The organism is Pseudomonas sp. SAR267 (genome assembly GCF_052077595.1).
Taxonomy (GTDB): domain Bacteria; phylum Pseudomonadota; class Gammaproteobacteria; order Pseudomonadales; family Pseudomonadaceae; genus Aquipseudomonas; species Aquipseudomonas vlassakiae.
Genome location: NZ_JBQIHU010000001.1, coordinates 1056798 through 1112916, shown reverse-complemented (window position 1 = coordinate 1112916; position 56119 = coordinate 1056798). Strand labels below are relative to the sequence as shown.

50 protein-coding genes and 3 pseudogenes (2 of these 53 only partly in view) are annotated in these 56119 nt (G+C 63.3%); 31 read left to right on the top strand and 22 right to left on the bottom strand.

Features of this window, described 5'->3' with window-relative positions:
* From topA to ACTORR_RS05540, 3 genes are all read left to right on the top strand, one after another.
* A protein-coding gene (gene topA / locus ACTORR_RS05550) for a type I DNA topoisomerase (protein WP_054883487.1) crosses the window boundary here: on the top strand, window positions 1-2561 show its 3' portion. Its footprint begins 52 nt before the window's first position; the window shows 2561 of its 2613 coding nt (coding positions 53-2613); its start codon lies beyond the left edge, outside the window; it ends in the stop codon at window positions 2559-2561.
* A 188-nt stretch (window positions 2562-2749) separates the two neighbouring features.
* Entirely contained in the window at window positions 2750-3265 is a 516-nt protein-coding gene (locus ACTORR_RS05545; protein WP_054883488.1) for a DUF6586 family protein, read from the top strand.
* A 50-nt stretch (window positions 3266-3315) separates the two neighbouring features.
* A complete protein-coding gene (locus ACTORR_RS05540) occupies window positions 3316-3549 on the top strand; it encodes a hypothetical protein (protein WP_054883489.1) in 234 nt (77 codons plus the stop codon).
* 39 nt (window positions 3550-3588) lie between these two features.
* On the opposite strand, the gene sulA is transcribed toward ACTORR_RS05540, so the two are convergent.
* Window positions 3589-4065 (bottom strand): SOS-induced cell division inhibitor SulA, encoded by a 477-nt coding sequence (gene sulA / locus ACTORR_RS05535; protein ID WP_099815448.1) that lies wholly within the window; start codon window positions 4063-4065, stop codon window positions 3589-3591.
* Between the two features lie 13 nt (window positions 4066-4078).
* Complete coding sequence (gene lexA / locus ACTORR_RS05530) at window positions 4079-4687, bottom strand: transcriptional repressor LexA (RefSeq protein ID WP_099815449.1); 609 nt, start codon at window positions 4685-4687, stop codon at window positions 4079-4081.
* A 211-nt stretch (window positions 4688-4898) separates the two neighbouring features.
* Here lexA and ACTORR_RS05525 point away from each other — a divergent pair, with 211 nt between their 5' ends.
* From ACTORR_RS05525 to nagZ, 3 genes are read left to right on the top strand one after another with little or no spacing between them, the layout of a single operon-like run.
* The gene (locus ACTORR_RS05525; RefSeq protein WP_054883492.1) at window positions 4899-5606 is read left to right on the top strand and encodes a TetR/AcrR family transcriptional regulator; all 708 of its coding nucleotides are present in this window, start codon (window positions 4899-4901) and stop codon (window positions 5604-5606) included.
* Window positions 5607-5646: 40 nt separating this feature from the next.
* Window positions 5647-6171, top strand: a complete 525-nt coding sequence (locus ACTORR_RS05520) for a L,D-transpeptidase (protein WP_054883493.1) — start codon at window positions 5647-5649, stop codon at window positions 6169-6171.
* A 19-nt stretch (window positions 6172-6190) separates the two neighbouring features.
* Entirely contained in the window at window positions 6191-7189 is a 999-nt protein-coding gene (gene nagZ / locus ACTORR_RS05515; RefSeq protein ID WP_186601147.1) for a beta-N-acetylhexosaminidase, read from the top strand.
* Window positions 7190-7299: 110 nt separating this feature from the next.
* On the opposite strand, the gene ACTORR_RS05510 is transcribed toward nagZ, so the two are convergent.
* From ACTORR_RS05510 to mfd, 3 genes are read right to left on the bottom strand one after another with little or no spacing between them, the layout of a single operon-like run.
* Entirely contained in the window at window positions 7300-10608 is a 3309-nt protein-coding gene (locus ACTORR_RS05510; RefSeq protein ID WP_313365290.1) for a DEAD/DEAH box helicase, read from the bottom strand.
* Window positions 10609-10612: 4 nt separating this feature from the next.
* Window positions 10613-11185 (bottom strand): CsiV family protein, encoded by a 573-nt coding sequence (locus ACTORR_RS05505; RefSeq protein WP_054883495.1) that lies wholly within the window; start codon window positions 11183-11185, stop codon window positions 10613-10615.
* Window positions 11186-11194: 9 nt separating this feature from the next.
* Window positions 11195-14644, bottom strand: coding sequence for a transcription-repair coupling factor (gene mfd, locus ACTORR_RS05500; protein ID WP_313365291.1), 3450 nt, complete (start codon window positions 14642-14644; stop codon window positions 11195-11197).
* Window positions 14645-14812: 168 nt separating this feature from the next.
* Here mfd and ACTORR_RS05495 point away from each other — a divergent pair, with 168 nt between their 5' ends.
* From ACTORR_RS05495 to sthA, 3 genes are all read left to right on the top strand, one after another.
* Window positions 14813-16276 (top strand): glyceraldehyde-3-phosphate dehydrogenase, encoded by a 1464-nt coding sequence (locus ACTORR_RS05495; RefSeq protein ID WP_099815453.1) that lies wholly within the window; start codon window positions 14813-14815, stop codon window positions 16274-16276.
* Window positions 16277-16500: 224 nt separating this feature from the next.
* Window positions 16501-17472: an FAD:protein FMN transferase gene (locus ACTORR_RS05490; RefSeq protein ID WP_441343576.1), complete on the top strand. Its 972-nt coding sequence runs from the start codon at window positions 16501-16503 to the stop codon at window positions 17470-17472.
* A 202-nt stretch (window positions 17473-17674) separates the two neighbouring features.
* Window positions 17675-19069: a Si-specific NAD(P)(+) transhydrogenase gene (sthA, locus tag ACTORR_RS05485; protein WP_054883499.1), complete on the top strand. Its 1395-nt coding sequence runs from the start codon at window positions 17675-17677 to the stop codon at window positions 19067-19069.
* Between the two features lie 48 nt (window positions 19070-19117).
* On the opposite strand, the gene ACTORR_RS05480 is transcribed toward sthA, so the two are convergent.
* Complete coding sequence (locus ACTORR_RS05480; RefSeq protein WP_099815455.1) at window positions 19118-19834, bottom strand: glycerophosphodiester phosphodiesterase; 717 nt, start codon at window positions 19832-19834, stop codon at window positions 19118-19120.
* A 30-nt stretch (window positions 19835-19864) separates the two neighbouring features.
* A complete protein-coding gene (locus tag ACTORR_RS05475; protein WP_099815456.1) occupies window positions 19865-20449 on the bottom strand; it encodes a PilZ domain-containing protein in 585 nt (194 codons plus the stop codon).
* Window positions 20450-20542: 93 nt separating this feature from the next.
* On the opposite strand from ACTORR_RS05475, the gene ACTORR_RS05470 reads away from it, so the two are divergent.
* From ACTORR_RS05470 to ACTORR_RS05460, 3 genes are read left to right on the top strand one after another with little or no spacing between them, the layout of a single operon-like run.
* Window positions 20543-21793, top strand: a complete 1251-nt coding sequence (locus ACTORR_RS05470) for a lipoprotein-releasing ABC transporter permease subunit (RefSeq protein ID WP_054883502.1) — start codon at window positions 20543-20545, stop codon at window positions 21791-21793.
* 7 nt (window positions 21794-21800) lie between these two features.
* Complete coding sequence (gene lolD, locus ACTORR_RS05465; RefSeq protein WP_176506135.1) at window positions 21801-22484, top strand: lipoprotein-releasing ABC transporter ATP-binding protein LolD; 684 nt, start codon at window positions 21801-21803, stop codon at window positions 22482-22484.
* A gap of 59 nt (window positions 22485-22543) precedes the next feature.
* Window positions 22544-23785, top strand: a complete 1242-nt coding sequence (locus ACTORR_RS05460) for a lipoprotein-releasing ABC transporter permease subunit (protein ID WP_054883504.1) — start codon at window positions 22544-22546, stop codon at window positions 23783-23785.
* A 39-nt stretch (window positions 23786-23824) separates the two neighbouring features.
* On the opposite strand, the gene ACTORR_RS05455 is transcribed toward ACTORR_RS05460, so the two are convergent.
* Both ACTORR_RS05455 and cinR read right to left on the bottom strand, forming a co-directional pair.
* On the bottom strand, window positions 23825-25168 hold the full coding sequence (locus ACTORR_RS05455; protein WP_177332329.1) for a heavy metal sensor histidine kinase: 1344 nt from the start codon (window positions 25166-25168) through the stop codon (window positions 23825-23827).
* Window positions 25168-25848, bottom strand: coding sequence for a two-component system response regulator CinR (gene cinR, locus ACTORR_RS05450; protein ID WP_054883505.1), 681 nt, complete (start codon window positions 25846-25848; stop codon window positions 25168-25170). The genes ACTORR_RS05455 and cinR overlap by 1 nt, the downstream gene beginning before the upstream one ends.
* Window positions 25849-26096: 248 nt before the next feature.
* On the opposite strand from cinR, the gene ACTORR_RS05445 reads away from it, so the two are divergent.
* Window positions 26097-26624 carry a cupredoxin domain-containing protein gene (locus tag ACTORR_RS05445; RefSeq protein WP_313365564.1) on the top strand — a complete coding sequence of 176 codons (528 nt, stop codon included), beginning with the start codon at window positions 26097-26099 and terminating at the stop codon, window positions 26622-26624.
* 68 nt (window positions 26625-26692) lie between these two features.
* On the top strand, window positions 26693-27523 hold the full coding sequence (queF, locus tag ACTORR_RS05440; RefSeq protein ID WP_262108514.1) for an NADPH-dependent 7-cyano-7-deazaguanine reductase QueF: 831 nt from the start codon (window positions 26693-26695) through the stop codon (window positions 27521-27523).
* A 39-nt stretch (window positions 27524-27562) separates the two neighbouring features.
* Here queF and ACTORR_RS05435 read toward each other — a convergent pair whose 3' ends face one another.
* Window positions 27563-27826 (bottom strand): DUF4404 family protein, encoded by a 264-nt coding sequence (locus ACTORR_RS05435; protein ID WP_054883508.1) that lies wholly within the window; start codon window positions 27824-27826, stop codon window positions 27563-27565.
* A gap of 123 nt (window positions 27827-27949) precedes the next feature.
* A complete protein-coding gene (locus tag ACTORR_RS05430; protein ID WP_313365565.1) occupies window positions 27950-28513 on the bottom strand; it encodes a phosphonoacetaldehyde phosphonohydrolase-related protein in 564 nt (187 codons plus the stop codon).
* 189 nt (window positions 28514-28702) lie between these two features.
* On the opposite strand from ACTORR_RS05430, the gene ACTORR_RS05425 reads away from it, so the two are divergent.
* Entirely contained in the window at window positions 28703-29410 is a 708-nt protein-coding gene (locus ACTORR_RS05425; protein ID WP_054883510.1) for an MlaA family lipoprotein, read from the top strand.
* A gap of 51 nt (window positions 29411-29461) precedes the next feature.
* Here ACTORR_RS05425 and ACTORR_RS05420 read toward each other — a convergent pair whose 3' ends face one another.
* Entirely contained in the window at window positions 29462-29761 is a 300-nt protein-coding gene (locus ACTORR_RS05420) for a PilZ domain-containing protein (protein WP_262108512.1), read from the bottom strand.
* A gap of 270 nt (window positions 29762-30031) precedes the next feature.
* Here ACTORR_RS05420 and rssB point away from each other — a divergent pair, with 270 nt between their 5' ends.
* Window positions 30032-31216, top strand: a complete 1185-nt coding sequence (gene rssB, locus ACTORR_RS05415; RefSeq protein ID WP_313365566.1) for a two-component system response regulator RssB — start codon at window positions 30032-30034, stop codon at window positions 31214-31216.
* Window positions 31213-31695, top strand: coding sequence for an anti-sigma factor antagonist RssC (rssC, locus tag ACTORR_RS05410; RefSeq protein ID WP_027919583.1), 483 nt, complete (start codon window positions 31213-31215; stop codon window positions 31693-31695). The genes rssB and rssC overlap by 4 nt, the downstream gene beginning before the upstream one ends.
* A 139-nt stretch (window positions 31696-31834) precedes the next feature.
* On the opposite strand, the gene ACTORR_RS05405 is transcribed toward rssC, so the two are convergent.
* The 3 genes from ACTORR_RS05405 to dusA all read right to left on the bottom strand — a co-directional run bounded on the left by ACTORR_RS05405 (window position 31835) and on the right by dusA (window position 35879).
* Window positions 31835-33676 carry an alkaline phosphatase D family protein gene (locus tag ACTORR_RS05405; protein WP_441343574.1) on the bottom strand — a complete coding sequence of 614 codons (1842 nt, stop codon included), beginning with the start codon at window positions 33674-33676 and terminating at the stop codon, window positions 31835-31837.
* A 96-nt stretch (window positions 33677-33772) separates the two neighbouring features.
* Window positions 33773-34699: a transaldolase gene (tal, locus tag ACTORR_RS05400; protein ID WP_313365966.1), complete on the bottom strand. Its 927-nt coding sequence runs from the start codon at window positions 34697-34699 to the stop codon at window positions 33773-33775.
* A 169-nt stretch (window positions 34700-34868) separates the two neighbouring features.
* Window positions 34869-35879 carry a tRNA dihydrouridine(20/20a) synthase DusA gene (dusA, locus tag ACTORR_RS05395; RefSeq protein WP_441344118.1) on the bottom strand — a complete coding sequence of 337 codons (1011 nt, stop codon included), beginning with the start codon at window positions 35877-35879 and terminating at the stop codon, window positions 34869-34871.
* Between the two features lie 101 nt (window positions 35880-35980).
* On the opposite strand from dusA, the pseudogene ACTORR_RS05390 reads away from it, so the two are divergent.
* Window positions 35981-37096: pseudogene (locus ACTORR_RS05390) on the top strand (site-specific integrase).
* Between the two features lie 128 nt (window positions 37097-37224).
* Here the strand turns inward: ACTORR_RS05390 and ACTORR_RS05385 are convergent.
* The 3 genes from ACTORR_RS05385 to ACTORR_RS05375 all read right to left on the bottom strand — a co-directional run bounded on the left by ACTORR_RS05385 (window position 37225) and on the right by ACTORR_RS05375 (window position 39099).
* On the bottom strand, window positions 37225-37923 hold the full coding sequence (locus tag ACTORR_RS05385; RefSeq protein WP_313365887.1) for an anti-sigma factor: 699 nt from the start codon (window positions 37921-37923) through the stop codon (window positions 37225-37227).
* Window positions 37920-38468: a sigma-70 family RNA polymerase sigma factor gene (locus ACTORR_RS05380; RefSeq protein ID WP_103449850.1), complete on the bottom strand. Its 549-nt coding sequence runs from the start codon at window positions 38466-38468 to the stop codon at window positions 37920-37922. The genes ACTORR_RS05385 and ACTORR_RS05380 overlap by 4 nt, the downstream gene beginning before the upstream one ends.
* A 103-nt stretch (window positions 38469-38571) precedes the next feature.
* Window positions 38572-39099, bottom strand: a complete 528-nt coding sequence (locus tag ACTORR_RS05375; protein WP_312662099.1) for a DUF3455 domain-containing protein — start codon at window positions 39097-39099, stop codon at window positions 38572-38574.
* Window positions 39100-39274: 175 nt separating this feature from the next.
* Here ACTORR_RS05375 and ACTORR_RS05370 point away from each other — a divergent pair, with 175 nt between their 5' ends.
* The 3 genes from ACTORR_RS05370 (at window position 39275) to ACTORR_RS05360 (ending at window position 41185) form a co-directional block, all read left to right on the top strand.
* Entirely contained in the window at window positions 39275-39850 is a 576-nt protein-coding gene (locus ACTORR_RS05370; protein WP_312662102.1) for a sigma-70 family RNA polymerase sigma factor, read from the top strand.
* Complete coding sequence (locus ACTORR_RS05365; RefSeq protein ID WP_313365169.1) at window positions 39847-40551, top strand: anti-sigma factor; 705 nt, start codon at window positions 39847-39849, stop codon at window positions 40549-40551. The genes ACTORR_RS05370 and ACTORR_RS05365 overlap by 4 nt, the downstream gene beginning before the upstream one ends.
* Window positions 40552-40624: 73 nt before the next feature.
* On the top strand, window positions 40625-41185 hold the full coding sequence (locus ACTORR_RS05360; protein ID WP_313365170.1) for a fasciclin domain-containing protein: 561 nt from the start codon (window positions 40625-40627) through the stop codon (window positions 41183-41185).
* 134 nt (window positions 41186-41319) lie between these two features.
* On the opposite strand, the pseudogene ACTORR_RS05355 reads toward ACTORR_RS05360, so the two are convergent.
* Window positions 41320-41448, bottom strand: a pseudogene (locus tag ACTORR_RS05355) (pyocin activator PrtN family protein); the annotation flags it as partial.
* A 94-nt stretch (window positions 41449-41542) separates the two neighbouring features.
* Here ACTORR_RS05355 and ACTORR_RS05350 point away from each other — a divergent pair.
* Window positions 41543-42168: pseudogene (locus ACTORR_RS05350) on the top strand (IS5 family transposase).
* Between the two features lie 161 nt (window positions 42169-42329).
* Here the strand turns inward: ACTORR_RS05350 and ACTORR_RS05345 are convergent.
* Together ACTORR_RS05345 and ACTORR_RS05340 are read right to left on the bottom strand one after the other, a co-directional pair.
* Window positions 42330-42932, bottom strand: a complete 603-nt coding sequence (locus ACTORR_RS05345; RefSeq protein ID WP_313365171.1) for a phosphatase PAP2 family protein — start codon at window positions 42930-42932, stop codon at window positions 42330-42332.
* A gap of 151 nt (window positions 42933-43083) precedes the next feature.
* The gene (locus ACTORR_RS05340) at window positions 43084-44838 is read right to left on the bottom strand and encodes a phosphoethanolamine transferase CptA (RefSeq protein WP_313365172.1); all 1755 of its coding nucleotides are present in this window, start codon (window positions 44836-44838) and stop codon (window positions 43084-43086) included.
* Between the two features lie 357 nt (window positions 44839-45195).
* Between ACTORR_RS05340 and ACTORR_RS05335 the strand changes: the two genes are divergently transcribed.
* The 9 genes from ACTORR_RS05335 to ACTORR_RS05295 all read left to right on the top strand — a co-directional run bounded on the left by ACTORR_RS05335 (window position 45196) and on the right by ACTORR_RS05295 (window position 55508).
* A complete protein-coding gene (locus tag ACTORR_RS05335) occupies window positions 45196-45795 on the top strand; it encodes a DUF2491 family protein (RefSeq protein ID WP_313365173.1) in 600 nt (199 codons plus the stop codon).
* 12 nt (window positions 45796-45807) lie between these two features.
* Window positions 45808-46233: a DUF350 domain-containing protein gene (locus ACTORR_RS05330; RefSeq protein ID WP_054883523.1), complete on the top strand. Its 426-nt coding sequence runs from the start codon at window positions 45808-45810 to the stop codon at window positions 46231-46233.
* 16 nt (window positions 46234-46249) lie between these two features.
* The gene (locus tag ACTORR_RS05325; RefSeq protein WP_313365174.1) at window positions 46250-46984 is read left to right on the top strand and encodes a DUF1190 domain-containing protein; all 735 of its coding nucleotides are present in this window, start codon (window positions 46250-46252) and stop codon (window positions 46982-46984) included.
* Between the two features lie 2 nt (window positions 46985-46986).
* Window positions 46987-48144, top strand: a complete 1158-nt coding sequence (locus tag ACTORR_RS05320; RefSeq protein WP_441343573.1) for a glutathionylspermidine synthase family protein — start codon at window positions 46987-46989, stop codon at window positions 48142-48144.
* A gap of 256 nt (window positions 48145-48400) precedes the next feature.
* Window positions 48401-48883 carry a formate dehydrogenase subunit gamma gene (locus ACTORR_RS05315; RefSeq protein WP_313365175.1) on the top strand — a complete coding sequence of 161 codons (483 nt, stop codon included), beginning with the start codon at window positions 48401-48403 and terminating at the stop codon, window positions 48881-48883.
* Window positions 48877-50436 carry a formate dehydrogenase beta subunit gene (locus ACTORR_RS05310; RefSeq protein WP_313365176.1) on the top strand — a complete coding sequence of 520 codons (1560 nt, stop codon included), beginning with the start codon at window positions 48877-48879 and terminating at the stop codon, window positions 50434-50436. Before ACTORR_RS05315 ends, ACTORR_RS05310 begins: the two co-directional genes overlap by 7 nt.
* Entirely contained in the window at window positions 50433-53303 is a 2871-nt protein-coding gene (gene fdhF, locus ACTORR_RS05305) for a formate dehydrogenase subunit alpha (RefSeq protein WP_212632627.1), read from the top strand. Before ACTORR_RS05310 ends, fdhF begins: the two co-directional genes overlap by 4 nt.
* Complete coding sequence (locus ACTORR_RS05300; RefSeq protein WP_313365177.1) at window positions 53300-53503, top strand: formate dehydrogenase subunit delta; 204 nt, start codon at window positions 53300-53302, stop codon at window positions 53501-53503. Before fdhF ends, ACTORR_RS05300 begins: the two co-directional genes overlap by 4 nt.
* A 199-nt stretch (window positions 53504-53702) precedes the next feature.
* Window positions 53703-55508 carry an ABC transporter ATP-binding protein/permease gene (locus ACTORR_RS05295; protein WP_313365178.1) on the top strand — a complete coding sequence of 602 codons (1806 nt, stop codon included), beginning with the start codon at window positions 53703-53705 and terminating at the stop codon, window positions 55506-55508.
* Window positions 55509-55629: 121 nt separating this feature from the next.
* Here ACTORR_RS05295 and ACTORR_RS05290 read toward each other — a convergent pair whose 3' ends face one another.
* A protein-coding gene (locus tag ACTORR_RS05290) for an SOS response-associated peptidase family protein (protein WP_441343572.1) crosses the window boundary here: on the bottom strand, window positions 55630-56119 show its 3' portion. Its footprint extends 215 nt past the window's final position; 490 of the gene's 705 nt are visible here — the last part of the coding sequence; its start codon lies beyond the right edge, outside the window; its stop codon occupies window positions 55630-55632.

Below are 56119 nucleotides of genomic sequence, written 5' to 3'. Positions count from 1 at the left end.
ACAAGTACCTGGGCAACCAGTACGTGGTGAAGTCGAGTATCGGCCATATCCGAGACCTCCCCACCAGCGGTTCGGCCAGCGCAAGCAAAGAGCCGGCCGCCAAGCGTGGCAAGGCTGCTGCGGGTGAGGCTCCGGCGCTGTCGCCAAAAGAGAAGGCCCGTCGCCAGCTGGTGGCGCGCATGGGCGTCGACCCTGAGCACGGCTGGAAAGCCAAGTACGAGATCCTTCCCGGCAAGGAGAAGGTGATCGAAGAGCTCCGCCGCCTGGCCAAGGATGCCGACACCATCTATCTCGCAACCGACTTGGACCGCGAAGGGGAAGCCATTGCCTGGCACCTGCGCGAAGCCATCGGGGGCGACGACACTCGCTACAAGCGCGTGGTGTTCAACGAAATTACCAAGAAGGCGATCCAGGAAGCGTTCTCGCAGCCTGGCGAGCTGGATATCGACCGGGTCAACGCCCAACAGGCGCGGCGCTTCCTCGACCGCGTAGTGGGCTACATGGTCTCGCCACTGCTGTGGGCCAAGATCGCCCGCGGCCTGTCTGCCGGCCGCGTACAGTCGGTGGCGGTGAAGCTGGTGGTCGAGCGTGAACGCGAGATCCGTGCCTTCGTCCCAGAAGAGTACTGGGAAGTGCACGCCGACCTTGGCACCGCCAAGAACGCCAAAGTGCGTTTTGAAGTGGCGCGGGAGAAGGGCGAGGCCTTCAAGCCGCTGAACGAAGCTCAGGCCATGGCCGCGCTGGAGAAGCTCAAGGCCTCCAGCTACAGCGTGATCAAGCGCGAAGACCGGCCGACCAGCAGCAAGCCGTCGGCCCCGTTCATCACCTCGACCTTGCAGCAGGCCGCGAGCAACCGCCTGGGCTTTGGGGTGAAGAAAACCATGATGATGGCCCAGCGTTTGTACGAAGCGGGTTACATCACCTACATGCGTACCGACTCGACCAACCTGTCGGCAGATGCCCTGGACATGGCGCGCAGCTACATCGAGCGCGAGTTCGGCAAGCAGTACCTGCCGGAAGCCCCGCTGGTGTATGGCAGCAAGGAAGGTGCCCAGGAGGCGCACGAGGCGATTCGCCCCTCTGACGTCAATACCCACCCCACCAAGCTCAGCGGCATGGAGCGGGATGCAGAGCGCCTGTACGAGCTGATCTGGCGCCAGTTCCTGGCCTGCCAGATGCCTCCGGCGCAATACCTGTCCACCAGTGTCACTGTGGCCGCAGGTGATTTCGAGCTGCGTGCCAAGGGCCGCATCCTCAAGTTCGACGGTTACACCCGCGTGCTGCCACAGCAGAGCAAGCCGGGCGAAGACGATGTGCTGCCGGAAATGGCCCAGGGCGAAGCGCTCAAGCTGATCCAGCTCGACCCGAGCCAGCACTTCACCAAGCCACCGGCGCGCTTCACTGAAGCGAGCCTGGTCAAGGAAATGGAAAAACGCGGTATTGGTCGCCCGTCGACCTATGCGGCGATCATTTCTACCATCCAGGACCGCGGCTACGTCACTCTGCACAATCGTCGTTTCTACTCCGAGAAAATGGGCGATATCGTCACCGAGCGCCTGTCGGAGAGTTTCTCCAACCTGATGGACTATGGCTTCACTGCCGACATGGAAGAGAACCTCGACGACGTGGCCCAGGGCGAACGTGACTGGAAGAACGTGCTCGACGAGTTCTACGGTGACTTCAGCAAGAAACTGCTGACCGCCGAGTCTGCCGAAAGCGGCATGCGTGCCAACCAGCCGACCATGACCAATATTCCGTGCAAGGAATGTGGCCGGCCAATGATGATCCGCACCGCTTCCACCGGTGTGTTTCTCGGTTGCTCGGGTTACAGCCTGCCGCCGAAAGAGCGTTGCAAGGCCACAGTGAACCTGGTGCCGGGCGATGAGATCGCTGCGGACGATGAGGGTGAATCGGAATCGCGCGTGCTGTTGGGCAAGCACCGCTGCCCGATCTGTGCCACGGCGATGGATGCCTACCTGCTGGACGAGAAGCACAAGCTGCACATCTGCGGTAATAACCCGGACTGCGCCGGCTACGAGATCGAAGAGGGCAGCTACCGCATCAAGGGCTACGAAGGGCCGAGCCTGGAGTGCGACAAGTGCGGCAGCGAGATGCAACTCAAGACGGGCCGATTCGGCAAGTTCTTCGGTTGCACCAACCCGGCGTGCAAGAACACCCGCAAGCTGCTCAAGAGCGGTGAGGCCGCACCACCGAAGATGGACAAGGTGGAAATGCCGGAGCTCAAGTGCGAGAAGGTCGACGACACCTACGTGCTGCGTGACGGCGCTTCGGGCCTGTTCCTGGCGGCCAGCCAGTTCCCGAAAAACCGCGAAACCCGTGCACCGTTGGTGCTGGAGATCGTTCCGCACAAGCACGAGATCGATCCGAAGTACCACTTCCTGTGCGATGCGCCGCAGAAAGACCCGGAAGGGCGCCCGGCGGTGATTCGTTACAGCCGCAAGACCAAGGAGCAGTACGTGCAGTCCGAGGTCGATGGCAAGCCGACTGGCTGGAAGGCTTTCTATGATGGTGGTAGCTGGAAGGTCGAAGACAAGCGCTGATCTATCGGTGCAGTAACTGGGGCCGCTTCGCGCCCCTTCGCGGGCAAGCCCGCTCCCACAGGTACGGCATCGCCCTCAAGGCTGTTGCCATTCCTGTGGGAGCGGGCTTGCCCGCGAAGGGGCGCAAAGCGGCCTCAATCATTTATGATGCAGCTATCCGCCTCGCAGCCTTACGGAGGGCACTGAAAATGGCCCAGGAACTCTACACCCGCACCAACCAGAAACTGTTCTTCGCAGGGCTGGCCCTCGAATCCATGGCCAAGGCCGAGCAAAGCCAGGCCATGAACGCCCAAGGCCTGGTCCAGGCCGAACGTGAATCAGCGCTGTTTCACCTGTACGGCGCACTGTTGGGGCTGTGCCATGAAATCGGTGGATTCTACCGTCTGCCCGTAGTGGCTTCGGTCGAGCAGGCGCTCGCCGATGATGCATTGAACACCATCGCCATCCCTGAAGTGGCCGAAATGCTCGAACTGGTTCGCCAGCGGGAAACCTGGTTGGCGCAATTGGTCAGTGCTTATGCCGATTTGTTCCGACCACCGGTCGCGAAAAAAACAGCAAAAACCGACGTCACCCAGCCGTTGATTCAGGCCGTCAACCTCGATGAGCCCGAGCACCCTGCGTTGTCTAGGGAAGAGTTGGAAAGTTGGCGGAACAATCTCAAAGGCTTGGTGAGACGTTTCCGCGACGCGTTGAGTGAGTGCTGATAGCTGCAACGGCTGGTACACTACCGGCCTTTCGTGGAGAACTGCCCTATATGTCTACGTCGTTTCTGGAAATTGTCGAGTTGCCTGATGGCCGTATCGAGCTGCGTCGCGCCGAGGATGAAGGCTCCCTGGTAACCCTGGATTTCTCGGAAGACGCCAAGGCGTTCCTGCAGGGCCAGCATGTCGAGGTCGCCAAGGCAATGCTGAGTGTTGGCGTGCAGATGGCAGGCCGCTTGGTAGAGGGTGAGCTGGAGCGCGACGAAGGGCCGCGTGTACTGCACTAAAGCGCCCGCTTGCACTGCTTCATAGGCAAAGCCTGAACATCAGCCGAGGCGGATGTTCAGGCTTTGTGCGTTTCCGACACTGGCAGCGCGTAGCAGTTGTTGGCGAGCGGTAGCGTTGACGCTGCCAAGCCAGCTGACCACGGTGTGGCTGCGGCCCAGGCGCAACGCTTCGCAGGCCAGCTGCAGTGCGCTCTGATTGCCACGGGCATGCAACAGCAGGATCCGTTCGCGGTTAAGCCCGGCATCGCGCAGCCAGGCCTGGGTGAGGCTGGCCGGTGGGGCGATCAGCGTCAGCCAGCGCGCTTCCTCCTCCTCGCTAAGCTCGCGCAATACCGGCGCCAACAGGCTCTGGCAGTGTTCGGGGGCGCCACGCAGTGACAGTTCGCTGAACAGCTCCGGATGGCTGCTCTTGCGTGCCTGCTCGCTGGCCTTCAGGCCTGGCAGTACCGGCTGGGCGAGGAACGCTTCGAACAGCGGAAGCTGGACCTGCTGATGTGCTTGGATGGACTGCTGCATGACGCCTCCTGAATCAGCGGCGAATGACGCCGACACTCAAACCCTCGATCACCAGTTCCTGCTCTTTCAGGTCGACTTCGATAGGGGCGAACTCGGGGTTTTCGGCGATGAGCCAGACCTTGCTGCCTTCGCGCTTGAAGCGCTTGACGGTCACTTCGTCGCCGATACGGGCGACGACGATCTGGCCATTACGGGCCTCGCGGCAGGTGTGCACCGCCAGCAGATCGCCGTCGAAGATGCCGATGTCCTTCATGCTCATGCCGTGCACACGCAACAAATAGTCGGCAGGGGGGTGGAAGAAGGTCGGGTTGATGTTGCAGGATTGCTCGATGTGCTGCTCGGCGAGGATAGGAGCGCCAGCAGCGACTCGGCCAATGATCGGCAAGCCGTTTTCTTCGGCCTTGGCTTCAAAGCCCGGTATACGGATGCCACGGGAAGCGCCCGGGGTCATTTCGATTGCGCCTTTGCGGGCGAGGGCCTTGAGGTGCTCCTCGGCGGCATTCGGCGACTTGAAGCCCAGCTCCTGAGCGATTTCCGCACGCGTGGGTGGGAAGCCGTTATCTTCGAGGCAGCGTTTGATGAAGGCCAGAATCTCGGCTTGGCGTGGCGTCAGTTTCAACATGGCGGGCGCTCTGTCTTTTTATACAGTGCCTGGGATTATATACAGTGCTGGGTTCGCTGCAAGCACAAGCTGCAGGAAATACGCAGGATGACGCTTGCAGCCTGCAGTCTGGCGCCTTTAAATGGCGACCGCCCAGTCACCGAGCCTTGACATCGGCAGGGCTGAAACGTATGTTTCAAACACCTGTTTGTCTCTGTCTGGCGGAGTAGTGATGGCCCAATCTGAAACCGTTGAACGCATCCTCGATGCTGCCGAGCAGCTGTTCGCGGAACGAGGCTTCGCGGAAACCTCATTGCGGCTGATTACCAGCAAGGCCGGGGTCAACCTCGCAGCGGTCAATTATCATTTCGGCTCGAAGAAGGCCCTGATCCAGGCCGTCTTTTCGCGTTTCCTCGGGCCGTTCTGCGCCAGCCTCGAACGTGAGCTGGAGCGGCGACAGGCCAAGCCCGAGCAGAAGCCCAGCCTTGAAGAGCTGCTGGAAATGCTGGTAGAGCAGGCATTGGTCGTGCAGCCACGCAGCAACAACGACCTGTCGATCTTCATGCGCCTGCTGGGCCTGGCGTTCAGTCAGAGCCAGGGCCATTTGCGGCGCTATCTCGAGGACATGTACGGCAAGGTGTTCCGCCGCTACATGCTGTTGGTAAACGAAGCTGCACCGCGCATTCCACCGCTGGAATTGTTCTGGCGCGTACACTTCATGCTCGGTGCCGCGGCGTTCAGCATGTCCGGGATCAAGGCGCTGCGCGCCATTGCCGAGACCGATTTCGGTATCAACACGTCGATCGAGCAAGTCATGCGCCTGATGGTGCCATTCCTGGCCGCTGGCATGCGTGCCGACAGCGGTGTCACCGACAGCGCCATGGCCAGCGCCCAGTTGCGCCCGCGCAGCAAGTCCGGCAGCGCTACTGCCAAGGCTTGAAGGCTGGGCGGGGCAGGGCGCTTCGGCTAAGCTAGCGCCCATGCCTGACCTCGATTTCCTGCACATCGCTCTCGCCGACCAGCGCCTCTACGGCTTTGCCCAAGGCCGGTTGCGCGTGCGCATCGTGGTTTCCACCGCCCGCAATGGGGCAGGTGAGCGCAACGGCTCGGGCTGCACACCACGCGGGCTACACCAGGTGCGTGCACGTATCGGCGCAGGCTTGCCAGTCAATGCCGTGCTGCAAGGCCGGCGCTGGACGGGCGAGGTCTGGTCGCCGACGCTGCACGCGCAGCATCCCGGGCGGGACTGGGTCCTGACCCGCATCTTCTGGCTCAGTGGCTGCGAGCCGGGCGTCAACCGCCTGGGTAGTGTCGACACCTTTCGCCGCCACATCTATCTGCACGGCACGCCAGACACGGAACCCTTGGGCGTGCCGCTGTCCCATGGCTGCATACGCTTGCGCAACATCGACATGCTTGGCCTTTTCGAGCGCGTCCCGGCACATTGCCCGGTGCGCATCGACGAGGCCGCTTGCCCTGAGTGGGCTTCACTGACTCTGCAATGAAGGATTGCCTATGACCAGCCTGCAAGGCTCCCTGATGGTGGATATCGCCGGTAAATGGCTGACTGCCGAAGATCGCCAGCTTCTACGCCAGCCGGAAGTGGCCGGCCTGATCATCTTCGCCCGCAACATCGACAGCCCACGCCAGGTGCGTGAGCTGTGCGCATCGATTCGCGCCATCCGTCCCGACCTGATCCTTGCGGTCGACCAGGAAGGCGGCCGCGTGCAGCGCCTGCGCCAGGGCTTCGTACGCCTGCCGGCGATGCGCGCCATCGCCGACAATGCCAATGCCGAGTACCTGGCCGAGCAGTGCGGCTGGCTGATGGCCACCGAGGTGCTCGCGGTCGGCCTGGACCTCAGCTTCGCTCCGGTGCTCGACCTCGACCACCAGCGCAGCGCGGTGGTTGGCAGCCGTGCCTTCGAAGGCAACCCTGAGCGTGCCACACAGCTGGCTGGCGCATTCATTCGCGGCATGAATGCGGCGGGCATGGCAGCTTGCGGCAAGCATTTCCCGGGGCATGGCTGGGCCGAGGCGGATTCGCATGTAGCGATTCCTACCGACGAGCGCAGCCTCGAACAGCTGCGCCAGGCAGACCTGGTGCCGTTCTCCCGCCTTAGCGGGCAACTGGCGGCGGTGATGCCGGCGCATGTGATCTACCCGCAGGTCGACAACCAGCCTGCCGGGTTCTCGCGCCGCTGGCTGCAGGACATCTTGCGCGGCGAGCTGGGCTTCGACGGGGTGATCTTCAGTGACGACCTTTCGATGGCCGGTGCGCATGTGGTGGGTGATGCCGCCAATCGCATCGAGGCGGCGCTGAGCGCCGGTTGCGACATGGGCCTGGTGTGCAACGACCGGGCGGCGGCGGAGCTGGCGTTGACCGCAGCGCAGCGCTTGAAGGTCAAGCCGTCGCCGCGTATTGCGCAGATGCGCGGGCGTGGCTTTGCCCGTACCGATTATCGCCAGCAGCCGCGTTGGCTGGAGGCCCTGGGGGCCCTGAAAGACGCACAGCTGGTCGATTGACTGTACCGGCCTCTTCGCGGGACAAGCCCGCTCCCACAGGATTTCACCCACCTCAAGAACGGTGCACTACCTAGGGGAGCGGGCGTGTCCCGCGAAGAGGCCGGTACAGGTTATCGGGTTCGCTTGCCAGGTAGCGGGGCAAACAGCGCGTCGATCTCGTCATCGCCAAGTCGCCATTGCCCTACCTGCCCTCCATCGAGCAGGCTCGCCGCCAGCGCTGCCTTCTCCTGCTGCAGCGCCTGGATCTTTTCTTCCACCGTCCCCCGGGTAATCAGCTTGAACACGAACACCGGCTTGTCCTGGCCGATCCGGTAGGCACGGTCGGTCGCCTGGTTCTCGCTGGCCGGGTTCCACCACGGGTCGAAGTGGATTACGGTGTCCGCAGCGGTGAGGTTCAGCCCCACCCCTCCGGCCTTGAGGCTTATCAGGAACACTTCACTGTCGCCCTGCTGGAACTGCTGCACCGGGGTGCGTCGGTCGCGGGTGTCGCCGGTGAGCAGGCTATAGCGGATCTTGCGCTTTTCCAGCTCCTGCTCGATCAGCGCCAGCATCGAGGTGAACTGCGAGAACAGCAGGACACGGCGCCCCTCGCTGAGCAGCTCTTCGAGCATCTCCAGTAGCGCCCCGAGCTTGCCCTTGTCGGCCTGGTTGCCTTTGGTCTCGACCCCTTTGACCAGGCGCAGGTCGCAGCACACCTGGCGCAGCTTGAGCAGGGCGTCGAGGATCACGATCTGGCTGCGCGCCGCGCCATTGCGGGCGATTTCGTCGCGGACCTTCTTGTCCATGGCCACGCGCACCGCCTCGTAGGTGTCGCGCTGGGCGTCACTGAGTTCGACCCAGTGGACCATTTCGGTTTTCGCCGGCAGCTCGGTGGCCACCTGTTCCTTGGTGCGGCGCAGCAGGAACGGGCGCACCCGGCTGACCAGGTGGGCCAGGCGCTCGGCGTCGCCGTGGCGCTCGATAGGGGTGCGGTAATCCTGGTTGAAGCGTTTCACGTCTCCCAGCCAGCCGGGCATGAGGAAGTGGAAGATCGACCACAGCTCGCCCAGGTTGTTCTCCATTGGCGTGCCGGTCAGGCACAGGCGCTGGTTGGCCTGCAGTTCGCCGACGGCCTGGGCGGCTTTGCTGGTGCTGCTCTTGATGTTCTGTGCCTCGTCCAGCACCAGCACATGCCAGGCTTGCGCGCGCAGGTGTTCCAGGTCGCGAGGCAGCAGGGCGTAGGTGCTCAGTACCAGGTCGTATTCGTGCAGCTTGGCGAAATGCTTGCTGCGGCCGGGGCCATGCAGGGCCAGCACGCGCAGGCCGGGAGCGAAGCGTTGCGCTTCATCGAGCCAGTTGGGCACCAGGCTGGTTGGCATCACCGCCAGGGCCGGGGCGGTCAGGCGCCCGGACTGTTTTTCCAGCAGCAGATGAGCCAGGGCCTGCAGGGTCTTGCCCAGGCCCATGTCGTCGCCAAGGATGCCGCCGGTGCCCATTTCGCGCAGGGCCTGCAGCCAGTTCAGGCCTTGCTGCTGGTAAGGCCGCAGGGTGGCGTTGAGCCCGCTCGGCACTTCGACCTGCAGCTCGCGGGCGTGGCGCAGGCGCCGGCCAAGGTCACGCACATGGGCGCCGCCTTCCCAGTGCAGTGGCAGGTGTTCGATGTCATTCAGCCGCGCGGCGTCGGCACGGTCCATGCGCAGGGTAGGGCCGACCGCGTCCTCGTGCAGGTACAGTTCGCCGAGCGTGCCCATCACTGCCTTGATGCGGCCATAGGGAAGGGCAACGCGCAGCGCCGGGCTATCCAGGCGGCCGCGATTGAGGTCGATCAACAAATGCTCATCGTCGCTGCGCCGCGCCAGTTCGCTGGGGCGCAGCAGCTCGGGGTTGCTGCGCAACAGTTGCAGCACGATCGGCAGCAGGCTGTGACGCTGGCCTTCGACCACGATGCCCAGCTCCAGGTCGAACCATTCATGCCCCGGCGCTTCCTCGATAGTGGCGTACCAGTCGTCCACGTCCTGCAGGTTGAAGGCGAAGTCACGGTGGATTTCGATGTCCCAGCCAGCCTCGCGCAAGCGTGGCAGGCCATCGCGGGCAAAGCGCAGCCAGGCCTCGTCGTCGGGCAGCTGGAGCATCTCGCCAGCACTGTCGGGCAGGGCCTTGCTCTGCCGGGTGGCGGGTTTGAAGCCGAAATCGCGCAGCACCTTGCGCTGCGCCTGCTCGGCCTGGGGCTGGCGGCGGATGCGCTGACAGGTGGCGTCGACCAGGCGGGTCAACGGCTTGTCGTCATTGCCACTGGCGCGCAGGCCGTCGTAGTCGAACGCCAGTGCGGCGCGGTGCTGCATCTGCCGTTGCATACGCCCGGTCTTGGGCGTGTAGGCGCTGAATTCGAGGCTGCCGAGGGTCAGGTGGGGCCTGGGCTGCAGGTCATCGATGAGCTGTTCGTCCAGTGTGGTCGGCGTAGGAAGCTGGTGGTTCAAGGCATTGAGCTTGTGGCTGAGAGGCACGACGAGGTGTTCCGGAACGTCAGGAGCGATGGTCAGTTGCAGGGCAATGTGAGGGTCGAGGCTGTGCTCGAGCTTGCCTGCTTCACTGCTCGAAAAATCGAAGTAGTAAAGCGGCAGTAGTGCAATCACGCAGTTCAGCGGTGTTTCGCCGTGATACCAGATGCCGCGATAATGGCCGTTATCCAGTCGCACCCAGCGGAACTCGGCGGCAAGCGCCGGGCCCTCGCGCAGCAGCGGTTTGTTCTCGTCACAGAGCATGCGCCCGGTATCCAGTGCACGCTGGAACAGTTCGCCGCCTTCGCGGCCTGTGAGCTGGTAGCCGCGATCCTGGCTACCGGCCTGGTTCAGTGCCGAGAGCAGGCGCAGGATGCGGATGTCTTCCTCTTTGACGAAACGCGGTGGTTCGTAGAGGAATTCATACAGTGACTGCACGCGGCTGTAACGCAAGCCCTCCTCTTCGCGCATGCCTTTGCGTACCCGCAGGGCGCAGCCAGGTTCCTCGGTCAGCCTGAGCTGGTAGCAAACCATGCGTCCACGTTTATCTTGCGCTTCGGCGGTTTCCGGGGCGGGTTGCTCAAGGCCTTTCAGCCAGCGCTGCAGGTTGGCTGGCAGTGCGTCGCCAGCGTGTTTTGCCGCTGCCTGCGGCTCGCTCAAGGTGAGCAATACGGCGGCGCAGTGCTTGCAGTTCTGCCCCACTGGGCAACTGCACTGGCCGCGTACGTGGCAGCGGCCAGCCAGGGCGGTGAGGGTGATCTTCAGCCGATAGCGGCTGCCTTCGCTGCCACGACAGGTGGCTTCGATGATCGGGCCGCTGCAGTGTTCGACCTCTACCCGGTCTTCCCGGGCGTAACGCTCGCCGCGCTGCAGGACCGGGCCGGTGAACGACTGGGTCCAGTTCGGGTATTCGCGCAGCAGCTGGAGAGCGTCGCGGCTCATTGCATCACTGCTCCATCATCTCCGGGTCCATCACCGGCATCTTCGGCGTGCCCGGGGGCGTGACCTTCAGCAGCAGGGCCAGGTGGCCGCCATCGAGGAACGTCAGTTGGCCGCCTTTCATGTTGCTGTTGCTCTGCTTGAACTGCTCGCTTTGCAGTACGTTGCCGTTGCTGTCCAGCTGGTTGACCCAGAAGTTGGCCTCCACGCCGATGAAGCGGCCGGCGGTGATGCCCAGGTTGCCCTCGATGGGGAAGTGGCCGAACTGCTCGGCGCCGGCGCTCAGGGCGATGCGGCTGGTGTCGCTGCTGACCGGCTGTTGCCAGGCCTTGTGCAGCAACACGGTGTAGTCGGCAGTGGCTTGCAGGCGGGTGGCCTCATCCTGCAGCGCCAGTGGGCGTTCGGCGCCCTTGTCCAGGCGCGGGGCGCCGGCGCTCCAGTCTTCCGGGGCGAACGGGCTGGTGAAGGCGGGCACGCTATTCTGCCGCACCAGAATCATTTCCACCTGATACATCCCTTCGGCAAAGGCGGCCGGCGCGAACAGCGCGAACAGCAGGGTCAGGCAACGGATGGCACGCATGGATCTTCCTTAGGCAGGCTGTGGGGTCAGGCGCTCGAACAGCGCCTCCAAGGTGTTGAAGCGTTCTTCGGGGCGTTCCATCGGTACCAGGAAACGGAACTGCGTCGCGCCTTCGAACTTGTAGCGTTTGGGCTGGCTCTGGATCAGCTTGATCAGGGTCAGCGGGTCGACCGGGGTCTCGGCCTCGAATTCGAGCTTGCCGCCATTGGGGCCGGCGTCGACTTTCTTGATGCCGAGGGTTTCCGCCTGCAGCTTGAGCTGGGTCAGGCGCATGAGGTTCTTGGTCGGCTCGGGCAGCAGGCCGAAGCGGTCGATCATCTCAACCTGCAAGTCCTTCAAGCCCTCTTCGTCGGCCGCCGAGGCGATGCGCTTGTAGAGGATCAGGCGGGCATGCACGTCGGGCAAATAGTCCTCGGGGATCAGCGCCGGCAGGCGCAGGTTGATCTCCGGGCCGCCGCCCAGCGGCTGCTCGAGGTTTGGCTGGGTGCCTTTGCGGATGGCCTTGACCGCACGTTCGAGCATTTCCATGTACAGGGTGAAGCCCACGGCCTGGATCTGCCCGCTCTGGCCTTCACCAAGCAACTCGCCGGCACCGCGGATTTCCAGGTCGTTGGTGGCCAGCACGAAGCCGGCACCGAGGTCCTGGGTGTTGGCGATGGCTTCCAGGCGCTTTTCGGCGTCGGCGCTGATCTTCTGGCGCTGCGGCGTCAGCAGGTAGGCGTAGGCCTGGTGGTGGCTACGGCCAACCCGGCCACGCAGCTGGTGCAGCTGGGCCAGGCCGAACTTGTCGGCGCGCTCGATGACGATGGTGTTGGCACTGGGCACGTCGATACCGGTCTCGATGATGGTCGAGGCGATCAGCACGTTGAAGCGCTTGTGGTAGAAGTCGCTCATCACCTGTTCCAGTTCGCGCTCGCGCATCTGCCCGTGGCCGATGCCGATACGCGCTTCCGGGACCAGCTCGGCCAGTTCGGCGGCGCACTTTTCGATGGTTTTCACATCGTTGTGCAGGTAATACACCTGGCCACCGCGCAGCAGTTCACGCAGCAGCGCCTCTTTGACCGTGCTCTTGTTCTGCTCCATGACGAAGGTACGCACCGACAGGCGCCGCGCCGGCGGGGTGGCGATGATCGACAGGTCGCGCATGCCCGCCACCGCCATGTTCAGCGTACGCGGGATCGGTGTGGCGGTCAGGGTGAGGATGTCCACTTCGCTGCGCAGGGCCTTGAGCTGCTCTTTCTGGCGCACGCCGAAGCGGTGTTCCTCGTCGATGATGGCCAGGCCCAGGTCCTTGAAGCGCACGTCATCCTGCAGCAGCTTGTGGGTGCCGATGAGGATGTCGATCTTGCCTTCGGCGAGGTCGGCGGCCGCTGCGGCCACTTCCTTGGCCGACTTGAAGCGGCTCATCACTTCGACCTTCACCGGCCATTCGGCAAAGCGGTCGCGGAAGCTGTTGTAGTGCTGCTGGGCGAGCAGGGTGGTGGGCACCAGCACCGCCACCTGGCGGCCACTGTGCACGGCAATGAAGGCGGCGCGCATGGCCACTTCGGTCTTGCCGAAGCCGACGTCGCCACACACCAGGCGGTCCATCGGCTTGGGCGCCAGCATGTCGAGCCGCACCGCCTCGATCGCTGCTTGCTGGTCAGGGGTTTCCTCGAACGGGAAGCCTGCGCTGAAAGTGGCGTAGTCAGCGGCGGGGTCAGCGAAGGCATAGCCCTTGCGCGCCGCGCGGCGGGCATAGATGTCGAGCAGCTCGGCCGCCACGTCGCGGACCTGTTCGGCGGCCTTGCGCTTGGCTTTCTGCCAGGCTTCGGAACCCAGCCGGTGCAGCGGCGCCAGGGCGTCATCGCTGCCGGTGTAGCGGGCGATCAGGTGCAGGTTGGCCACCGGCACATACAGCTTGGCGCCCTCGGCGTATTCCAGGGTGAGGAATTCGGCGGCCTGGCCGTCGATCTCCAGGGTGGCCAGGCCCAGGTAGCGGCCCACGCCATGGTCGATATGCACCACCGGCGCGCCTTCGCGCAGTTCGGTGAGGTTCTTGATCACCGCGTCGTTGGCAGCCTCGCCGCGTTTTTCACGGCGCCGACGCTGCATCACGCGCTGGCCGAACAGCGGGCTCTCGGCAACCAGGGCGACGGCCGGGTCGTCCAGCAGCAAGCCGTCGTCGAGCGGGGCGATGGTGATCGCCAGGCGTTCGCCGCCGGTAATGAAGTCGGCCCAGCTGTCGACCGTCTGTGGGCGCAGCTTGAGGCGTTCGAGCAGTTCCAGCAGTACCTCGCGGCGGCCCGCCGATTCGGCGGTAAACAGCACGCGGCCGCTGAACTGATCGAGGAACTCGGCCAGCGCCGCCAGCGGCTGGTTGGCCTTGGCTTCGATGGCAAGGTTGGGCAGGCTGCGCGCAGGGAAGCGCTCGCGGCCGACACCGGTTTCGATGTCGTCGGGGCTGACCACCACCCGTGGCCACTGCTTGAGTTGGGCGAAGCAGTCTTCCACCGGCAGGAACAGCTCGGCTGGCGGCAGCAGCGGGCGGGTCAGGTCGCCGCGGCGTTCTTCATAGCGCCCGCGCACGTCGCTCCAGAAGTGCTCGGCAGCCTGCTCGACGCCTGGCAGCGAGAACACCTGGGTGTCGGCGGGCAGGTAGTCGAACAGGGTCGAGGTTTCTTCGAAGAACAGCGGCAGGTAGTACTCGATGCCGGCGGGGATGATGCCGCTGGCCAGGTCCTGGAAGATCGCGCTGCGGCGGAAGTCGACATCGAAACGCTCACGGAAACGCGCCTTGAAGCGGGTCACCTCTTCCTTCTGCATGGGGAACTCGCGCGCCGGCAGCAGGCGGATCGAGTCGACCTTGTCGATCGAGCGCTGGGTTTCCGGGTCGAAGGTGCGCAGGGTCTCGATCTCGTCATCGAACAGGTCGATGCGATAAGGCAGCTTGCTACCCATCGGGAACAAGTCGATCAGCGCGCCACGCACGGCGAACTCACCATGCTCGTAGACCGTGTCTACGCAGCGGTAGCCGGTGGCCTCAAGGCGCTTGCGCATCTGCTCGACGTCAATGGTCTGGCCCACGTCGAGCACCAGGCTGCTGCCCAACAGGAAGCGCGTGGGGGCCAGGCGGTGCAGGGCGGTGGTGATCGGCACCACCAGAATGCCGTGGCTCAGTTCGGGCAACCGGTAGAGGCTGGCGATACGCTGGGAAATGATGTCCTGGTGCGGCGAGAACAGGTCGTAGGGCAGGGTTTCCCAATCGGGGAACGGCAGCACTGGCAGGTCCGGGGCAAAGAAGCGAAGTTCCTGTTCCAGACGATCGGCTGCCTGGCTGTCGGCGGTCAGCAGCAGGGTGAAGCGACCCGCGCTGCTGGCGGCCTCGGCGATGGCCAGGCTGAGGGCGGCCCCGGGCAGGTTGCCCCAGGTTTGTTTGCCGGCCGTGGCCGACATTTGCGGAAGGCGCAGAACTGACACGGGAGATTGCACTCCAAGCGTTGCGGCAAAGAGATCGATTGTACCGGTGACGGTGCCTGCTGTCAGGCTTCACAGGCCATGAACAGCAGGCTTTACCATCGGCGACAGGCGCTCATTGCCGGTTACGCGCTGGGGCGTCATAATGTAGCCCCTTTTTTCTGTCCCTACATGTGGAAGGTTCCCGTGACTCAGAAGCCCGACCAGTGTCTTGGTGAGTGGATCGATCGTGAAGCGCTGGCTGAAGCGATGATCCCGCTTATCGGTCAGCTCTACCGCAACAACAATGTGGTGAGCTCGATTTATGGCCGCAGCCTGATCAACCGTTCGGTTATCTCGATCCTCAAAGCCCACCGCTTTGCGCGTCACCGTCAGACCGACGAGACCGAACTGTCCGTACACGAGACATTCCCCCTGCTCAAGGCCATGAGCGAGCTGAAACTGGGCGCCGCTTCGGTCGACCTGGGCAAGCTGGCCAACAAGTTCAAGCAGGAGGGCAACGGCCGCACTGCCGAGCAGTTCGTCCGTGAAGAGCTGGCCGACGTGGTTGGCCAACAGAACGCTTCGGCCCGCAAGGGTACCGACGTCGTCCTGTACGGCTTCGGTCGCATCGGCCGCCTGCTGGCGCGCATCCTGATCGAGAAGACCGGTGGCGGCGACGGCCTGCGTCTGCGTGCCATTGTCGTGCGCAAAGGCGCCGAGAACGACCTGGTCAAGCGTGCCAGCCTGCTGCGCCGTGACTCGGTGCATGGCCCGTTCGATGGCACCATCACCATCGATGAAGCCAACAACACCATCACTGCCAACGGCAACCTGATCCAGATCATCTACGCCAAGAGCCCGAGCGAAGTCGACTACACCCAGTACGGCATCAACAATGCGCTGATCGTCGACAACACCGGTGTATGGCGTGACGCCGATGGCCTGGGCCAGCACCTGGCCTGCCCGGGCGCTGCCCGCGTGATCCTCACTGCGCCGGGCAAGGGCGCGCTGAAGAACATCGTGCATGGCATCAACCACGGCGACATCACTGCCGATGACAAGATCATCTCGGCAGCTTCGTGCACCACCAACGCCATCGTGCCGGTGCTCAAGGCCATCAATGACCAGTACGGCATCGTCAACGGCCACGTCGAAACCGTTCACTCGTTCACCAACGACCAGAACCTGATCGACAACTTCCACAAGGGCAGCCGCCGTGGCCGTGCCGCGCCGCTGAACATGGTCATCACCGAAACCGGCGCCGCCACCGCTGCCGCCAAGGCGCTGCCAGTGCTGAAGGGCAAGCTGACCGGCAACGCCATCCGCGTTCCGACGCCGAACGTTTCGATGGCCATTCTCAACCTGAACCTTGAGAAGCCGACCACCCGCGACGAAATCAACGAGTACCTGCGCCAGACCGCCATGCACTCGGAACTGCACAAGCAGATCGACTACGTCAGCTCGCAAGAAGTGGTTTCGACCGACTTCGTCGGATCGCGCCACGCCGGTGTGGTGGATGCCGAGGCGACCATCGCCAACGACAACCGCGTTGTCCTGTACGTCTGGTACGACAACGAATTCGGTTACAGCTGCCAGGTCGTTCGCGTGATGGAAGAGATGTCGGGTGTGAACCCGCCAGCGTTTCCACGCTGATTCGCTTGTAAGCGCATGAAAAAACGGGAACCTTCGGGTTCCCGTTTTTTTTGCCTGGCATTTGTTGTTGCCTGTGCCGGCCTCTTCGCGGGCTTGCCCGCTCCCACAGGGATATCACTGCTTTCAAGGCTTGTGATATCCCTGTGGGAGCGGGCAAGCCCGCGAAGAGGCCGGCACAGACAATCGAGATCTCGATATTGCGTGCACTTCTCTCAATCCTGTTGATGCTCCTCACCGCCTGCAACCAAGGCCCGACCCTGGAACGCCTGGGCGGCCCGACCATGGGCAGCAGCTACAGCATCCAGTACGTCCGCGAACCCGGCGGCCCGGCACCGGCCCAGGTCCAGGCGGCGGTCGAGACCATCCTCAACGACATCGACCAGCATTACTCGACCTACCGCGGCGACTCCACCGTCAGCCAGTTCAACCTGCTGCCCGCCAACCAGTGCATGGCTTTGCCGCCCGACATGCTTGAGCTGGCCGCATTCGGCCAGCACCTGGCCGAACAGAGTGATGGCGCTTTCGACCTCACCGTCGAGCCATTGCTCGACCTCTGGGGGTTCGGCCCGCAAGCCCGCCAGGAGCAGGTGCCCGATCCGCTGGCCCTGGCCCAGGCCCGCCAGCGCGTTGGTTACCACCACCTGCGCATCGACGCCCAGGCACTGTGCAAGGACGCTGCGGTGCAACTGGATTTCAACAGCATCGCTGCTGGCCACGCCGTCGACCTGATCGCCGAGCGCCTGCGCGCCATGGGCGTGGCCAGTTTCATCGCCGAAGCCACCGGTGAGCTCAAGGCCGTGGGCCGCAAGCCCGACGGCAGCCCCTGGCGCATCGCCCTTGAATTGCCGCGCGAAGACCGGCAGATCGCCCGCCAGATCATCCCGGTCAATGGCCTGGGGGTGTCGACCTCGGGTGACTATCGCCACTATTTCGAGGAGAATGGCCGGCGCTATTCACACACGTTCGACGCACGCCTGGGGCGCCCGGTCGACCACGACCTGGCCGCGGTCACCGTGCTCGATGCCTCGGCGCTGCAGGCCGATGGCTATTCGACCCTGTTGCTGATCCTGGGGCCAGAGCGCGGCTGGGATTTTGCCCTGGCCCATGATCTGGCTGCGGTTTTGGTGACTCGGGCAGACGGTGGCTTCGTCTCCCGAGCGACCCCTGCATTCGAGCAGGCGGTGAAAGGCGATTGAAAGCGTTGCCAGGGATGATCGCCGCCAGGGATCGGTGAATGACATGTAGTGCAGGCAAAATTGGCCTACGACGCGACCAAGGGTTAATGTGCGCGGCGTTCACGCTTGATTAGACTGCACCCGAATTTTCTCATGACGCCCCGGCGGCATGATCGAGCCCCGCGGGTAACCGTAACCCCGGGCCAGTTCTGAAGGAGTACGCATGGCTGTCTACAACTACGACGTAGTGGTGCTGGGTTCCGGCCCGGCCGGTGAAGGCGCGGCAATGAACGCCGCCAAAGCGGGGCGCAAGGTGGCAATGGTCGACAGCCGCCGTCAGGTCGGCGGCAACTGCACCCACCTGGGCACCATCCCGTCCAAGGCGCTGCGTCACTCGGTGCGGCAGATCATGCAGTTCAACACCAACCCGATGTTCCGTGCCATCGGTGAGCCGCGCTGGTTCTCGTTCCCGGACGTACTCAAGAGCGCCGAGAAGGTCATTGCCAAGCAGGTTGCGTCGCGTACCGGCTACTATGCCCGTAATCGCGTTGATCTGTTCTTCGGTACTGGCAGCTTCGCCGACGAGCAGACCGTCGAAGTGGTGTGCCCGAATGGCGTGGTCGAGAAGCTCAACGCCAAGCACATCATCATTGCCACCGGCTCGCGCCCGTACCGCCCGGCCGACATCGACTTCCACCACCCGCGTGTCTATGACAGCGACACCATCCTCAGCCTGAGCCACACCCCGCGCAAGCTGATCGTCTACGGCGCCGGCGTGATCGGTTGCGAGTACGCCTCGATCTTCAGCGGCCTGGGCGTGCTGGTCGAGCTCGTCGACAACCGCGGTCAACTGCTGAGCTTCCTCGATTCGGAAATTTCCCAGGCGCTGAGCTACCACTTCAGCAACAACAACATCACCGTGCGCCACAACGAGGAGTACGAGCGGGTCGAGGGCCTGGACAACGGCGTCATCCTGCACCTGAAGTCGGGCAAGAAGATCAAGGCCGACGCCTTGCTGTGGTGCAACGGCCGTACCGGCAACACCGACAAGCTGGGCCTGGAAAACATCGGCATCAAGGTCAACAGCCGTGGCCAGATCGAGGTCGACGAGGCCTACCGCACCAGCGTGCCGAACGTCTATGGCGCCGGTGATGTGATCGGCTGGCCAAGCCTGGCCAGTGCTGCCCATGACCAGGGCCGTTCGGCTTCTGGCAGCATCGTCGATAACGGCAGCTGGCGCTTCGTCAATGACGTGCCGACCGGCATCTACACCATCCCGGAGATCAGCTCGATCGGCAAGAACGAGCAGGAGCTGACCCAGGCCAAGGTGCCATACGAAGTGGGCAAGGCGTTCTTCAAGAGCATGGCGCGCGCGCAGATCGCTGGCGAGCCGCAAGGCATGCTGAAGATCCTGTTCCACCGCGAAACCCTGGAAATCCTCGGCGTGCACTGCTTCGGCTACCAGGCTTCGGAAATCGTTCACATCGGCCAGGCGATCATGAACCAGCCAGGCGAGCAGAACAATCTGAAGTACTTCGTCAACACCACGTTCAACTACCCGACCATGGCCGAAGCCTATCGGGTAGCTGCCTACGACGGCCTGAACCGGCTTTTTTAACCGGCTCCGGCCGGTGGCCTGAGCCGGTCGGGGAGACCGATTTCAGCCCTACCCGAGGGTGGTCTTGGCCAAACCGGGAAAGTCTGTAATCAGGCTGTCCACGCCAAAATCAGCGAGCCGGCGCATCAGTGCCGGTTCGTTGACCGTCCACACCGACACATGCAAGCCCTGACCCTGTGCCTTGAGCAGGCGCTCTGGGGTGCACAGCGTCCAGTTCAACGCCAGCAGCTCGCAGCCATAATTCTGCGCGACCTTCAACGGGTCGAGCCAGGCGTACTCGGCTACCAGCCCGCGTTTCACATCCGGTACCAGCTCCTGGGCCGCGCCCAGTACTTCCCGTGAGCTCGAGGTGATGGTCACCTTGTCCAGCAGGCCGTATTGCTGCGCCAGTTCGCGGATCGCCAGCACGGTTGTGGCGGCGCGGGTGCGCGAGGCGCTCTTGACCTCCAGCTGCCAGTGCTCGAACGGACACTTCTCGAACAGTTCCTCAAGTTTCGGGATGGGGCAGGGCTGCACGTGGCCCGGGCCGCCCTTGCGCGCATCGATCCTGACCAGCTCGGCAGCCGGGTGCTCGACCACCTTGCCGCGCCGGCCGGTGGTGCGCTTGAGGGTAGGGTCGTGGATGACCATCAGTTCGTTGTCGGCCGACAGGTGCAGGTCCAGTTCGCAGCGGGTCACGCCGTGTGACAGGCACTGCTGAAAACTCTTCAGGGTATTTTCGGGGGCTTCGCCCTTGGCGCCGCGGTGGCCATAGATCAGGGTCACGTTCGTTCCTTCAAATCAGGGGGATAGGGCTCAGGAGGCGGGGCCGTCTTGTTCCAGTTGCTGGCGCCGTTGCTGCTGTTGGCGTTGCAGGATGTAGCGGGCCAGCAGTTGCCGTTGGGCATCGGTCATGTCGGTGAATTCCGTGCCCACCTCGAAATCGCCGTCCGGGCGCCGGTCGCAGTGGGTGACCTTGCCGCGCAGCAGCAGGCCGTGGGCGCGTGGCATCAGCACCATCTTCACTTTCACCCGGGTGCCGGGGGCGATCTGCCGCGGTTGCGCGAACTCGATGCCCCCTTCGGAGATGATCACCCGTTGTGGTTGGCCGATTTCGCCGAGCAGGGTTTGCGCGACAACGGCGCTGAGCAGGTCGAGGCGTTTGTTCTGCGCCCGCAGGAATGCTGCGAGGGTGCGGTCCTTCTCGCTCAGCTGGCGCAGCAGGTGCTGCGACTCGAAGTCGGACAGGTGTAATTCGCTGAGCAGGTTGAACAGCGGCGAATCATCCTGCAACAGTTCTGCTTCAAGGGCTTCGGCCGCGCTGAGGGGGCTGATTTCCAGTGCGATCCGATCTTCGATGCGGTAGTATTCGCGGCGATCTTCTTCGTCTAATGTCGTCATGGCGAACCCATGGTTGCGGCGGTGGTCCGAGTGTAAAGCCGCCGTAGGCGCCTCGCCACAAGGACGTTCCCTTTCATCCGAACAAGCCCCGACATGTTCAGACCTCTTTTCGCATTCATCGGTACGCGTTACACCCGTGCCAAGCGCCGTAATCACTTCGTCTCGTTCATTTCCCTGACCTCGATGATCGGCCTCGCCCTGGGCGTGGTGGTGATGATCGTGGTGCTCTCGGTCATGAACGGTTTCGACCACGAGATGCGTACCCGCGTGTTGGGGATGATCCCCCACGCCACGCTGGAGAGTGGCCAGCCGATCAACGACTGGTCTGCCCTTGCCCAACAAGTAAAGCAGAATCCGCACGTGCTGGCGGTTGCTCCGTACACGCAGATGCAGGGCCTGCTGACCCATGATGGCAAGGTGCAGAAGGTGTTGCTCAATGGCATCGACCCGGCGCGCGAGCGCGAGGTGTCGATCATCGACAACTTCATCCAGCAAGGCAGCCTCGACAAGCTGGCGGCCGGGGAGTGGGGCATCATGATCGGCGACAAGGCCGCAGCCAAGCTGGGCGTCGCCATCGGCGACAAGCTGACCTTCGTCGCTCCCGAGGTCAGCGTGACCCCGGCCGGGATGTTCCCGCGCATGAAGCGCTTCACCGTGGTCGGCACCTTCCACGTTGGCGCTGGCGAGATCGACGGCTACCTGGGCCTGACCCACATCACCGACCTGTCCCGCCTGCACCGCTGGAAGCCGGACCAGGTACAGGGCCTGCGCCTGAAGTTCGACGACCTGTTCCAGGCGCCGCGAGAGGCCTGGAGCATCGCCCAGCAGCTCGGTGACCAGGAATACTACAGCCGCGACTGGACCCGCACCCACGGCAACCTGTACCAGGCGATCCGCATGGAAAAGGCCATGATCGGCCTGCTGTTGCTGCTGATCGTCGCGGTGGCGGCGTTCAACATCATTTCCACCCTGGTGATGGTGGTCAACGACAAGCGCGGCGATATTGCCATCTTGCGTACCCTGGGTGCCACGCCCGGGCAAATCATGCTGATCTTCATGGTTCAGGGCACGGTGATCGGGGTGATCGGCACTCTGATCGGCGCCGTGGTCGGGATCGTCGCTGCGCTGAATGTCAGCGCGGTGATCGCCGGCATCGAGAAACTGATCGGGCACAAGTTCCTCAACGCCGACGTCTACTTCATCGATTACCTGCCGTCGCAGATCCAGGCCCAGGACGTTTACATGGTCTGTGGTGCGGCGCTGGTCCTGAGTTTCTTCGCCACCCTGTACCCGGCCTGGCGTGCGGCCCGCACCCAGCCTGCAGAGGCGCTACGTTATGAGTGAGTCGCGCATGAGTGATAAAGCCGTTCTGAGTTGCCGCAACCTGGGCAAGTCCTACGACGAGGGCCCGGAGTCGGTGCAGGTGCTGTCCGGGCTCAACCTGGAGCTGCACGCTGGTGAGCGTGTGGCCATCGTCGGCAGCTCGGGCTCGGGCAAGAGCACCTTGCTCAACCTGCTAGGTGGCCTCGACCGGCCGACCCAGGGCAGCGTATGGCTGGCCGGCGAAGAGCTGTCGGCCCTTGGCGAGCGCGCCCGCGGCCTGCTGCGCAACCGCGAGCTGGGTTTCGTCTACCAGTTCCACCACCTGTTGCCAGAGTTCACCGCCATGGAGAACGTGTGCATGCCGCTGCTGATCGGCCGCACTGCCATCCCGGAAGCCCGTGAGCGTGCCGAGGCGTTGCTCAAGCGGGTCGGCCTGGGCCATCGCCTGCACCACAAGCCGGCCGAGCTGTCCGGTGGCGAGCGCCAGCGCGTGGCGATCGCCCGCGCCCTGGTCAACCGCCCGGGCCTGGTGATGCTCGACGAGCCGACCGGCAACCTCGACCATCACACCGCCCAAGGCATCCAGGAACTGATGCAGGAGCTGTCCAGTGCGTCGCGTACCGCCTTCCTGGTGGTGACTCACGACCTCAACCTGGCGCGCCAGATGGACCGCGTGCTGAAGCTCGACGACGGCCACCTGGTGGCGATCTGACCGAGTGCACGGGGTGGCAGCGCTGCCCCGTTTTCCCGTTTTAATTGGGTGTTTCCTACATGTTCAGACCCTTGCCCATCTTCATCGGCGCACGCTATACCCGGGCCAAGCGCCGCAACCACTTCATCTCGTTCATCTCGATGACCTCGATGATCGGCCTGTCGCTGGGCGTGCTGGCGATGATCGTGGTGCTGTCGGTGATGAACGGCTTCCAGCGTGAAATGAGCTCGCGCATTCTCGGCCTGGTGCCGCATGCCTCGATCCTTGGTGTGCAACCGTTGGACGACTGGCACAAGGCGGCCGATGCTGCGCTGCAGAACCCGGCGGTGATGGCCGCTGCGCCGATCACCGAGATGGAAGGCATGCTCTCCTACAAGGGCGCGATGCAGCCGATCCAGGTCAGCGGCATCGACCCGGCCGAGGAAGGCAAGGTTTCGATCGTCGGCCAGCACATCGTCCAGGGTCGCCTGCAGGACCTGCAGCCGGGTGAGTACGGTGTGGTGATCGGTGAACTGACCGCACGGCGCTTCCGCCTCAATACGGGCGACAAGCTGACCCTGATCGTGCCGGAAATCAGCAAGGAGCCAGGGGGCATCACCCCGCGCATGCAGCGCCTGACCGTGGTCGGCATCTTCAAGGTCGGTGCCGAACTGGACGGCTCGCAGGCCTACATGCACGTGGCCGATGCCGGTGAAATGCAGCGCTGGGCGCCGGGCCAGGTCCAGGGTGTGCGCCTGAAGCTGCATGACCTGTATGCCGCGCCACAGGTGTCCAAGGCGATCGCTGCCAGCTTGGGCGATCGCTACCGTGCCGACGACTGGTCGCACACCCAGGGCAGCCTGTTCAGCGCGATGAAGATGGAAAAGACCATGATCGGCCTGTTGCTGCTGATGATCATCGCGGTGGCGGCATTCAACATCATCGCCACCTTGGTCATGGTGGTGAACGACAAGGGGCCGGACATCGCCATCCTCCGTACCCTGGGCGCCACGCCAGCGCAGATCATGGGCACGTTCATGGTCCAGGGCAGCTTGATCGGCATTGTCGGCACCCTGATCGGCGGTGTGTTCGGGGTACTTGCAGCGCTCAATGTCAGCCAGATCGTCGGCTGGCTGGAGCGGGTGAGCGGGCAGCACATCTTCACCTCGGATGTTTACTTCGTCAGCAGCTTGCCGTCCGAGCTGCAGGGCGGGGATGTGCTGATGATCTGTGCTGCCGGGTTGGTAATGAGCTTCCTGGCGACCATCTATCCTGCTTACCGGGCGTCGCAGGTACAGCCGGCGATAGGCCTGGCAGTTTGATGTCTGCCTGAGCTGCGGGGCTGCAAAGCAGCCCCGCTTTCACCTGGTTTCAGGTAATTCGATCACAAAGCGTGTCCAGCCCCCCTGGCTCTGCACCGAAATGCTGCCGCCATGGGCCTGCACGATCGAACGGGTGATCGCCAACCCCAACCCCGCATGTTCGCTGCTGCCTTCCCGCCGCGCCGGGTCCACCCGGTAAAACCGATCAAACAGGCGCGGCAACGCCGCCGCTTCGATTGCTACCCCGGTATTGGCCACGCAGATTCGCAAACCCGGCCCCAAGGTTACCCGTACCTGCCCGCCCCTGGGTGTGAAGCGCAAGGCATTGTCGAGGAGGTTCGACAGCGCCCGGCGCAGCATGGGCCGGTCCCCCTGCAGTACCGCCTCGCCTTCGCGCAGCAGCTGCACGTCATTGTCCTCGGCCAGCGGTGCGTAGTACTCCAGCAATGCGTCCACGTCATCGTGCAGGGCCAGGGCTGTTTGCCCAGGCACCAACAAGCCGTGGTCGGCCTTGGCGAGGAACAGCATGTCGTTGATCATCTGCGCCATCCACTGCAGTTCCTCGAGGTTGCCATGCAGTGCCTCGCGGTACTCCTCCAGGCTGCGCGGGCGGGTGAGGGTGACCTGGGTGTGGGTCAGCAGGTTGGACAGCGGCGTGCGCAACTCGTGGGCGATGTCGGCGGAGAACGCCGACAGGCGCTGGAAGGCGTCGTCCAGGCGCTGGAGCATGGCGTTGACGGTCGTGGCCAGTTCCGCGAGCTCCTCGGGCATCTGCGCCACCGGCAGGCGCGTGGTCAATGAGCGCGCCGACACGCTGGCGGCTACCCGGCCCATCTGGCGCAAGGGGCGCAAGCCACTGCGTGCGGCCCAGGCACCGAGCAGGGCGGTGGCCAGCGCCGACAGCCCGACGGTGAGCCAGATCAGGCGCTGCATGCCCTGCAAGAAGTGCTGGTGATGGGTGATGTCGAGAAACAGCGTCAGTTGCGCAGGCGTCTGAGCGTCCGGCGGCACAGACAGGCTTCGATAATCGATGCCGTCGGCGTGAAGGGTCGTAAGCCCCGGCGTTGACGGCGTGCTGGGCAGGCTGTCACGGCTGGCGAACCAGGTCGCACCGTCGCGGCCAGCGATGCGCAGCGCCAGGTCTGCCTGATGGCTCAGCTCGTTGCGCAGGGCAGGCAGGCGGCCTTGCAATTCACCAGGCCCCTGCAGGCCAGCGAGCTGGCTGCGAAACAGAGAAAGGCGCGACTCCAGCAGTTGCTGGTCCAGTTCGATGAAATGCTGCTCGCTGGCGCGGTTGAACAGCAGCCCAGCGCCCAGCGACACGGCGGCGGTACAGGCGGCAAACAGCAGCGCCAGGCGCGTGCCGAGGGAAAGCCTGCGCATCAGTCGTGACGCTCTTCGAGCACGTAGCCCATGCCGCGCACGGTATGGATCAGCTTGTTCGGGTGCGGGTCGTCGATCTTCAGGCGCAGGCGGCGGACCGCCACTTCGATCACGTTGGTGTCGCTGTCGAAATTCATGTCCCACACTTGCGAGGCAATCAGCGATTTGGGCAGCACCTCACCCTGGCGGCGCAGCAGCAGTTCGAGCAAGGCGAACTCCTTGGCGGTCAGGTCGATGCGTGTGCCCGCCCGTTCGGCGCGGCGGCGGATCAGGTCCAGGCGCAGGTCGGCCAGGCCCAGGGTAGTGTCCTGGCTGGGGCTGGCGCCCCGGCGCAGCAGGCTGCGTACCCGGGCCAGCAGCTCAGAGAAGGCGAAGGGCTTGACCAGATAGTCATCGGCGCCCAATTCAAGGCCGTGCACGCGATCTTCGACGGCGTCGCGGGCGGTAAGGAACAGCACCGGAGTGTCCAGCCCGGCAGAGCGCACCGCTTGCAGAATCTGCCAGCCGTCACGCCCGGGCAGCATCACGTCGAGAATCAGCAGGTCGTGGTCGCCTGTCAGGGCCAGGTACTGGCCGGTTTCGCCGTCGGTGGCCAGTTCGGTGGCAAACCCGGCTTCGCTCAAGCCCTGGCTCAGGTACTGGCCGGTGCGGGCCTGGTCTTCGACGATCAGCAGTTTCATGCTCAATCCACAATCAGAGGGTTGACGCGGTTCCTTGTGGGAGCGGTTTTACCCGCGAATGCGTCGGTGCGTTCACTAGAGCATTCGCGGGTAAACCCGCTCCCACAGGGGGAGATGTAATGGCAGAAATGATACGTGACTAACTTGTGCCTCGGCCAAGCTGACAAAGTTGTAATCTCCCCGTCAGCTAACCGCCAGCCGTGCCTTTCTAGAGTGGTCTCATCCCGCCGTGATCTTTCGGAGTCATCATGAAGCACCTGTTCGTCGCCGCTGCGTTGGCCCTGGCCAGCCTGTCCACCCTGGCTGGCGAGGCGAAAGCCTTCGCTTTCGGCGAGCCCGCTCCGGCGGCCAAGGCCACCCGCACCGTCGAAGTGGTGCTCAAGGACATCGCCTTCGAGCCCAAGAACCTGCACGTCAAAGTCGGTGAGACCGTGCGCTTCGTGCTGATCAACGAAGGCAAGCTGCCCCATGAGTTCAACCTCGGTGACAAGGCCATGCATGCCGAACACCAGAAGGAAATGATCGCCATGCAGGGCAACATGTACAACGCTGCCATGCAGCATGAGGGCATGGACCATTCGCAGATGGGCCACGCACCCGCCAAGCCGATGGACCACGGTGCCCACGGCCACGACGGCGGCAATACCGTGCTGCTGCAGCCTGGCCAGCGCGCCGAGCTGACCTGGACGTTCCGCAAGTCGGCGCCGATCGAATTCGCCTGCAACGTGCCGGGGCATTACCAGGCCGGTATGGTCGGTGAGCTGACCATCGAGTGACTGGCACTCCAAGGCGGGGTGCAAAACCGGTAGACTAGGGGCAATTTCGAACCTCCAGGTCAGTTTCCATGCATCCCGCCGCCGAACACTCTCCGCTGGGCAAGTCCAGCGAATACATCGCCACCTACACGCCCTCGCTGCTGTTCCCGATCCCGCGCACGGCCAAGTGGGCTGAGCTGGGTGTGACTGCCCAGACTTTGCCGTGGCAGGGCGTGGACTACTGGAACTGCTTCGAGCTGTCGTGGCTGCTGCCCTCGGGCAAACCGGTGGTGGCCATCGGCGAGTTCGCCATTCCGGCCGATTCGCCGAACATCATCGAGTCGAAGTCGTTCAAGCTCTACCTCAACTCGTTGAATCAGACCGTGTTTGCCTCGATCGGCGAGCTCCAGGCGTGCCTGGTCAAGGACCTGTCGGCGGTCGCTGGCAAACCCGTCGATGTGCAGGTGCGGACCTTGGCAGAAGTGGAGGCCCAAGGCGTGGTCGCGTTGCCTGGGCAGTGCATCGATGCGCTGGATGTGGCGATCGACAACTACGAGCAGCCGCAACCGGAGCTGTTGAGCTGCCACCCGGAGCGCATTGTCGAAGAGACCGTGCACAGCCACCTGCTCAAATCCAATTGCCCGGTGACCGGCCAGCCGGACTGGGGTAGCGTGGTGGTCGAGTACAAGGGCAGGGCGCTTGACCATGCCAGCCTGCTGACCTACCTGATCAGCTTTCGCCAGCATGCCGACTTCCATGAGCAGTGCGTGGAGCGGATTTACCTGGACTTGAAGAACCTGCTGCAGCCTGAGCACCTGACGGTGTATGCGCGGTACGTACGCCGCGGCGGGCTGGATATCAACCCGTACCGCAGCACCGGAGCGATCAGCCCGGCGAACCGGCGGCTGGTTCGGCAGTAATTTGCATGTAATCGGGGCCGCAAAGCGGCCCCAGATGTTTCAGATCCCCATACTGTGCAGCGAGTTGGCGATGCTGCGCAGTGTCGCGGTCAAGTCCGGGTGATCGGCCTCGAAACGTTCGATCGCCAGGTTCACCCCGTCAACCACGTTGTTGTCCGGCGTGGCTTCCTCGAGCTTCAACTGCGCTTCGATCTGCCTGGCCTCTTCGTGCAAGGCGGCCAGTTCTTCATCCGTAAGCGGTATGTTGCGGTCCAGTTGCTCGCGCAGGCTGTTCAAGCGCTCTTGCAATTCGCGGGCAGGCATTGGCTGTTCTCCATCAATGGCTTGGCAAGGCATGGACCTCAGCGAAGCGGCAAAGGTTCTCGCCTGTCTCCTAGCGTAATCCACTCGCTGGCGCTTTGCATGATCGACATCAATGGCGCTGTGTCAGGGTTTTTCGCCCTTGCTGCAACGCAGGGCGATGTCGGCAAGGCAGGCGTCCAGTTCATCGAGGTGGTCGATCACCGAATGTACCCCCAGGCTGAACAACCCCAGGGTGGCCTTGCCACGCGCCAGGTCCTGCTCTTGCTGGGTCATGGCCTGCCATTGCCTGGTGGAGGCGTCGCACGAGGGGCTGCAGGCCGCCAGGCCCACCGTCCACAAGCCGGCGGTGAGGCCAGATTGCAGCAGCTTTGGCTCACCGCTGACCAGCACGCAACCTTCCAGGCGTTCGCTGCCCAGGCTCATCAAGGCCTGCCAGCAGGCGTTTGGCGCCGGCCAGTGCACACCATTGACCGAGTGGCCCGGCAGCCAGGCGGGGAGAACGCTGGCAAGGCGCCTGCTTTGCAGGCTGCCGAGATCGTCCAGCCAGATGCACGGCACCTGGGCGTGGCGCAGGCCGGCCAGGGCTTCGAGGGCGCCAGGGGCGGGCAGGGGGTTGCCGTCGGTGGCCTGGACCAGGCAACCGCGCAGGCCGAACAGCACAGCGGTAATGGCGGGTGCAGCGAGCATGGTAACGTCCCTGAAATAGTCCGCAGGCTATTGGACGATTGTTACCGTGCCGTGACGGGCAACAGTTGTTCACAAATTATTGAGCAAAAATGTGTAAGGCTGTTTATCAGCGTACAAGGCTCTATACTGCCGCCGTACAGCAGCGCTCACGTGGCGTTTGCGACCGAGAATTTCGATGGAGAAACATCTATGCGTAGGATCGGTGCCGGTGTGATCGAACGAGTCACCCAGGCCTGTGTCTGCGCCAGCTTGTTGCTGGCGCCCGTGGCAGCCACCCATGCCGCCACCGAGGAAGATCCCTGGGAAGCGGTCAACCGCCCGATCTTCCGTTTCAACGATGCGATCGATACCTATGGCCTCAAGCCGTTGGCCAAGGGCTACCAGTGGGTCACCCCGCAGTTCTTGCAGGATGGCATCCACAACATGTTCAACAACGTTGGTGATGTCACCAACCTGGCCAACGACGTGCTGCAATTCAAGCCCCATGCGGCAGGCGTCGACACGGCGCGGCTGATCGTCAATACGGTGTTCGGCATCGGTGGCTTCTTCGATGTCGGCAGCAAGATGGGCTTGCAGCGCAACGACGAAGACTTCGGCCAGACCCTCGGTCACTGGGGCGTGCCCAGCGGTCCATACGTCGTGATCCCGCTACTCGGCCCGAGCACCGTGCGTGACGGCCTGGCCAAGTACCCGGACTCCTATACCGAACCCTACCGATACATCAACGATGTGCCGGTGCGTAATTCGATCTTCGCCCTCAACGTAGTCGACACGCGCGCCAGCCTGCTGTCGGCCGAGAAGCTGATCCAGGGAGACAAGTACATCTTCATCCGCAATGCCTACCTGCAGAACCGCGAGTTCAAGGTCAAGGATGGCGAAGTCGAAGACGACTTCTGATCCTGGCATGTATGAAAACGGCGACTTTCGGGTCGCCGTTTTCATTTCAGCTCAATGCATGGCCAGGATGCGCAGGCCAAATTTCTGCTGCCCGCCGGGTTGATTGGCGATCCACACCACTTCGGTGGTGGCATGCAAGCCCTTGAGTGCGGGGTGATCGGATTCGATGCGCACCTCCAAGGGGTCACCCACCTTGAATTGCTGCGGCGCCTGCACCTGCATGCCGCCGCTGGAAAGGTCCAGGCAGATCGCCGCGATGACCTGCCCCTCATGCAGCAGGCTGACCTCGGTGTCGATGCGCATGCGGATGAAATCGCGTTTTTCGCTGTGGCTGGTGGGCGTGTGAGGCATGCTGCATCCTTCCCAATAGGTAGTACTGGTTGGCGTTTTTATAACTCTCGGTGATTTACCCTGTAAAGAGCAGCGAACTCGACCGACGTATGCTTGAAACGCCTGGCGGATGGGAGTACCGTCTGCGCCTTACGAGGTAGCTCGACTGGTTGCCTGGGCCGCGTTCTTGGCCTACAACTCAAGTAGAGTGATACTACAGAGTATTCCAGCAGTTGGATGTCAGCCTTGCAGACGCCCCTGCACCACCCCAAATCGGCGCCGTTCGCCCACATGCAGAAAATCAGTGCAACGCTGCTGATCATCGATGATGACGACGTGGTCCGTGCGAGCCTCGCCGCCTATCTGGAAGACAGTGGCTTCAGCGTCCTCCAGGCCGGAAATGGCCAGCAGGGGCTTCAGGTCTTTGAAGAACACCAGCCCAACCTCGTGATCTGCGATCTGCGCATGCCGCAGATGGGCGGCCTCGAACTGATCCGCCAGATCAGCGAGCGTGCGCCGCAGTTGCCGGTGATCGTGGTCTCGGGTGCCGGCGTGATGAGCGACGCGGTCGAGGCCTTGCGCCTGGGGGCCGCCGACTACCTGATCAAGCCGCTGGAAGACTTGGCCGTGCTCGAGCACTCGGTACGCCGGGCGCTTGACCGTTCGCGCCTGGTGCTGGAAAACCAGCGCTACCGCGACAAGCTGGAAGCGGCCAACCGCGAACTGGAGGCCAGCCTGCACCTGTTGCAGGAGGACCAGACCGCTGGTCGCCAAGTGCAGATGAACATGCTGCCAGAAAGCCCCTGGAAGCTCGGCGAGTTCTCTTTCGAGCACCAGATCATTCCATCGCTGTACCTGTCGGGCGATTTCGTCGACTACTTCCGCGTGGATGAGCGGCGCATTGCCTTCTACCTGGCCGATGTCTCCGGGCACGGCGCGTCGTCGGCGTTCGTCACGGTGCTGCTGAAGTTCATGACCACACGGCTGTTGTTCGAATTCAAGCGCAACAGCAAGCTACGCGAGTTCAAGCCTTCGGAAGTGCTCAGCCACATCAACCGTGGTTTGATCAACTGCAAGCTGGGCAAGCACGTGACCATGGTCGGTGGCGTGATCGACGAAGAAACCGGCCTGCTGACCTATGCCGTGGGCGGCCACCTGCCGCTGCCGGTGCTGTTTACCCCCGGCGGAGCCCGCTACCTGGAAGGCCGAGGCCTGCCGGTAGGGTTGTTCGACGAAGCGAGCTACCAGGACTTGGTGATCGAGCTGCCGCCGCAGTTCAGCCTGAGCCTGATGTCCGACGGCATTCTGGACCTTTTGCCGGGGCATACGCTCAAAGATAAAGAAGCTGCCTTGCCGGATATCGTCAAGGCGGCGGGGGGTAGCCTGGATGGGCTGCGCCAACGATTCGGATTGGCTACGCTTGGGGAGATGCCGGATGATATCGCCCTATTGGTGTTGAGCAGGAACCTTCAATGAGTACCGGTAGAATCCAGTTCGCCGAGCAGAGCGGTACCTTTGTGCTGAAATTCGTCGGTGAAGTGCGCCTGACCCTGTGTTCGGCGCTGGATGCGACGATCGAGAAGATTTTCACCGCACTGAACTTCTCGACCATTGTCATCGACCTGACCGAAACCGAAAGCATCGACAGCACCACCCTGGGCCTGCTGGCCAAGCTGTCGATCCTGTCGCGGCAGAAGGTGGGCCTGTTGCCGACCGTGGTTACCACCAACCCGGATATTTCGCGGCTGCTGCAATCGATGGGCTTCGACCAGGTGTTCAACATCGTCGACCGCCCGGTGCCGCGCCCTGAGTGCCTGACCGACCTGCCGTCGCAGGATCAGAACGAAGATGTAGTACGCTCCAAGGTGCTGGAGGCGCACAAGATTCTCATGGGGCTCAATGACTCCAACCGCGAAGCGTTCCATGACCTGGTGAATGCGCTGGAGCGCACCTGATCTGCAGCCTGCGCTGGCCCCTTCGCGGCTAAAGCCGCTCCCACAGTTCCTCCACAGACCTCAAGGCAGGTGAGATCCCTGTACGAGCGGCTTTAGCCGCGAAGAGGCCAGCAAGGCCTCCACAACCTCACCAGGCAAGTCACTCTCGCTGTGCGAACTCGGTCGCCTCACTGCCATCCGCGCTCAGTTGCAGCACCCGCGCCGGTCGCCCCTGCTCATCGAAGAACACCTGCCCCAACCCCGCCCCATTCCACAACCGCTCCCCGGCCTTGCTGCGGCTGGGTGGGCGGGGCACAACCTCCATCTGCCGGCGCTTGGTAAACCAGTTCAATGGTGAACGTGGCGAGTACAACCAGCGGTTGAGCCTGTCGAGCACGTTCAGCAAGCGCCGCGGGAACTCGTTCTTGATCCCGCTGCTGGTCACCTGCCAGAGGTGCGGGCTGCGTTGGCGATGGCGGATCAGCACCTCATAGACGAATGAATAATGCACATCGCCCGAGAGGATCACGTAGTGCCCCGGCGTGCGCGAATGGCGGAAGATGTTGAGGATCACCTGCGCTGCGCCGCGGTGGGCCATCCAGTTCTCGGCATCCACCAGCAACGGGTAGCCCAGCCAGCTGAACACCTTCTGCACGGTCTCGATCAGCTTGACGCCAAAGACCGGAGCCGGTGACACGATGATTGCCGAAGGATGGTCCAGCAGCGCCTGCTGCAGCTCGCACAGCGCTTCCCAGTCGAGCAGGCCGGACGGCTTGCCCAGGTCGCTCTCGCTGCGCCAACGGCGGGTGCGGGTGTCCAGCACCAGCAGCGGCGGCTCGCTGGGCAGGCTGTATTGCCAGCCCTGGAAGCGCAGGAGCTCACTGATCAGCTCGTCCTGCTGCTGGCTCAGCGCCTGGCACCGCCCGATCAGCGTGTTGCAGCCATCCGGGTCGTTACCCCAGGCCTGGCACAGCAGATAGCCCAATAACGCGTTGCCGATGATTCGTCGCGAGAAGGGGTGGCCATAGGCGGTTTCTTCCCATTGCGCGGAGAGGTTCCAGTCGTCGGTGATGTCGTGATCATCGAAGATCATCAGGCAGGGCAGGTGCGCCATCACCCGTGCCACGTCACCCAGGTTGGCGGCGAAAGCTTCGATCAGCGGCAGTTCCGTATGGTAGCGCGCCTGGTCATGCTGGCTCAGGCCGGCAGGCATGCCCAGGTCCACCAGGTGCCAGGGCGCGGGCGCCCATACCAGCAAGTACATGGCCATGACCTCGGCTAAGGTCACCAGGTGGTTGTCGGCATTGCTGGAAGAGAATATCGGTTTGCGCTTGCCGCCGAAGAAGCGTTCGCGCAGGGTTTCGTTGCGGGCCTGGGCCGGCAGCAGGTCGGCACGATGGTAGTAACTGGCAGCATGCCGGTAGAGCGCCTGGCTGTCGGTCACGACTGCGCCATCCAGCGCTTCGTCGAACAACCCCAGGCGTTCGATCAGCGAGTGAATGGCCCGCAGCATCGGGCCGGCGACGTCGTCGGCATACACCTGATCGCCGCTCATCAAGAGCACGGCGGGGCGGTCCTCCGGGCGTTGGCAGGCCTGCAGCAGGCGGTCGGCGCAGAGCAGGCCGTCGGCGGCAGGGTAATGCGGTTTGCGACAGGACCCGTGCAGCAGCTGATCGAGGCGGTCACGCAGCACCAGGCTGGGGCGTTGGCTGCCGGGGTAGAGCAGGTGCGGGGCCCAGCCGGCAACGCCCTGGCCGTCGATCAGCAGGTCATAGGCGATGGCGACGTTGCGCGGCAGGGGCTCGGCGAAGTGGACGTCCAACAGGTGAACGAAGGCGTGCTGGCCAACGGCGACGACCTGGCAATCGACCTGGGCGGTGCCGTCGAAGATGAATTCAGGTTGCAGGGGTTGGCTGCCGACCAGCCAGATGGCCAGCCTTTGCGGTTCAAGGCGGCGCAGTACCGGGCCGGAGAGTACGAGGGGCAAGGGGGATGAGGTCATTTTGCCTTTGGGTTCGGAACGCGTTCACAGCCCGCTGAAACGAAACGGGCGGAAAATGCTGAACATTTCCCGCCCGCCTGGCAAACCTTAGATGTATCAGGCTTTTTCACCCATCAACTTCTCGAGTTTTTCCTGATCCCGGGCGAACTGGCGAATACCTTCAGCCAGCTTCTCGGTGCCCATGGCATCTTCGTTCATCGCCCAGCGGAACTGGCTTTCGTTCAGCACCTGTCTGGCTTCACCGGCATTGCCCGGCTTGAGAACCCGCGGCAGTTCGCCTTGGTCGCTGCTCAGCTTGTCCAGCAGGTCCGGGCTGATGGTCAGGCGATCACACCCGGCCAGCTGTTCGATCTGGCCGAGGTTGCGGAAGCTGGCGCCCATGACCACGGTGTCGTAGCCATTGGCCTTGTAGTAGTTGTAGATGCGCGTGACCGACTGCACGCCCGGGTCTTCGGCGCCGACGTATTCCTGGCCGGTATTCTTCTTGTACCAGTCGTAGATGCGGCCCACGAATGGCGAAATCAGAAACACCCCGGCGTCGGCGCAGGCCTGGGCCTGGGCGAAGGAAAAAAGCAGGGTCAGGTTGGTCTGGATGCCTTCTTTTTCCAGCTTCTCGGCGGCGCGGATGCCTTCCCAGGTGGAGGCGAGCTTGATCAGTACGCGGTCTTTCGACACCCCTGCGGCTTCGTACAGGCCGATCAGCTGGCGTGCCTTGTTCAGCAGTGCCGGCTCATCGAACGACAGGCGCGCATCCACTTCGGTGGAGATACGCCCGGGAATCACCTTGAGAATGCCCGCGCCCACAGCCACGGCGAACTTGTCGCAGGCCAGGTCTACATCGCCCTTGGCATCGGCCTTCACTTGCTTGAGCAGCTCGGCGTAGCCCGGGATGGCCGCGGCCTTGAGCAGCAGGGAGGGGTTGGTGGTGGCATCGACCGGCTTGAGGCGGGTGATGGCATCCAGGTCCCCGGTGTCGGCAACCACGGTGGTGAACTGCTTGAGTTGTTCCAGCTTGGAGGTCATGGGCGTGCTCTGTCCTGTGCATTTACTCGACATTACCCGAGGCCCGACGGGCGCTCAAGAGGCCAGTGGGGCGGGGCAGAAGTGCCGACGGTGATGATTCGAGTCAGGAGGTGGCGTGAGGTTCCCTGGGGGTTCGCCTTGAGTGTTGCAGCGCCTGTCAGCCCCAGCCTCACCGCCCCTGCATTAACTCCGCCGCCTGATCAAACACCTTCAGCGGCTCCGCCGCCTTGTGAATATCCGCCGACAACAGCTGCCGGAACCGCCGCGCACCCGGGAACCCCTGGCCAAGCCCCAGGATATGCCGGGTGATGTGATGCATAGCGCCGCCACTCTCCATATGCGCCACGATATAAGGCCGCAGTTGCTCCAGTGCCTCGCTGCGGCTCACCACCGGCGCTTCGCTGGCAAACAGCTGCTGATCCACCTCGGCCAGCAGGTAAGGGTTGTGGTACGCCTCGCGCCCCAGCATCACGCCATCGAAGGTCTGAAGATGCGCCTGGCATTGCGCCAGGGTCTTGATCCCGCCATTGAGCACGATCTCCAGGTCCGGGAAGTCAGCCTTGAGCTGCGCGGCCACGTCGTAGCGCAGCGGCGGGATCTCGCGGTTTTCCTTCGGCGACAGCCCTTCGAGAATCGCGATCCGCGCATGCACGGTAAAACTGCGGCAACCGGCCTCTCGCACCTGGCCAACGAAATCGCGCAGCTCGGCATAGCTGTCGCGGCCATTGATGCCAATGCGGTGCTTCACCGTCACGGGCGTGGATACCGCGTCCTGCATGGCCTTCACGCAATCGGCGACCAGCGCCGGGTGGGCCATCAGGCAGGCGCCGATCATGTTGTTCTGCACCCGGTCGCTCGGGCAGCCAACGTTGAGGTTGACCTCGTCGTAGCCAGCTTCCTCGGCCAACTTGGCACAAGCGGCCAGCTCGGCCGGCACGCTGCCGCCCAACTGCAGAGCCAGCGGGTGCTCAGAGACGTCGTGACGCAGGAAACGGTGGGCGTCGTTGTGCAGCAAGGCGCCGGTGGTGACCATTTCGGTGTAGAGCAGGGTTTGCTTGGAGAGCAGGCGCAGGAAGAACCTGCAGTGGCGGTCAGTCCAATCCATCATGGGGGCAACGCTGAAGCGTCTGGACGGCTCAGGGCGCGTGGTATCTGGCTTAGCACCTGATTTTGCAGTGATTTCGTTCAACGTGTTTCGTACCGATTTTCGGGGGTTTTGGGGCGTTTTTACCAAGCGCTTTGTACAATGTACCAATCGAATCAGGACGTGTACCAATTCTCATGGCAACGATCAGGCCCCGCAAGAAGGCCGACGGCTCCATCAGCTACACAGCTCAGATCCGCATCAACCGCGACAAGGTGACAGTCTACCAAGAGAGCCAGACGTTCGCCCGCAAACAGGCGGCGGTGGCCTGGGCGAAGCGACGGGAAACCGAGTTGGCGGAACCTGGTGCAATCGGGCGGGCGAGCGGGGTAGGGCACACGGTCAAGCAGATGATCGACCGCTACCTGGTCGAGGCCGAGAAAGCCCGGCCGCTGGGCGAGACGAAGCGGCGCACGTTGAATGCCATCAAGAACAGCTACCTGGGTGAGAAGGTGGATTCTGACCTCACCCAGCAGGTGCTGGTGGACTATGCGCTTTGGCGCATGAGTGCTGAAGGTGGAGGCATTAAGCCGCAGACGGCCGGCAATGATTTGGCCTGGGGTCGGTGCTGTCCCTGGCCAGGGCGGCGTGGGGGTATGAGATTGACGCGCAAGCAATGCCAGATGCGCGCCTCGTGCTGAAGAAGTTCGGCTACAACCTGAAGAGCCGAGAGCGGGATCGGCGTCCTTCGCTCGATGAGATCGATAAGGTGATGGAGCACTTCTTCGAGATGTTGCAGCGGCGTCCGAGCGTCATCCACATGCCCAAGGTAGTAGCGTTCGCGATCTTTTCGACCCGCCGAATGGACGAGATCACACGCTTACGGTGGGAAGATCTCGATGAGCACCGACAGGCAGTGAAGGTGCCGGACATGAAAAACCCTGGTCAGAAGATCGGCAACGATGTCTGGTGTTACTTGCCGGATGAGGCGTGGATCATCGTGCAGAGCATGCCCAGAGCGTGTCGCGAGATATTCCCTTACAACACGGATTCAATCGGAACAGCCTGGTCGAAAGCATGCAAGATGAAAGGGATAGAGGATCTGCACTTCCACGACTTGCGTCACGAAGGGGTGAGTCGGTTGTTTGAAATGGACTGGGACATACCGAGGGTCTCATGCGTATCCGGTCACCGTGATTGGAACTCGCTGCGGCGGTATACCCATTTGCGTGGGCGAGGGGATGGGTAAAGGCTGGAAGTGGCTGGATCAGATCATTCAGGCACCGGTTAAACTCGGCGCCCGGGCTGATTAGGCGGGTGGGTAACGATGCTACCTCTATATGCGCTTTCTGGTGGTAGGCATCGGCTGTGGGTCGATTGGAATCAGTCGCGAACGGCTGCTCTCGATCCAAAGCAGTCAGTGATTCTAGACCTTTTTTCCTCAAATCACTTTTACCGCGCGGCCAATGAACTTAACCGGCCCCGTCGGCAGCCCGGTAGGTGAACCGCTGGATTTCTCCAATGTAAGCTCGAACAACTGGTTGGCCTCCAGCGGTGGTAGGCTCTGTAGCGGAACACGATAGGGCTCTCCGGGCTTGACCAGGCCCAGTGAAACTGGGGCACGCCACTGTTCACCCTTGGTCCAGAACTGAAGGGCCATGCCTTCGGGGACAACATCCTGGCCAAGCGGGATCAGCTCGATCATGCGGCTGTCGCTGGTCTGCACCACCCAGCCGGCGGTCTGGCTGCTCGGCGCCACCAATACCACCACGAATTGAGTGGTGGGCGGGGGTGCAGTCAGCAAGGTAAACGCCAGGACCGCGCTTGCAGCCAGCCCCGCAGCACTCAGCCCTTGCCACAGGCCGAGGCGTCGCCACCATTTGACTCGCTGTTGTACGGCGGGTGCGGCCAGCTCACTCAGGCTGCGCTGGATACGGCCCCATAGGCGAGCGCTTGCTGGTTGCGGCGCAGCCAGCGCGGTCAGCTCCAGCAAACGAGCCTCCCAGGCATCCACGGCGGCGCGCAAAGCCGGATCGCTGCCCAGGCGCTCAATCACTGTGGCATGTTGCTGTGGCGACAGGGTTCCCAGCACAAACTCGCCAGCGAGGCTGTCCAGTTCCTCGGCAGTATCCGGCTTCATTCCAGGCACTCCCGTAATGCCTTGAGGCTGCGCTTGATCCAGGCTTTGACGGTGCCCAAGGGCGCCCCCAGAAGCCCAGCGATTTCGGCGTGGCTGCAGCCGTCCACATAGGCGTGCAGGATGCAACGCTGCGGTGCAGGCTGCAGTTTTTCGAGGCAACGGTAGATCTTCGCCGACCCTGACCAGAGGTCAATGTCATCGAATCCCCCGTGCAATGTGGGCGTCGTATCCATATCGGCTTCGTCCAGCACCGTTTCGCGGCGGGAATCGCGGATCGAATTCAATGCCAGGTGGCGGGTGATGCTGTAGATCCAGCCGCGTGCCGAGCCGCGCGCCGGGTCGAAGCTAGCGGCGCGGGTCCAGATGCGGATAAACGCGTCGTGGACGATATCTTCTGCGCTGGCGTCGTCACGCGCGATGCGCCGAGCAACGCCCAGCAGGCGTGCGCCTTCGTGGTCGTAAAGTGCTTGCAGGGCGCGCCGGTCGCCCTGTGCGCAGGCCTCCAGGCAGCGGTGGAAGTCGAAGGGGGCGACAGGCGAATTCAATGTGTGCAGCTTCCTTGTGTCATGCAAGGTACCCCGGCCATCCAGCCGGGGGCTTGCCAACGAGCGTAGATGAACGATTGCAAGGTGTCTGCTCAAGTGCATCTTACTTGGCTGTCCAGAACACATAGTCGGCCTGGTACTGGACGACTTGCTTGGTACCTTTGTTCTGCGCTGTGCAGTCGCTTGTCGGCGCCACGCCGCCGCGGGTGGCCAGGCGCTGGATATAGCTGACCCCTTGCATGGCGCCTTTGCCTTCGGCCGGGTTGGCCTTGACCAGTTGGTAGGGTATGGCGCCTTTGTCCGCCGGTGCCACCGCCAGCTGGGTGCCCGTGACTTTCGAGCCATCCTTGGCCTGCCAGGTAGCGGGCGGGCCGAAGTAATCGCCCACCTGTTTACCGGCGCGATCATTGAGCACTGCCTTGGGGCCGACGAAGGTCCATTCGGTCTGGCCGGGCGTGTTGGCCTTGTCGCGGCATTCGTAGGTGATTTCGCCGACGCCGACGGTCTCGAGCAAGACGCGATGGCCATCGGGGACCTTGACCGCATCTGGCACCGCGGATTGGGCGTGAGCGGGTTGCAGCGCCAGGGCGAGGCAGCAGGCGAGCAGACAGGCGGAGGGTTTGAGGCTCATGTGTAGTGCTCCTACAGGTTATTTGGCTGGGCAGTCACAGGCCGCCCATTCAGCAATACCCGCCAACGGTAGAACTGGATGCACCGGATGGAAAAAAAAGCTGCGCCATGGCCACCCGAGCAGCGCCTGCAAAGCAGGCTAGAGTAGTTGAATGCGCCGCAGGAGACCGCCCCCTTTGCCTATCAGACCGAACACTGCGGAGTCCGCCCCACGGGAAACCGAAGCCCAGGCACAGGATGTGCTACTGCAGGCTTGCGGCAGCGGTAACCGCCTGGCCTTCGAAACTTTGTACCGCGCCACTTCGGCCCGACTGTTCGGGATCTGCCTGTGCTACCTGGGCAATCGCGCCGAGGCAGAAGAGGTGCTGCAGGAGGCCTACACCAGTATCTGGCTCAAGGCTTCCAGTTTTGACCCCGGGCTCGCCAGTGCCTACACATGGCTGGCGACCATCACTCGGCACAAGGCCATCGACCGGCGACGCGCCCGGCGTGTACACGAGCCACTCGAAGCCGCCACGCAATGGGCTGCCAAGGACACGGTCATCGACAGCATCGAGCGCGAACGCCAGGGCAATGCGATCGATCGCTGCCTGGCAACGCTGGCGGAGGATCAGCAACGCTATATCCGCGTGGCATTCTTCGAGGGCTGCTCGTATGCCGAACTGGCCGAACGCCACAGTATCCCGCTGGGCACCATGAAAAGCTGGATCCGTCGGGGGCTGCTGGTCTTGCGTGGGTGCCTGGGCCTATGAACGAGCAAGGTGTGCCATCCGACGAACGCGATCAGTTGATCGCCGAATACGTGCTGGGCGTGCTCAGCGCCGAGGACCGCGCCCAGGTCGAGGCCATTGCTGCACGGGACCCCAATGCTCAGGCGGCAATTGCAGCATGGCAGTCTCACTTTGCGTGCTGGCTTGATCGAATGCCTGAGGTCAGCCCGCCAGCGCATGTCTGGCAGGCGATCGAGGCGAAACTGTTCCCAGTAATCGGCCAGCCGCAGCGCGAACGACCGGTTTGGTGGCGCAGCCTCAGGTTCTGGCGCTGGACCTCGGCGGCTCTGGCGGCCTGCCTGCTCGCAAGCGTTATCACGCTCGTACAACCGCCACATCCAACGCAGCCTGCAATGCTTGCCCGCCTTGAGCAGAGCGACGGGGTTACACTGTTCGCCGCGACGGTTCAAACCGGTGGCACCAGCGTGCTGTTCGTCCCCACCCGAACCACCACCTGGAGATACCGTACTGCCCAGGCCTGGGTGATCGGCGGCGATGGCACGCCACGTTCGCTCGGTCTCTTGGCGGCCAATGCAGCCACCGCACTGACCGTGCCTTCGGAGCTTGCTGGAGCACTCACCGACGGTGCGGTGCTGGCGGTGTCTCTGGAGCCTCTGAAAGGCTCGCCGACCGGGCTGCCGACCGGGCCAGTCATCGCTCAAGGAAAAATATCGTCGTTGTGATGCATCCGTCCGGGTTGCTGCTCCGTATATTCCTCACCTTCATCCGAAGGCCAAAGAATCGAGGAGACGCATCATGCTTACCTTTGTTCAACGTATTACCGCGACCTGCCTAGTCGCCCTCTGCCTGACGGCATCCCCTAGCTTCGCCGCCAGCCCGCTTATGGTCGGCGGTGCGCCGATGTACCCCAACAATACCATTGTCGAAAACGCGGTGAACTCCAAAGACCACACCACGCTGGTGGCGGCTGTCAAAGCAGCGGGTCTGGTGGACACCCTCAACAGTAAAGGTCCCTTCACTGTCTTTGCACCGACCAACGAAGCCTTCGCCAAGCTACCTGCTGGTACAGTCGACACCTTGGTGAAACCTGAGCACAAAGCGGATCTGACCAAGATACTGACCTACCACGTTGTGTCCGGCACCCTCACTGCCAAGCAATTGATGACCGAGGCCAAGGCACACGGCGGCAAGATCATGCTGAAAACCGTCCAGGGTGAACCTCTAACCGTCATGCTACATGGCAGCCAGCTTTGGGTGATGGACGCGAAAGGTGGTAAGGCCGCGGTCACCATCGCCGATGTAATGCAGGCCAATGGCGTGATTCATGTGGTCGATACGGTGTTGATGCCGAAGTAGCGTTGTCGACCATGGCGGACATTCTGGCGATGTCCGCCATGGGTCGTTAGCTGCCCTCGCCAAAGGCAGGTCCGGGTTAATCGTCGACGATGTCGACGGCCACCGGCACCTTGCCGGCGAGGTGCAATCCCCGATTATCCGGCCCGAAGCGTCTTGTTCAATTGCGCACATTCCTTGAGGGCAGCCTCTCGCTGTTGATCCACGTATTGCGCCAGATCGGCAATACGAATGCCTCGTGCGCTCTTTTGGCTTGTTTCGAGCCTAGGCTCTGTCTGAAATCCCAAGAAACTCAAATGTGGCCGTGGAACCGTTTGGGTTCTGTACAGTAGCCGACCATCTACGGAAAGGAATTCTGTAATGGCAAAGCGGTACGAACTCTCGGATCAAGCGTGGGCAGTAGTCGCCGATCTCTTCACGGCAGCCCACGTTAGGGGGCAGGCCCCCGCAGCAGTGATCGCTTGATGCTCAATGGTGTGCTCTGGGTGCTCTGCTCAGGAGCAGCCTGGCGAGATATGCCAGAGCGTTTCGGGTCTTGGGCGACGGTCTATCACCGCTTCCGAGTCTGGCGAAATCGCGGAACGTTCGATCAAATGCTCAGACGATTGCACCTCAGGCTCAATGACAAAGGCTTGATCGATCCCCGCACCTGGATGATCGATTCGACTGCTGTTAGAACAACCCGTGCTTCATCTGGAGCGCGGAAAAAAGGGGGGCTGACGAGCCTGCCGATCACGCTCTAGGCCGCAGCCGTGGCGGCCTGACAACCAAAATCCACATGCTCGAAGCCCAAGCCTGGCTTACCCAGACTGTTCGACCGGCCCAAATACCGACAGCGCAACATCATCGAATGCATGTTTGGTTGGCTGAAAGAGAAGCGCCGAATCGTCACGCGCTTCCACAAGCTCGCAAAAAGTTATGCCGCGATGGTCTCGCTAGCTTGTGTCTTGCGGTGTATGCGACGGCTTTTTTCAGGCAGAGCCTAGGACATTGGTTTCTAGGGCAACGATCGAAACAAGGAAAAAGGCCGATGGCGTGGTCAGTGTCCTCGCCGGATCGGCCTTCAGGAAGAGCTGCCCTAGTTTACCAAGAGTGGCAAGCGCGTGCCTGCCGACAGCCAGGATGGCGACGCAATGTCGGTTTTACCTCAGCCCCGCAGCCAACCCGCCCTGATCGGCACCGCCATCAGGCTGCGATAGCACCGTTCCGCCAGTTCGGTGACAGGCCGGCCAATACGCTGCCAGACAGGCGAGAACCCTGTGTAAACCAATAGCGAGACCATCATCGCGCCTAGCATGTCGAGCGGGAAGTGCACCCCAAGGAACACCCGCGCCCAGGCGACGCTGAGCCCGGTCAGCAGGATGATCGCGCCCCAACCCGACAAGCCGTCGAGCAGTAGGGTCAAGCCGATGCAGCCGAACACGGTCATGTGGTCGCTCGGGAACGACGAATCAGGTGCATGCAGCATCCACGTGTGCCCCAACCCGATCATGAATGGCCGTGGATGCGGCCAGACCGCCCAGATCAGCTGGTTGACGACCAACGCAATCACTGTAATCAGCGTCGCCTTGAGCACCAGCCTGCGTTCGCCACGATGCCCCCACAACCAGAACCCCATCATCAGCACGGGAAGCAGAAAGATCAGTCCCTTGGCTATACCGATGGCGAGCAGTATCAGCCAGTGCGGCGTGTCACTGCCGGCGTTGATCAGCAGGAAGAGGGAGCGGTTGAATGCTTCGAGTTCGCCCATGGTGTGTTTTCCCCGCCGTGTGTTCTGCCGCTGTGTTGATATCAAGTAAAGCTGCTGGCATGCGTTGCGCAGCGACTGGACAAAGAAAAGGCCGATGGCATGTCAGAGACCTCGCCATCGGCCTTCAGAGCGGTGGGTAGCCGTCCGCTCGTTACTGCTGGGAATTGGCCGCAGTCTGCTGAGCCTGCCCCGCCGTGTCCTGCGGCAGCTGGTCGAACTCATGCAACCCATCCTTGCGGTACGGGTCGCCAATCCAGCGCGGCATTGGCGTGAACTGCGTGCTCACCAGGCTCTTGGCCGGCTCGTACCGGTCGTAGCTCAACCCTGCCAGGTCCGACAGCGTATGAATCAGGTGCGAGCTGCTGTAGGCACGGTTGGCCATCGACTGCAGGTCACGCGGGTGCTCGGCCTGCCAGCTCGGTGATGTCCACAGCAGGAACGGCACGGTGTACATCGGCCGGGTTGGCGCGCCTTCGTTGCGGCCCAGGCGGTCGTGGTTGCCGGAGCTGTAGACGTCTTCGCCGTGGTCGGACAGGTACAGCAAGAAGCCGTTGGGCGTGGTCGCCGAATACTGTTTGATCAGGCTCGACACCACGAAATCGTTATAGCGCACGGCATTGTCGTAGAAGTTGTAGGTTTCTACCTGGTCATCGGTCAGTGCAGCCGGCGCGCCTTTGCGATCAGTGAAGTGCTGGTAGGCATCCGGGTACCGGTAGCGGTAGTCCATGTGCGTGCCCAGCAGGTGGACGATGATGAACTTCTTCGGCGCCGGGTCTTTGAGGGCCTTATCGAACGGTGGCAGTACCACTTCGTCGTACTGGCTGGCGTTCTGGTTGCGCTGGTTGTTCAGGTACACCTGCTCGTCCGTCTGCTGCGAGAACGTGGTGAGCATGGTGTTGCGCTTGGTCATGGTCTGCTGGTTGGTGATCCAGAAGGTCTTGTAGCCTGCCTGTTTCATCAGGTTGATCAGCGACGGGTCGGTGAGGAAGCGGTCGGGGTGTTCCTCGTCGCCAAAGGTGAGGATTTGCTGCATCACCTCGATGGTGTAGGGGCGCGGGGTCACCACGTTGCGGAATACGGTCAGGCTCTTGTCGGCGGCCAGGGCATCCAGGTTGGGGGTGGTGTCGCGGTTGTAGCCGTACAGGTGCATGTGTTCGCGGGTAGTCGACTCGCCAAGTACCAGCACCAGGGTGCGCGGGGCGTCGCCGCTGCTGTCCTGCAGGTTCTGCAGGGGCGGCAGGGCAGCGTTCTGGGCCAGCAGTTTCTGCATGTTGTTCAGCTGCTGCAGGTACTGACGGTAACCGACCACCAGCTGCCAGGGCACGGCAGGCTCCATGCGTTGCTGCACTTTTTCCACGGCGTCGGCGAAATTGCGTTCCTGGGTGACCATCTGCTTGTAGAACGGCAGCACCAGGTTGACGACCAGCAACAGCACCACCACCGGGATGCGGCTGCGCAGGCGCAGGGTGACCGGGCGCACGCGGGTCCACAGCAGCACGGCGCCCACGGTGTAGGCCAGCAGGCCGAGCATCAGGCCAATGCTGAAGTACTGGCTGAAGTATTCGCCCGCTTCGGCGGTGTTCGACTCGAACATCACGAAGATGACGCTTTGCGAGAATTCCTGGTGGTAGATGCCGAAGTAGCTCAAACCCACCAGCGAGGCGGCCCACAACACCACGCCGATCACGGCGGCGAGGGTGCGGGTGAGGCGTGGCAGCAGCAGGACCGGGACGAACCACAGGGTGCTGAGGAACAGGGCATCGCGGAAGCCAGCGAAACCGGTGGTACCGCTGAACAGCAGCAACGCCTGGGTGACGCCGGAGAAATACCAGAAGAACAGCAGGAGCCAGCCCAGGCCGGCCCAGTCCACGCGCTTGGATGTGGATGGGGATGCGGTGTTTGCCACGTGTGCCTCGTAACCATGGCGGCAGCCAGAAAAGGGGGCTGCCGGAAAGGCAGAGACGCTAGAGGGCGGATCGTGAAAATTACGTTAACGGAGTATGGAAAAAGTCTTAACGAATCGTTGCTCAAGACCTACTCCCACCGGCATCGTGAATGGTCTGAAGCGCTGTGCAAGGCTCAGGGCGCTGTCGCTTGGGCTGCGCAGCACGCTGGGGCATCGCCGGCAAACCGGCGCCCAGGCCAGTAGTTACACCACATTTCCAGCGAAAAGAATGCTCACACCGTCAGTATTGGCCCAGGTATTGAAACCCGTTAAGGTGTCGCCCCCAGCAAGGAACGCCGCGACCCCAGGGAGTAATTGATGTCGCTTTTCAATCGGGCCAGCCCGCCTTTCGACCTGCGTTTTGGCAGTACCTTCACGCCTGCTCCAACGCTTGAGCCGTTGCTCGACGGTTACTCTGAACTTCAGCTCCCCGGCCCGGAAACGGTATGGGCCTGCGGCGAGGTCGACCTTGGCCAGTCCGTACGCCTTTTGCGTTATTACCTGGACGACGAAGATTACTGGCTGCAGGTGCTGATGCACGGCAGCCAGCCGGGCGATACCGTGCTGTTCGGCTACCACAGCGCCATTGCCGTGCGCGACGATGCGCACCGGCAGGCGCTGGTTGGCTGCCTGTCCAAGGTCGGCCTGCCGATCTACACGCACGAAGGCTGCCTCTACTCCCGCCAATGGGGCCAGGCTCAAGGGCAGGCTGAACTGGTCCCGTTCCTTGAGCAGGTGGTCAGCCCGCAGGCGCGCTATGGCGTCCAGCACCTGTCGATGCTTTATGCCCGCGACACGGGCCTGCCCGACCGTCGCGAATTTCTGCTGTTTTCCCTCGAAGAAGATGAGCACGGTGCGCTCACCTTCACCACCTCGCTGGGTGTCACCCTGTTCCCCACGGACTTCAACGTAACCTGACAAGGATTCACCATGCTCGACGCGCTTCGCCTGTCACTCAATGCTTCGGCGGTGACCGGTTTCATTCTCTATATCAGTGTGGCGCTGCTGCTGTTCTGGCTGTTCCAGTTCATCTACACGCGCATTACGCCCCACCGCGAGTTTTCGCTGATCCGCGAAAACAATCCGGCGGCGGCCATCGCCCTCGGGGGCTCGCTGATCGGTTTCTCGCTGCCAGCCAGCAACATCATCGCCTACAGCGTGAGCATCCTTGACTTCGTCGCCTGGGTGGTGATCGCAGCCGTGGTGCAGTTGCTCGCCTTCGGCCTCACCAGCCTGGTGCTGCGCGACCTGTCCAGGCGCATCGCCAAGGGTGAACTGGCTGCGGCCATATACGCGGCCAGCGTGGCAATCAGCGTGGGCTTCCTCAACTCGGCCTGCATGACGCCGGCGGCCTGACATGCAAGGAGCCCCCATGAAGCCCCCTGTTCGACGCAGCTCCGTCAAGCTGGTGCTGGCCGGTTCGCTGCCACTGGCGCTGACCGCTTGCGGCCCGCAGGAAGAGCTGTACACGGTCACCCAGCAAAGCAATTACGACAGCGTTGCCGCCTGCGTCGCCGACCAGGTGCCGGAACCCGCCTGCAACGATGCCTTCAAGCGGGCGCTGGCGGATTACAAGCGCAATGCACCGACATTTTTCACCCAGGCGGAGTGCGAGGCGCAGTTCACCCCGGACGGTTGCCAGATCACCGTTGGTGGGCGCTACATGCCGCGCATGAGTGGCTTCGAGCTGCAGACCAGCGCTGAGGTGACGCAGTCTCAGCTCGACGCGGGCTATGCTCAGGGCGGTGGCTATGGCCATGTGGCCACCGCCGCAGTGGCTGGCATGCTGCTTGCGCAGATGGGCAACAGCGCCAGCCGTCACTACAACGCGCAACCGTTGTATGCCTACCGCGACGGTACAGGCCAGCGGCACGGCTTGCTTGGCCAGCGTTACGGTGCCACGGGTGGCGGTATTCAGCGGGTGAAGCAGGACGAAGAGAGCAACAGCTCATCGAGTGGCGGAGGGGGTGGTGGCGGCTACGGCGGCTCAAGCCGCAACGAGTCGCGTTCGGCGACTTCAGCCTCGGTCACGCGTGGTGGCTTTGGCAGCCAGGCCACTGCGCGCAGTGGCTGGGGCGGCAGATCCGGCAGTTTCTTCGGGGGCTAGGCATGCGCAAGGTCGAACTGGCGGAGCGTCCCGACTGGCGCACGACAGCCCTGCGCGAGGGCTTTGCCTTTCACACGATCGACGGTGAGCGTTACTGGGACGAGCGTGGGTACTATCAATTCAGCGAGGCCCAGGTGATGCATGACCTGCACGCCCCGACCGCAGAGCTGCACGCGATGTGTCTGGACGCGGTAGGGCGCATCGTCGAAAGCGAAGCGCTGATGGCGCGCCTGGCAATCCCGCCAGCCTTCTTCGACCTGGTACGCCGCTCATGGCTGGAGGGGCAGGCGCACCTCTACGGGCGCTTCGACTTCAGCTACGACGGCAAAGGCCCGGCGAAGTTGATCGAGGCCAATTACGACACGCCCACCTCACTGTACGAAGCCGCAGCATTTCAGTTGATCTGGCTGGAGGAGCAGCTTCAGCGCGGCGTTCTGCCCGCCGAGGCGAGCCAGTTCAATACCCTGGCCGAAGACCTGGTCCAGGCATTTGCAGCGATGCCTGGGCATGCAGATTTCTATTTTTCGACCATCTCCGGTTCGCTGGAGGACCGTGGTACCACCGACTTCCTGCGCAAGATGGCCGAGCATGCCGGCATCCGTACCCGGCATATCGACCTGGAAGACATCGGCCTGGACGGCGATGGCCGCTTCGTCGACCTGCAGGGGCGGGCGATTGCACGGCTGTTCAAGCTGCATGCCTGGGAGCACATGTTCCACGAGGACTTCGGCCAGGCGATTGGCGGGTGCGACACGCAGTTCGTCGAGCCGCCCTGGAAGGCGTTGATTTCCAACAAAGGCATTCTGCCGTTGCTTTGGCAATGGCATGAAGGCCACCCGAACCTGCTCCCGGCGTTTGTCGACCACAGCCCGCACCTGCCGGTGCCCAAGGGCTGGGTACGCAAACCGTATTTCTCGCGGGAAGGGGCCAACGTGGATATCCGCACTGCCGAGGGGGAGCGGGTTTTCGAGGACGGCCCATACGATGATGCGCCTTACATCCTGCAGGGTTCTGCTCCGCTGCCGAAGTTTGGCGACAGCTATACCCTGATCGGGTCCTGGGTGGTTGGGGGCAGGGCTTCGGGGATCGGCATCCGCGAGGATGATTCGTTGATAACCAAGGACAGTTCACGGTTCCTGCCTCATGTGGTGATTGGCTGAGAGGCCAGCAAACACCTGCAAGAATCCTGAGGTCGGTTTCAGGATGCGCCTGGTCGCTCGCACGCAACCTAACGGCGTCACAACTGCCATGCTTGTGGGATGCCCATGAGCCCAGTGCGCGCAGACGCACGGCCATCGGCAAGGAGGCCACCGCGCCCACGCCACCGTGACGTGGCCGGTGTGCCGCAGCAGAACACGCCGGATACCTGCCCTTCACAATAATTCAGGCAGGGTCCGTGATGCCGAGGTCCGCTGTATGCCTGATGAACTGCTTCACCTGCCGGTAATCCAGAACATCCTGACCCGCGAGAAGGACGCTCCCGGCGCGCTGTTGCCGATCCTTCACGCCATCCAGGACGCTGTCGGTTTCGTCCCCGAAGCTGCTGTTCCTGAAATCGCCCATGCCCTTAACCTCAGCCTCGCCGAGGTGCGCGGGGTGATCAGCTTCTATCACGACTTCCGCACCTCACCGCCTGCCCGTCACACCCTGCGCCTGTGTCGCGCCGAATCGTGCCAGAGCCGTGGCAGCGAAGCCCTGGCTGCGCAGCTGCGCGAACAGCTGGCGCTGGATGACCATGGCACCAGCGCCGACGGTGCCATCAGCCTGCGCCCGGTGTACTGCCTGGGCGCTTGCGCCTGCTCGCCGGCGCTGGAGCTGGATGGCCAGGTGCATGCAAGGCTTACCCCTGAGCGCCTGCGGGCGTTGGTGAACGGTTGCCTGGAGGGTGAAACATGCTGAAGTTGTGCATTCCCTGTGACTCGGTCGCCCGCGCAGTCGGTGCCGATGAGGTCGCCGATGCAATCCAGGCCGAGGCCGCGCGCCGCCAGTTGCCCGTCGATATTCAACGCACCAGTTCGCGTGGCCTGTATTGGCTGGAGCCGCTGCTGGAGTACGAAAGCAGCGAAGGGCGCCAGGGCTTCGGCCCGGTCAGCCCGGCAGACGTGCCGTCGCTGCTTGACGCCCTGGCGGGTGAACCCGGCGGCCATTCGCTGGCGCTGGGCCCGGTCGAAGCAATCCCTTACCTGAAAACCCAGCAGCGCCTGCTGTTCGCCCGCGCGGGCATCACCCGCCCGTTGTCGCTGGACGACTACCGTGCCCACGGCGGTTTCAAGGGCCTGGAAACGGCGGTGGCGATGGACGGCGCCGCCGTGGTCGCCACCGTGCTCGACTCCGGCCTGCGCGGCCGTGGCGGCGCGGCGTTCCCGGCCGGCATCAAGTGGCGCACCGTGCGCGAGGCCAGTGCAGCGCAAAAGTACGTGGTGTGTAACGCCGATGAAGGCGATTCTGGCACCTTCGCTGACCGCATGCTGATGGAGGGCGACCCCTTCCTGCTGATCGAAGGCATGATCATCGCCGGCCTTGCCGTCGGGGCCGACAAAGGCTACATCTATGTGCGCTCGGAGTATCCCGACGCCATCCGCGTGCTCAACCAGGCCTTTGCCATCGCCCGCGACGCCGGTTATCTGGGCAGCGACGTGGCCGGCAGCGGCCAGGCTTTCGACCTGGAAGTACGGGTGGGTGCCGGTGCCTATATCTGCGGCGAGGAAACCGCGCTGCTCGAATCCATCGAAGGCAAACGCGGCATCGTCCGCGCCAAGCCGCCGTTGCCCGCGCTCGAAGGCCTGTTCGGCCTGCCGACGCTGGTGCACAACGTGCTTACCCTGGCCTCGGTGCCGACCATCCTGGCCGAGGGCGCGGCGTTCTACCGTGATTTCGGCATGGGCCGCTCGCTGGGCACCATGCCGTTCCAGCTGGCCGGCAACATCCGCAACGGTGGCCTGGTGGAGCGCGCTTTCGGCCTGACCCTGCGCGAACTGGTGGAAGGCTACGGCGGCGGCACCGCCAGCGGCCGGCCGCTCAAGGCCGCCCAGGTCGGCGGCCCGCTCGGCGCCTGGGTGCCGCCCAGCCACTTCGATACGCCGCTGGACTACGAGGCCTTCGCCGCCATGGGCGCGATGCTCGGCCATGGTGGCGTGGTGGTGGCCGACGATACACTGAACATGGCCAGCATGGCGCGCTTTGCCCTGCAGTTCTGCGCCGAGGAATCCTGCGGCAAATGCACCCCGTGCCGGATCGGCTCGACCCGTGGCATGGAGGTGGTCGACCGGCTGATTGCGAGCAGCGACTTCACCGAGCGCCATGACCAGGCGCTGCTGCTGCGCGACCTCTGCGACACCATGCAGTACGGCTCGCTGTGCGCCATGGGCGGCATGACCGCCTACCCGGTGGCCAGCGCCCTCAAGTACTTCCCCGCCGATTTCGGGCTGACCACCACGGAGGCCGCACAGTGATCAACTATTTCGATCCAGAGACCGACCTGGGCACGCCAGCGCGTGACAGCGACGTGCAGGTCAGCCTGAACATCGATGGCCGCAGCATCAGCGTGCCGGCCGGCACCTCGGTGATGCGCGCCGCCGCCATGCTTGGCACCAGCATCCCCAAGCTGTGCGCCACCGACAGCCTCGAAGCCTTCGGCTCGTGCCGCATGTGCATGGTGGAAATCGACGGCATGCGTGGCTACCCGGCCTCGTGCACCACGCCGGTCAGCGAGGGCATGGTCGTGCGCACGCAAACCCCGCGCCTGGCCGACCTGCGCCGCAATGTGATGGAGCTGTACATCTCCGACCACCCGCTGGATTGCCTGACCTGCTCGGCCAACGGCAACTGCGAACTGCAGACCGTTGCCGGCCAGGTCGGTCTGCGCGAGGTGCGCTACGGCTATGACGGCGCCAACCACCTGGCGGAGAAGAAGGACACCTCCAACCCGTATTTCGACTACGAACCCAGCAAGTGCATCGTCTGCAGCCGCTGCGTGCGTGCCTGCGAAGACATCCAGGGCACCTTCGCCCTGACCATCACCGGGCGCGGTTTCGAGTCGCGGGTAGCGGCAGCCGGTGGCGACAACTTCCTGGCCTCCGAATGCGTGTCGTGTGGCGCCTGCGTGCAGGCCTGCCCGACGGCGACCCTCACTGAGAAGAGCCTGGTCCAGCTTGGCCAGCCCGAGCGTGCGGTGATCACCACCTGCGCCTATTGCGGTGTTGGCTGCTCGTTCCGCGCCGAGATGAAGGGCGACCAGCTGGTGCGTATGGTCCCGGACAAGAATGGCGGCGCCAACCACGGCCACGCCTGCGTCAAGGGCCGCTTCGCCTGGGGCTATGCCACCCACCCCGATCGCATCACCAGGCCGATGATCCGCAAGCGCCTGGAAGACCCATGGCAGGAAGTCAGCTGGGATGAGGCGGTCACCTACGCCGCCAGCGAGTTCCGCCGCATCCAGCTCAAGTACGGGCGGGATTCCATCGGCGGCATCACCTCCAGCCGCTGCACCAACGAAGAAGCCTACCTGGTGCAAAAGCTGGTGCGCACGGCGTTCGGCAACAACAACGTCGACACCTGCGCCCGGGTTTGCCATTCGCCGACCGGCTATGGCCTGAAGCAGACCCTGGGTGAGTCGGCTGGCACCCAGAGCTTCGATTCGGTGATGCAGGCCGATGTGATCCTGGTGATCGGCGCCAACCCAACCGACGCCCACCCGGTATTTGGCTCGCAGCTCAAGCGCCGCCTGCGCCAAGGCGCACGGCTGATCGTCATCGACCCAAGGCGCATCGACCTGGTCGACTCGCCCCACGCCCGCGCCGAACTGCACCTGCAGCTGCGCCCCGGTACCAACGTGGCCATGCTCAATGCCCTGGCCCATGTGATCGTCAGCGAGGGGCTGCTGGCCCAGACGTTCATCGACGCCCGCTGCGAAACCGAGGACTTTGCCCGCTGGCGTGACTTCGTCAGCCTGCCGGAAAACGCCCCGGAAGCCCTGGGGCCCGTATGCGGTGTGCCCGCCGAGCAGATCCGCCGTGCCGCCCGGTTGTACGCCACCGGTGGCAACGCGGCGATCTACTACGGCCTGGGGGTGACCGAACACAGCCAGGGCAGCACCGCAGTCATGGGCATCGCCAACCTGGCCATGGCCACCGGCAACATCGGCCGCGAAGGGGTAGGGGTGAACCCGCTGCGTGGGCAGAACAACGTGCAGGGCTCGTGCGACATGGGGTCGTTCCCCCACGAGCTGCCGGGCTACCGGCATATCTCCAACGAGGGGGTGCGGGCCGAGTTCGAGCAGGCGTGGGGCGTGACCTTGCAGCCCGATCCGGGCCTGCGTATTCCCAACATGTTCGAAGCGGCGCTCGATGGCAGTTTCAAGGCGCTGTACTGCCAGGGCGAGGACATCGCCCAGAGCGACCCCAACACCCAGCATGTCACCGCTGCCCTGCGCGCCATGGAATGTGTGGTGGTGCAGGACATCTTCCTCAACGAGACGGCCAAGTTTGCCCATGTGTTCCTGCCGGGCAGCTCGTTCCTCGAGAAGGACGGCACCTTCACCAACGCCGAGCGGCGCATCTCGCGGGTGCGCAAGGTCATGGAACCGCTCGCCGGCAAGGCCGACTGGGAGGCTACCGTGGCCTTGGCCAATGCCCTGGGCTATCCGATGGACTACCGCCATCCGTCCGAGATCATGGACGAGATCGCCCGCCTGACCCCGAGCTTCCACCGCGTCAGTTATGCCGAGATCGACCGCCACGGCAGCCTGCAATGGCCGTGCAACGACGCCGCCCCGGACGGCACCCCGACCATGCACATCGAGCAGTTCGTGCGCGGCAAGGGGCGTTTCATGCTTACCGGTTATGTGCCCACCGACGAGAGGGTCAACAGCCGTTACCCGTTGCTGCTGACCACCGGACGCATCCTCAGCCAGTACAACGTCGGCGCCCAGACCCGGCGCACCAGCAACACCGCGTGGCACGATGCCGACCGGCTGGAGATCCACCCCGACGACGCTGAAAGCCGCGGCATCCATGACGGCGATTGGGTCGGCATCGGCAGCCGTGCAGGGCAGACTGTGCTGCGTGCCAAGGTCAGCACGCGGGTGGCCCCGGGGGTGGTGTACACCACCTTCCATTTCCCCGAGTCCGGTGCCAACGTAATCACCACCGACAACTCCGACTGGGCCACCAACTGCCCGGAATACAAGGTCACGGCGGTGGAAGTGGTGAAGGTGTTCCACCCATCGGAATGGCAGAAGCGCTATCAGGACTTCAGTGACCAACAGCGGCGTCTGCTCAAGGAGCGCCGCACACAGGAACAAGCCGAGGTGCGCCGATGAGCAGTGACAACCTGGTCAAGATGGCCAACCAGATTGCCCACTACTTCGACAGCGAGCCAAACCGGGCGCAGGCGGTGCAGGGCGTGAGGCAGCATCTGCAAAGCTTCTGGACGCCGGCGATGCGCCGGCAGTTGGGGGAGTGGATTGCCGAGCATGGCCAGGAAGGGCTGGATGCCAAGGTGGTAGAGGCCCTGGCCTAGCGCCTGTCTGTTCCGGCCTCTTCGCGGGCTCGCCCGTCCCCACAGGTGTAGCACCGACTTCAAGGCCGGTGATATCCCTGTGGGAGCGGGCAAGCCCGCGAAGAGGCCGGCACAGGCAAAATGAAATGTCCGTCATTTATGCAAGACGAATCCCGCCGCAATGCTACGCTCGCGGAAACCCTCGTCACGGATATCTTCTATGGACATGAACTGGCACCAGGCCCTGCAAGAGAGCCTGAGCTGGCTTGCAATCGCCTCGTTCATCACCCTCATCGGCTTCACCGCTGCTGCTTTCCTGGCCGTGCGCTACACGCGCTGGGGCAGCCAGTTCTGGCAGCTGGCGGGGCCTTACTTCACCTTCCGCCGCAGCTGGCGCCCGCTGCTGGTGTTCGGCCTGCTGCTGGTGCTGACGCTGTTCTCGGTGCGCCTGAACGTGCTGTTCTCGTTCTGGTACAACGGCTTCTACAGCGCCCTGCAGGCTCTCGACCAGACGGCCTTCTGGTACCTGCTGGGGGTGTTCGCGGTGCTGGCCACCATCCATGTGCTGCGTTCGCTGTTCACCTTCTACGTGACCCAGGCGTTCAGCATTCAATGGCGGGTGTGGCTGACCGAGCGCCTGACCGGCGACTGGATGAAAGGCGATGCCTATTACCGCGGCCGTTTCCTCGCCGAGCCGGTGGACAACCCTGACCAGCGTATCGAACTGGACGTCAGCGCGTTCGTCACCCATTCTGTTTCGCTGGCCCTGGGCGCGGTCAGCGCGCTGGTTTCGCTGGTGGCCTTTACCGGCATCCTCTGGGGCCTGTCGGCGCCGCTGACGGTGGCGGGGTACGAGATACCCCGGGCGATGGTGTTTGCGGTGTATATCTATGTGCTGATCGCCACCTGGATTGCCTTCCGCCTCGGCCGGCCGTTGATCCGCCTGAATTTCCTCAATGAAAAACTCACGGCGAACTTCCGTTATGCGCTGATGCGCCTGCGCGAGAACGCCGAGAACATTGCCTTCTACCAGGGCGCTGCGGTCGAACGGGCAACCTTGCTCGGGCGCTTCGGCGCACTGATCGGCAACGTCTGGGCGCTGGTGTTCCGAAACCTGAAGTTCAGCGGTTTCAACCTCGGCGTCAGCCAGGTGGCGGTGGTGTTCCCGTTCATCCTGCAGGCGCCACGCTTTTTCAGCGGGGCGATCAAGCTCGGTGACGTGATGCAGACCTCCCAGGCGTTCGGCCAGGTGCAGGATTCGCTGTCATTCTTCCGTGAGTCCTACGACACCTTTGCCCAGTACCGCGCCACCCTCGACCGTTTGACCGGCTTCCTCAATGCCAACGACCAGGCCAGTGCGCTGCCACGGGTGCTGACCGAAGACCAGCCACGCGCCCTGGATATCATTGGCCTGCAGGTGCTGCGCCCGGACGGGCATGCGCTGATTGCCGACCTCGACCTGCGCCTGCAGGGCGGCCAGGCGCTGCTGATCAAAGGGCCGTCGGGCAGCGGCAAGACCACCTTGCTGCGCGCCTTGGCAGGCCTGTGGCCGTATGCCGAGGGCGAAGTCCGGCGGCCGTTGGGGACCCAGGCGTTGTTCCTGTCGCAGCGGCCTTACCTGCCGCTGGGCGACTTGCGTACCGCCATTGCCTACCCGGCCGACAGCCAGCCGGAGGATGAAGCGCGCATGCAGCAGGCCCTGCGCGAGGTCAACCTGGCGCACCTGGCCGAGCGGCTGGCGGTGAGTTGCGACTGGTCGAACATTCTCTCGGTCGGTGAACAGCAACGCCTGGCGTTTGCCCGGGTACTGTTCAACCGGCCGCAGGTGGTGTTCCTCGACGAATCCACCTCGGCGATGGACGAAGGGCTGGAGCATGCGATGTATGCGCTGTTGCGTAAGGAGATGCCCGAGACCTTGCTGGTGAGCGTGGGGCATCGCAGCACCTTGGCCGACTTCCATACCCACCGGCTGGAAGTGGATGGGCAAGGCGGCTGGTCGCTGCGCCAGCAGGAGGTTCTGGTTTAGCCAGTGCTGGCCTCTTCGCGGGCATGCCCGCTCCCGCAGGTGGTGCACAGATCTGGAGTTCTGCGCTGTATCTGTGGGAGCGGACGCGCCCGCGAAGAGGCCATCACAGGCATCAAAAACTTCAAGGCTGATGCTCGGCATCCAGCATGACGATCAGCTCAGCCCCTTCATTGCGCACATTCCCCACCTCCTTGCCCACCGCAAACCACTCGAACGCCGCCACCGGCAAGCACTGCTCCCGCGCCAGGCGCTCGGCCTCCTCGGCAGGTACCTCGGGGTCAATCCAGGCTCGCGCATGCTCCGGGCTCAGCACCAGGGGCCGGCGGTCGTGGATATCGACCATCCCCGCATCGCTGGCGGCGGTGATGATCACGAAGCCATCCCCTTCGTTAGGCTCCTGCCCGGCACGCACCTCGGCCAGTGCCGCCATGAACATCGGGGCCTGGTTTTTCAGGCGAATGAAATAGGGTTGTTTACGCTCGGGGTCATGCGGGTCAGCCACCCACTCGTACCAGCCGTCAGCCATTACCAAAGCCCGCCCTTGCGGCCAAAGGGCCTTGAACAACTTGCCGGAGGTCACCGTCTCGACCCGCGCGTTGATCGGTGCCGGC

Excerpts from the sequence above, each read along its gene's own strand:
- ACTORR_RS05320 (WP_441343573.1), top strand. The coding sequence starts at position 46,987 with ATGCGCAAGGTCGAACTGGCGGAGCGTCCCGACTGGCGCACGACAGCC.
- queF (WP_262108514.1), top strand. The coding sequence starts at position 26,693 with ATGCATCCCGCCGCCGAACACTCTCCGCTGGGCAAGTCCAGCGAATAC.
- ACTORR_RS05525 (WP_054883492.1), top strand. The coding sequence starts at position 4,899 with ATGGCCCAATCTGAAACCGTTGAACGCATCCTCGATGCTGCCGAGCAG.
- ACTORR_RS05510 (WP_313365290.1), bottom strand. The coding sequence starts at position 10,608 with ATGAGCCGCGACGCTCTCCAGCTGCTGCGCGAATACCCGAACTGGACC.
- ACTORR_RS05420 (WP_262108512.1), bottom strand. The coding sequence starts at position 29,761 with ATGCCTCACACGCCCACCAGCCACAGCGAAAAACGCGATTTCATCCGC.
- ACTORR_RS05345 (WP_313365171.1), bottom strand. The coding sequence starts at position 42,932 with ATGGGCGAACTCGAAGCATTCAACCGCTCCCTCTTCCTGCTGATCAAC.
- ACTORR_RS05495 (WP_099815453.1), top strand. The coding sequence starts at position 14,813 with ATGTGGAAGGTTCCCGTGACTCAGAAGCCCGACCAGTGTCTTGGTGAG.
- rssB (WP_313365566.1), top strand. The coding sequence starts at position 30,032 with ATGCAGAAAATCAGTGCAACGCTGCTGATCATCGATGATGACGACGTG.
- ACTORR_RS05455 (WP_177332329.1), bottom strand. The coding sequence starts at position 25,168 with ATGCGCAGGCTTTCCCTCGGCACGCGCCTGGCGCTGCTGTTTGCCGCC.
- ACTORR_RS05365 (WP_313365169.1), top strand. The coding sequence starts at position 39,847 with ATGAACGAGCAAGGTGTGCCATCCGACGAACGCGATCAGTTGATCGCC.
- lexA (WP_099815449.1), bottom strand. The coding sequence starts at position 4,687 with ATGTTGAAACTGACGCCACGCCAAGCCGAGATTCTGGCCTTCATCAAA.
- ACTORR_RS05360 (WP_313365170.1), top strand. The coding sequence starts at position 40,625 with ATGCTTACCTTTGTTCAACGTATTACCGCGACCTGCCTAGTCGCCCTC.
- ACTORR_RS05435 (WP_054883508.1), bottom strand. The coding sequence starts at position 27,826 with ATGCCTGCCCGCGAATTGCAAGAGCGCTTGAACAGCCTGCGCGAGCAA.
- cinR (WP_054883505.1), bottom strand. The coding sequence starts at position 25,848 with ATGAAACTGCTGATCGTCGAAGACCAGGCCCGCACCGGCCAGTACCTG.
- ACTORR_RS05445 (WP_313365564.1), top strand. The coding sequence starts at position 26,097 with ATGAAGCACCTGTTCGTCGCCGCTGCGTTGGCCCTGGCCAGCCTGTCC.
- ACTORR_RS05310 (WP_313365176.1), top strand. The coding sequence starts at position 48,877 with ATGCTGAAGTTGTGCATTCCCTGTGACTCGGTCGCCCGCGCAGTCGGT.
- ACTORR_RS05335 (WP_313365173.1), top strand. The coding sequence starts at position 45,196 with ATGTCGCTTTTCAATCGGGCCAGCCCGCCTTTCGACCTGCGTTTTGGC.
- ACTORR_RS05385 (WP_313365887.1), bottom strand. The coding sequence starts at position 37,923 with ATGAAGCCGGATACTGCCGAGGAACTGGACAGCCTCGCTGGCGAGTTT.
- ACTORR_RS05470 (WP_054883502.1), top strand. The coding sequence starts at position 20,543 with ATGTTCAGACCTCTTTTCGCATTCATCGGTACGCGTTACACCCGTGCC.
- ACTORR_RS05475 (WP_099815456.1), bottom strand. The coding sequence starts at position 20,449 with ATGACGACATTAGACGAAGAAGATCGCCGCGAATACTACCGCATCGAA.
- ACTORR_RS05315 (WP_313365175.1), top strand. The coding sequence starts at position 48,401 with ATGCCTGATGAACTGCTTCACCTGCCGGTAATCCAGAACATCCTGACC.
- ACTORR_RS05405 (WP_441343574.1), bottom strand. The coding sequence starts at position 33,676 with ATGACCTCATCCCCCTTGCCCCTCGTACTCTCCGGCCCGGTACTGCGC.
- ACTORR_RS05425 (WP_054883510.1), top strand. The coding sequence starts at position 28,703 with ATGCGTAGGATCGGTGCCGGTGTGATCGAACGAGTCACCCAGGCCTGT.
- lolD (WP_176506135.1), top strand. The coding sequence starts at position 21,801 with ATGAGTGATAAAGCCGTTCTGAGTTGCCGCAACCTGGGCAAGTCCTAC.
- ACTORR_RS05375 (WP_312662099.1), bottom strand. The coding sequence starts at position 39,099 with ATGAGCCTCAAACCCTCCGCCTGTCTGCTCGCCTGCTGCCTCGCCCTG.
- ACTORR_RS05430 (WP_313365565.1), bottom strand. The coding sequence starts at position 28,513 with ATGCTCGCTGCACCCGCCATTACCGCTGTGCTGTTCGGCCTGCGCGGT.
- ACTORR_RS05460 (WP_054883504.1), top strand. The coding sequence starts at position 22,544 with ATGTTCAGACCCTTGCCCATCTTCATCGGCGCACGCTATACCCGGGCC.
- ACTORR_RS05295 (WP_313365178.1), top strand. The coding sequence starts at position 53,703 with ATGGACATGAACTGGCACCAGGCCCTGCAAGAGAGCCTGAGCTGGCTT.
- ACTORR_RS05505 (WP_054883495.1), bottom strand. The coding sequence starts at position 11,185 with ATGCGTGCCATCCGTTGCCTGACCCTGCTGTTCGCGCTGTTCGCGCCG.
- ACTORR_RS05325 (WP_313365174.1), top strand. The coding sequence starts at position 46,250 with ATGAAGCCCCCTGTTCGACGCAGCTCCGTCAAGCTGGTGCTGGCCGGT.
- sthA (WP_054883499.1), top strand. The coding sequence starts at position 17,675 with ATGGCTGTCTACAACTACGACGTAGTGGTGCTGGGTTCCGGCCCGGCC.
- ACTORR_RS05490 (WP_441343576.1), top strand. The coding sequence starts at position 16,501 with ATGCTCCTCACCGCCTGCAACCAAGGCCCGACCCTGGAACGCCTGGGC.
- ACTORR_RS05300 (WP_313365177.1), top strand. The coding sequence starts at position 53,300 with ATGAGCAGTGACAACCTGGTCAAGATGGCCAACCAGATTGCCCACTAC.
- ACTORR_RS05545 (WP_054883488.1), top strand. The coding sequence starts at position 2,750 with ATGGCCCAGGAACTCTACACCCGCACCAACCAGAAACTGTTCTTCGCA.
- sulA (WP_099815448.1), bottom strand. The coding sequence starts at position 4,065 with ATGCAGCAGTCCATCCAAGCACATCAGCAGGTCCAGCTTCCGCTGTTC.
- ACTORR_RS05330 (WP_054883523.1), top strand. The coding sequence starts at position 45,808 with ATGCTCGACGCGCTTCGCCTGTCACTCAATGCTTCGGCGGTGACCGGT.
- ACTORR_RS05520 (WP_054883493.1), top strand. The coding sequence starts at position 5,647 with ATGCCTGACCTCGATTTCCTGCACATCGCTCTCGCCGACCAGCGCCTC.
- ACTORR_RS05540 (WP_054883489.1), top strand. The coding sequence starts at position 3,316 with ATGTCTACGTCGTTTCTGGAAATTGTCGAGTTGCCTGATGGCCGTATC.
- rssC (WP_027919583.1), top strand. The coding sequence starts at position 31,213 with ATGAGTACCGGTAGAATCCAGTTCGCCGAGCAGAGCGGTACCTTTGTG.
- tal (WP_313365966.1), bottom strand. The coding sequence starts at position 34,699 with ATGACCTCCAAGCTGGAACAACTCAAGCAGTTCACCACCGTGGTTGCC.